The organism is Streptomyces sp. NPDC001204 (genome assembly GCF_053598035.1).
Window position 1 is genome coordinate 172,727 of record NZ_JBSFJL010000008.1, and the last position, 55,404, is coordinate 228,130.

Here is a 55,404-nt window from a genome sequence, read left to right on the forward strand (position 1 = left end):
CCCGTACGCCGGGCGGCCGGCGGGTCCGGTATTCCAGGGGCACGCGGCCCCGTCGGGACTACCGCTGACCGCCCAGGTGGTCGCGCATACTGGACGCGTTATGGAAACCATCATCCTTGCTGTAGTTATCGCCGTGGTCGTGCTCGGCGCGCTCGGCGGGCTCATCATCGGCAGCCGGCGGAGGAAGCCGCTGCCCCCGCCGCCGCCCTCGGCGCCCGACATCACCGCCCCTCCGGCCGAGCCACACGTCGGCGAGGAGGCCGAGACGCCGCGGGAGGAGCCGCGGCGGACGATCGAGGAGGTGGACCTGCCCGACGGCTCGGCTCCCGTCGCCGTCGAGGAGCCGCCCGTCGAGGAGCTTCCGGCACCCCCGATCGAGGTGCCCGAGCCCACCGCCGGCCGTCTGGTGCGGCTGCGCGCCCGCCTCTCCCGCTCGCAGAACGCCCTGGGCAAGGGCCTGCTCATCCTGCTGTCCCGCGAGAACCTCGACGAGGACACGTGGGAGGAGATCGAGGACACCCTGCTGACCGCCGACGTCGGCGTGCAGCCCACCCAGGAGCTGGTCGACCGGCTGCGCGAGCGCGTGCGCGTGCTCGGCACCCGCACCCCCGAGGAGCTGCGCGGGCTGCTGCGCGAGGAGCTGCTCACGCTGATCGGCCCCGACATGGACCGCACGGTGAAGACCGAGCCGGCCAGCAGCAAGCCGGGCATCGTGATGGTCGTCGGCGTCAACGGCACCGGCAAGACCACGACGACGGGCAAGCTCGCCCGGGTCCTGGTCGCCGACGGCCGCAGCGTCGTGCTGGGCGCCGCCGACACCTTCCGCGCGGCCGCCGCCGACCAGCTGCAGACCTGGGGCGAGCGGGTCGGCGCCTACACCGTGCGCGGCCCCGAGGCCGGCGACCCCGCCTCCGTCGCCTTCGACGCGGTGAAGGACGGCAAGGAGATGGGCGCCGACGTGGTGCTCATCGACACCGCCGGCCGCCTGCACACCAAGACCGGTCTCATGGACGAGCTCGGCAAGGTCAAGCGCGTCGTGGAGAAGCACGCGCCGCTGGACGAGGTGCTGCTCGTGCTCGACGCGACCACGGGCCAGAACGGCCTGGTCCAGGCCCGCGTCTTCGCCGAGGTCGTCGACATCACGGGCATCGTGCTCACCAAGCTGGACGGTACGGCCAAGGGCGGCATCGTGGTCGCCGTCCAGCGCGAGCTGGGTGTGCCGGTCAAGCTGGTCGGCCTCGGCGAGGGCCCGGACGACCTGGCCCCCTTCGAACCGGAGGCCTTCGTCGACGCCCTCATCGGAGACTGACTCCCACCCTTTTCAGTGCCCGCCCCGGTCCCACCGGGGCGGGCACTTCCGTCTAAGGCCCCGGCACGCCGAGCGCCCACGCACCCAGTACGCGGAGCGTCTACGGCCCCGGCACGCAGAGCCGGGCCGGACAGGCCGAGCCGAGGGCCGCAGGACGAGTTCCTGCCCCGGCCGCCGGGGAGCCACGACACCCCGGCGCTTCGTCGCTCCGGCGGTCGGTCGGGCCGCGCTCATTCGCGGCCACTCCCAGAGACGACCCCGGCCGGACGCCGGACGCCGCTACCTTCGGCCGCGGCCCACCCCGCGCCCGTATGTGGTGTGGGGACACCGGCGGGAGCGGACACGTGCCGCGGCACAGGCGCCGCCCACGCACACGCACGCGCCACCCCCCCGGACCCGGACGCGCACCCGCACCCGCACCCGCACAGGACACTGGTCCCTCGGTGGGGGCGTCCATACGACCAGACTCGTCGGGCACACGAGCCGAGGCCCCGCCCGCCGTATGGGCCGCAGGCCCATCCCATCCCACCCCGGCCGCCTGGCCGCTCGGGCCATCGGCTCGCCATGTCCGGACGGATCCCGTCGTCGGCCTGTCGGGGTGCCCCGTGAGGGGGCCGCCCGTGAGGAATTCTTCGACCGTCGTCGAGTGCGAGTCCGTCTTGTGGGACCTACGGGCGCCGTGCCCTCGCGAGTCCCGCTCGCCGTCGGGTGTCCCCGGTGGCGCCGTTCGGGTGTCCCGTCCTCCGGCTACGCCCGTGACCGGTGAGCCGCATACGCCAGCGTGCCCAGGAGGAGGCGGGCTTGAGGCGGCTTGGCGGTGTCCAGGGCGGGCGGGCGGAGCCAGCGGACCGGGCCGCGGCCGCCGCGGTCGGACGGCGGGGCCGTGAGGAACGTGCCGGGGCCGAGGCCGCGCAGGTCGAGGGAGGCGGGATCGTCCCAGCCCAGGCGGTAGAGCAGGGCGGGCAGCTCGGCGGCGGCGCCGGGGGCGACGAAGAACTGGGCCCGGCCGTCCGGGGTGGCGGTCACCGGGCCGAGGGGGAGGCCCATGCGCTCCAGCCGGACCAGGGCGCGGCGCCCGGCCGGCTCGGCGACCTCGATGACGTCGAAGACGCGGCCGACGGCCAGCATCACCGCGGCCCCCGGCAGCTCCCGCCACGCCCTGGTCACCTCGTCGAGCGTGGCCCCGGCCGGGATACCGGGCGCGAACTCCAGCGGGTGGGCGCCCGGAGCCGGGCAGTTCGTACGGCCGCAGGAGCAGGCGCCGCCGACGGCTCGCGCGCCCCGCACCACGTCCCAGCCCCACAGCCCGGTGTACTCGGCCACCGCCGTGCACTCCGACGAGCGGTACGACCGGCCGCGCCGCCGCGTGCCGGAGCGGATCTCGCGAATGCCGCCGATCGTGAAGCCCATGCCCCCTCCAACGGGTCCACCGCCCCGATGGTTACGAGGCGGATGCCGATCGTCACTCTCCGTTTCCGCTCCTCCCTGGCCCGGTCGGGGCCATGCGGCGTGCGGAAGCGCCGGGGGTGGTGCGTCCGGCGGCGCGCGCCTTCGCGTGCACCGCTCCACTCGCCCGCGGCTGTCCTATGTCAAGTGAATCGCGTAGGTGCCACCGAGGGTTCATTCGAAGGGGTGGCGAATGGTGGCGTTTCAGGGATCCCCGTGGCTGAGCGGGTGATCGTAGGATTACTGTGAGTGTGCGAGGCCTGGGGGCACATGCACTCGTGGGTATGCCGGAGGCAAGTCGGCAGTCGGTTCGAAGGGTGAGAACCGGCGGACGAACGGCCTTGTTGACCGGCATTCTGATAGGGCTTGGCGCACCAAGCGACAAGTGGTCTCAGGGATGGGGGCGTTCCAGTGAGCGGCAACGGCGGAAGCGAGACGAGCGCTGCGAGCGCGGACAGGCGTCCGAACGAGCTGCTCGCCTCGTGGTTCGTGCGCAGCGGCTGGTCCAAGGGCGAGCTCGCCCGCCAGGTCAACCGCCGAGCCCGTCAGCTGGGCGCCAACCACATCTCCACCGACACCTCGCGCGTCAGGCGGTGGCTGGACGGCGAGAACCCGCGCGAGCCGATCCCCAGGATCCTCTCGGAGCTGTTCTCCGAGCGCTTCGGCTGCGTCGTCGCCGTGGAGGACCTCGGCCTGCGCACCGCCCGCCCGACCCCCTCCGCCACCGGTGTCGACCTGCCCTGGACGGGCCCGCAGACAGTGGCCCTGCTCAGCGAGTTCTCGCGCAGCGACCTGATGCTGGCGCGGCGCGGCTTCCTCGGAACGTCGCTGGCGCTGTCCGCGGGCCCGTCCCTCATCGAGCCGCTCCAGCGCTGGCTCGTGCCCGCGCCCCCGGCCCCCCTGGAGGAGCCCGAGCCGCAGGCCGCCTCCCGCCGCCCCGGCCGGCTCTCCCGGCCCGAGCTGGAGCTGCTGGAGACCACCACCGTGATGTTCCGGCAGTGGGACGCCCAGTGCGGCGGCGGCCTGCGCCGCAAGGCGGTCGTCGGCCAGTTGCACGAGGTGACGGACCTCCTCCAGGAGCCCCAGCCCGAGCCCACCGGCCGCCGGCTGTTCAAGGTCGCCGCGGAACTCGCCGAACTGGCCGGCTGGATGAGCTATGACGTGGGACTCCAGCCCACCGCGCAGAAGTACTTCGTCCTCGCCCTGCACGCCGCCAAGGAAGCCGGCGACAAACCGCTCGGTTCCTACGTCCTGTCCAGCATGAGCCGCCAGATGATCCACCTCGGCCGCCCCGAGGACGCCCTGGAGCTCATCCACCTCGCGCAGTACGGCAGCCGCGACTGCGCGAGCCCGCGCACCCAGTCCATGCTGTACGCGCTGGAGGCCCGCGCCTACGCCAACACGGGCCAGCCCGGCAAGTGCAAGCGCGCCGTGCGCATGGCCGAGGACGCCTTCGCCGACGCCGAGGACTGGGACGAGCCCGACCCCGACTGGATCCGCTTCTTCTCCGAGGCCGAGCTGTACGGCGAGAACTCCCACTCCTTCCGTGACCTCGCCTACGTCGCCGGCCGCAGTCCCACCTACGCCTCACTGGCGGAGCCGCTGATGCGGAAGGCCGTGGAGCAGTTCGCCGAGGACCGCGAACACCAGCGGTCGTACGCCCTGAACCTCATCGGCATGGCCACGGTCCACCTGCTCCAGCGCGAGCCCGAGCAGAGCACCGAATACGCGAGGCAGGCCATGAGGGTGGCCAAGAAGGTCCGCTCCGAGCGCGTGAACACCCGTATCCGCAAGACCGTCGACAACGCCGTACGCGGCTACGGGGACCTCGCGGAGGTCATCGACCTGACCGAACAGCTCGCCGCCGAACTGCCCGAGACCGCCGAGGCCGTCTGACAGCGCCTCCCCGACCCCGGCCGCGGCCGGCCCTCCCGAACTGCCCGACTCGGCTCCCCCATGCCTGGTCATCGGAAGGCCGCCCGCGGCCGGCCTGTTTTCCGGTACGCGCTTCACGGCACGTCACCACGCACTTCACCGGCACGTAACACAGCAGACCTCTTCGTCACCCCGGCGAAACAACGCGAGGCATCCACCGAAACCGCGCCGGGCCAGTCTCGGGGCACGGTCGGCCGGCCCAACCCCTGGCCGACCGGACCGCGCAAGGCTTCGCCCGGCCGCCCGCACGGGGCCGCACGACCGACGAGGAGACGCCGATGGCATCAGCCGCCATCATGCTGGCGGCGGACGCACCCAAACTGTCGTCCGCCAACACCGGCTTCATGCTCATCTGTTCCGCCCTGGTGATGCTGATGACCCCCGGTCTGGCCTTCTTCTACGGAGGCATGGTCCGGGTCAAGAGCACGCTGAACATGCTGATGATGAGCTTTATCAGCCTCGGCGTCGTCACCGTCCTGTGGGTGCTCTACGGCTTCTCGATGGCCTTCGGCGCCGACCGGGGCTCCCTCATCGGCTGGACCTCCGACTTCGTCGGCTTCAGCGGTATCGGCAAGACCGAACTGTGGCCCGGATACACCATCCCGGTCTTCGTCTTCGCCGTCTTCCAGCTGATGTTCGCGATCATCACCCCCGCCCTGATCAGCGGCGCCCTGGCCGACCGGGTCAAGTTCAGCGCCTGGACGCTGTTCCTGGTGCTGTGGGCCACGGTCGTGTACTTCCCGGTCGCCCACTGGGTCTGGGGCGCCGACGGCTGGGCCGCCAAACTCGGCGTGATCGACTTCGCGGGCGGTACCGCGGTCCACATCAACGCCGGCGCGGCGGCACTCGGCGTGATCCTCGTCATCGGCAAGCGCATCGGCTTCAAGAAGGACCCGATGCGCCCGCACAGCCTCCCGCTGGTCATGCTCGGCGCGGGACTGCTGTGGTTCGGCTGGTTCGGCTTCAACGCCGGCTCCTGGCTCGGCAACGACGACGGCGTCGGCCCGCTGATGTTCGTCAACACCCAGGTCGCCACCGGCACCGCCATGCTCGCCTGGCTCGCCTACGAGAAGATCCGGCACGGCGCGTTCACCACCCTCGGAGCCGCCTCCGGCGCGGTCGCCGGCCTGGTCGCGATCACCCCGTCCGGCGGCGCCGTCTCCCCGCTCGGCGCGATGGCCGTGGGTGCCGTCGCCGGCGTCCTGTGCGCCATGGCGGTCGGCCTGAAGTACCGGTTCGGCTACGACGACTCCCTCGACGTGGTCGGCGTCCACATGGTCGGCGGCGTCGTCGGCTCCCTGCTGATCGGCTTCTTCGCCAGCGGCGAGGGCCAGTCCGCCGTCAAGGGCCTCTTCTACGGCGGTGGCCTGGAGCAGTTCTGGAAGCAGTGCGCCGGTGTCTTCGCCATCCTCGCCTACTCCCTGATCGCCTCCGCCATCCTCGCCTTCCTCCTGGACCGGACCATCGGGATGCGGGTCACCGAGGACGAGGAGATCTCCGGCATCGACCAGGCCGAGCACGCCGAGACCGCCTACGACCTCACCGGCGCGGGCGGCGGAGTCGTCACCGCCGTCACCGCCCCGGCCCTGGCCGCCGCGCAGATCAAGAAGGCCGCCACGCAGAGCAGGAAGGTGGACGCATGAAGCTCATCACCGCCGTGGTCAAGCCCCACCGGCTCGACGAGATCAAGGAGGCCCTCCAGGCGTTCGGCGTCAACGGCCTCACCGTCACCGAGGCAAGCGGCTACGGACGTCAGCGCGGCCACACCGAGGTCTACCGCGGAGCCGAGTACACCGTCGACCTGGTGCCCAAGATCCGCATCGAGGTGCTCGCCGAGGACGACGAGGCCGAGCAGCTGATCGAGGTCGTCGTCAAGGCCGCCCGCACGGGGAAGATCGGTGACGGCAAGGTCTGGTCCGTGCCGGTCGAGACGGCGGTCCGGGTCCGCACCGGCGAGCGCGGACCGGACGCGCTCTGAAACAGCGCGAGGAACAGGAGCCGCCCGTGACGGGAACGGACGTGCGAAGCGAAGCGGAGAACGCGGAGCCGGGCGGCTACGCGGCGGCCCGGCTGCGCCTCCTCACCGAGGGGGCGCGGTCCGGGCCATCGCGCCGGGCCGCGCTCGCCGGACTGACCGACCGCTGGCTAGCGGAGCTGTTCACCAGGGCGGCCGGGGGACCGCGGGGCGTCGCCCTCGTCGCCGTGGGCGGCTACGGGCGCGGCGAGCTGTCGCCCCGCAGCGACCTGGACCTGCTGCTCCTGCACCACGGCGGCGACACCGAGGAGATCGCCGCCCTCGCCGACCGCCTCTGGTACCCCGTGTGGGACCTCGGCATCGCCCTCGACCACGCGGTCCGCACCCCGGCCGAGGCCCGCGGGGCGGCGCGCGACGACCTCAAGGTCCAGCTCGGCCTGCTGGACACCCGGCACCTCGCCGGCGACCTCGGCCTGACGACCGCACTGCGCACCGCGATCCTCGCCGACTGGCGCAACCAGGCGCCGAGACGCCTGCCCGAACTCCGGGAGCTGTGCGCCGAACGCGCCGAACGGCAGGGCGAGTTGGGGTACCTCCTGGAGCCCGACCTGAAGGAGGCCCGCGGTGGCTTGCGGGACGCCACCGTCCTGCGCGCCGTCGCCGCCTCCTGGCTCGCCGACGCACCGCGCGAGGGCCTCGCCGACGCCCGCCGCCGGCTGCTGGACGTGCGCGACGTCCTGCACCTGACGACGGGCCGCGCCTCCGACCGGCTCGCGCTGCAGGACCAGGACCAGGTCGCCGCGGAACTGGGCCTGCCCGACGCCGACGCGCTCCTGCGCCAGGTGTACGAGGCGGCACGCGTCCTCTCGTACGCCGGTGACGTCACCTGGCGCGAGGTGGGGCGCGTGCTCCGGTCGCGCGCGGTGCGGCCGAGACTGCGTGCCCTGCTCGGCGGCGGCAGGCCGGTCGCGGAGCGGACGCCGCTCGCCGAAGGCGTGGTGGAACAGGACGGCGAGGTCGGGCTCGCCCGCACCGCGCGCCCCGAACGCGACCCGGTGCTTCCGCTGCGCGCGGCGGCCGCCGCCGCCCAGGCGGGCCTGCCGCTCTCCCCGCATGCCGTACGGCACCTCGCGGCCACCGCCCGCCCCCTGCCCACGCCCTGGCCCGCCGAGGCCCGCGAACAGCTCGTCACCCTGCTCGGCTCCGGCCGCCCCACCGTCGAGGTCTGGGAGGCACTGGAGGCGGAAGGGCTGATCACCCGGTTCCTGCCCGACTGGGAGCGGGTGCGCTGCCGCCCGCAGCGCAACCCCGTCCACCGCTGGACGGTCGACCGCCACCTGATCGAGACGGCCGTACGCGCTTCCGCCCTCACCCGCCGGGTCGGCCGACCCGACCTGCTCCTGGTCGCCGCGCTGCTGCACGACATCGGCAAGGGCCGGCCCGGCGACCACTGCGCGGCCGGCGAGAGCATCGCCGCGGACGTGGCCGGGCGCATCGGCTTCGACCCGGCGGACACCCGGGTGCTCGCCACCCTCGTACGTCACCACCTGCTGCTCGTCCAGACCGCCACCCGGCGTGACCTGGACGACCCGGTCACCGTCCACGCCGTCGCCGAGGCGGTCGGCACCCAGAGCACCCTCGAACTGCTGCACGCCCTCACCGAGGCGGACGCCCTGGCCACCGGGCCGGCCGCCTGGTCGTCCTGGCGCAGCTCTCTCGTGACCGACCTGGTCGGACGGGTCGGCGCGGTCCTCGCCGGGGACGTCCCCGAGGAGCCCGAGCCCGCAGCGCCCACCGCCGAGCAGGAACGGCTCGCCATCGAGGCCTTCCGCACCGGCGGACCGGCCCTGGCGCTGCGGGCGCGGACCGAACCGTCCGTCGAGGAGTACCCGGGGGAGCCCGAGCCCCTCGGCGTCGAGCTGCTGATCGCCGTCCCCGACCAGCCCGGCGTCCTGCCCTCGGTCGCCGGAGTGCTGGCGACCCACCGGCTCGCCGTCCGCACGGCCGAGCTACGGCCCCTGGACCTGCCGGACGGCGTCGCCCCCGGCTCCGTACTCCTGCTGGACTGGCGCGTCGCCGCCGAGTACGGCACCCTGCCCCGGGCCGCCCGGCTGCGCGCCGACCTCGTCCGGGCCCTGGACGGCACCCTCGACATCGCGGCCCGCCTCGCCGAACGGGACGCCGCCTACCCGCGCCGCCACGGCGTGGCGGCGCCCCCGCCCAGGGTCACGGTCGCCCCGGCCGCCTCCCGGCACGCCACCGTGATCGAGGTCCGCGCCCAGGACGCGCCGGGGCTGCTGTTCCGGATCGGGCGGGCGCTGGAGGACGCGGGGGTGCAGGTGCGCAGTGCGCACGTGTCGACGCTCGGCGCCAACGCGATGGACGCCTTTTACGTCATGAGTGACAAGAGCACTCCGCTCTCGGCCGAGGAGGCGGCTTCTGTGGCCCGCAAGCTGGAAGACGCGTTGCAGGCGTGACCTTGTGGTCCTCCCATGCGTTGAACGGATGTGCTCCCGCCGCCGCGGAGGTGGCGTTGGAGAGAAGCCGACATGGACGCGATGTAGTCCCCGCCGGTGCGGGGTGTGTGTCCCTGCTCGCTGTATTCAGCGGGCAGGGACGCTTTGCTTGCCGAGCCGGATACCCTGGAAGGCGCTCAGACTGCCGACCCCGACCCCGAGGACCGACGCCGCCGTGTTCGATACTCTCTCCGACCGCCTCAGCGCGACCTTCAAAAACCTCCGCGGAAAAGGCAGGCTGAGCGAAGCGGACATCGACGCCACGGCGCGCGAGATCCGCATCGCCCTGCTCGAAGCCGACGTCGCCCTCCCCGTCGTGCGTTCGTTCATCAAGAACGTCAAGGAGCGTGCCCTCGGCGCCGAGGTCTCGAAGGCGCTGAACCCGGCCCAGCAGGTCCTCAAGATCGTCAACGACGAGCTTGTCACGATCCTCGGCGGCGAGACCCGCCGCCTGCGCTTCGCCAAGCAGCCGCCCACCGTGATCATGCTGGCCGGTCTGCAGGGCGCCGGTAAGACCACGCTCGCGGGCAAGCTCGGCAAGTGGCTCAAGGAGCAGGGTCACTCCCCGCTGCTGGTCGCCTGCGACCTCCAGCGTCCGAACGCCGTCAACCAGCTCAGCGTCGTCGCCGAGCGCGCCGGCGTGGCCGTGTACGCGCCCGAGCCGGGCAACGGGGCGGGCGACCCGGTCAAGGTCGCCAAGGACTCCATCGAGCACGCGCGGACCCAGGTCCACGACATCGTGATCGTGGACACCGCCGGCCGCCTCGGCATCGACCAGGAGATGATGCAGCAGGCGGCGGACATCAGGGATGTCATCAGCCCCGACGAGATCCTGTTCGTCGTCGACGCGATGATCGGCCAGGACGCCGTCAACACCGCGGAGGCCTTCCGCGACGGCGTCGGCTTCGACGGCGTGGTGCTGTCCAAGCTCGACGGTGACGCCCGCGGTGGCGCGGCCCTGTCGATCCGGCAGATCACCGGCAAGCCGATCATGTTCGCGTCCAACGGTGAGAAGCTCGACGACTTCGACGCCTTCCACCCTGACCGGATGGCCTCCCGCATCCTCGACATGGGTGACCTGCTCACCCTGATCGAGCAGGCGGAGAAGACGTTCAGCCAGGAAGAGGCCGAGAAGATGGCCTCCAAGCTGGCGTCCAAGAAGGGCCAGGACTTCACCCTGGACGACTTCCTGGCCCAGATGGAGCAGGTCAGGAAGATGGGCAGCATCAGCAAGCTGCTCGGGATGCTGCCCGGCATGGGCCAGATCAAGGACCAGATCAACAACATCGACGAGCGGGACGTCGACCGCACGGCCGCGATCATCAAGTCGATGACCCCGGGCGAGCGCCAGGACCCGACCGTGATCAACGGCTCGCGTCGCGCCCGTATCGCCAAGGGTTCCGGTGTCGAGGTCAGCGCGGTGAAGAACCTGGTCGAGCGGTTCTTCGAGGCGCGCAAGATGATGTCCCGCATGGCCCAGGGCGGCGGAATGCCCGGCATGCCGGGGATCCCGGGCATGGGCGGCGGTCCCGGCCGGTCCAAGAAGCAGCCGAAGAAGGCCAAGGGCAAGCAGCGCTCCGGCAACCCGATGAAGCGCAAGCAGCAGGAGCAGGAGGATGCGGCCCGCCGCGCCGCCGCTCAGGCGGGCGGCGCCCTGGGGCTGCCGCAGCAGGGCGGCCAGGACTTCGAGCTTCCGGACGAGTTCAAGAAGTTCATGGGCTGAGGCCCGCCGGGGAGTTCATGGGCTGAGGCCCACCCCGAGCGCCGTACGGGACGCGCGTGTCACCCGTACGGCGTCCGGACGACGCTGAGGGCGCCCTTTCACGGAAGGGTGCCCTCAGCGCGTGCCGGTGTACGCCATGTGCCGTAACGTCCAGATATGAGCAATGCGGCGCCGCCGCGCAACGGCTCTGACCAGCCGTGGCGCACCGAGGGCACGCCGGACGAGCCGCCCAGGCAGCCCGGGGGCAGAAGGATGCGCGGCAGGTGGTGGGGCCTGCTCGTCACCGCGGTGATCGTCTTCCTGCTGGCCTACGGCGGGCTGAGCTACTACAACCAGGGCAACGAGCCGACGATCTCGTACACCGAGTTCAGCAGGCAGCTCGACGCGGGCAACGTCGGCACGATCTACTCCAAGGGCGACGCGATCCAGGGCCGGCTCAAGAGCGCCCAGGCCAATCCCGAGGGCGGCGGGAAGTACACCAAGTTCAAGACGCAGCGCCCGGCCTTCGCGGACGACAAGCTCTGGCAGAGCCTGAGCAGCCACCATGTCACGGTGACCGCGCAGCCGGTCGTGCAGGAGCGCGGCCTGCTGTCGAATCTGCTGCTCTCGCTGGCGCCGATCGCGGTGCTGGCGGCGCTGTGGATCTTCTTCGCGCGGCGGATCGGCTCGGGTCTGGGCGGGCCGGGCGGTCTGCTGGGGCGCAAGACGCCGCCCAGGCCGGTCGAACTCCAGCCGGGCACCCAGCGCACCACCTTCGCGGACGTGGCGGGCATCGACGAGGTCAAGGGCGAGCTGGACGACGTCGTCGACTTCCTGGAGCATCCGGACGCCTATCGCCACATGGGCGCGAAGATGCCCCGCGGGGTGCTGCTCACGGGACCCCCGGGCACGGGCAAGACGTTGCTCGCGCGGGCCGTGGCCGGTGAGGCGGATGTGCCGTTCTTCTCGGCGTCGGCGTCCGAGTTCATCGAGATGATCGTGGGGGTGGGTGCCTCCCGGGTGCGCGAGCTGTTCGCTGAGGCCCGCAAGGTGGCGCCGTCGATCGTCTTCATCGACGAGATCGACACCATCGGCCGGGCCCGGGGCGGCGGTGCCTCGGTGGGCGGGCACGACGAGCGCGAGCAGACGCTGAACCAGATCCTGACGGAGATGGACGGCTTCTCCGGCTCGGAGGGCGTCATCGTGCTCGCCGCCACGAACCGCGCCGACGTGCTGGACCCCGCGCTCACCCGTCCGGGCCGTTTCGACCGGGTGGTGAGCGTCTCGCCGCCGGACCGGGGCGGCCGCGAGGCGATCCTGCGGATCCACACCCGCCAGATCCCGCTCTCCCCGGACGTGGACCTCGCCCGGGTGGCCCGTACGACTCCGGGCATGACCGGGGCGGAGCTGGCCAACCTCGCCAACGAGGCCGCACTGCTCGCGGTCAAGCGCCGGCAGGAGCAGGTGACGCGGGCCGACTTCTCGGAGGCGTTGGAGAAGGTCCAGCTCGGCGCCGAACGTGCGCTGGTGATGCCCGAGGAGGAGCGCAGGCGCACCGCGTACCACGAGAGCGGGCACGCCCTGCTGGGCATGCTCCAGCCCGGCGCCGACCCCGTTCGCAAGATCACCATCGTCCCGCGCGGGAGGGCGCTCGGGGTGACGCTGTCGACGCCGGAGTCCGACAAGTACGCGTACACCGAGGAGTACCTGCGGGGCCGCATCATCGGCGCGCTGGGCGGCATGGCGGCGGAACACGTCGTCTACGAGGTCATCACGACCGGTTCCGAGCACGACCTCGAGCAGGTCACCGGCATCGCACGCGGGATGGTGGCCCGCTGGGGCATGAGCGAGCACCTGGGCCGCCTCTCCGCCCTGCCGGACGACGCCCAGCAGGCCTACGGGCTCGCCGCCGCCCCGCAGACCCTGGACGCCATCGACAGCGAGATGCGGCGCATCGTCGACGAGTGCTACGAGGAGGCGTGCCGCAAGCTGCGTGAACACCGGGGGCAGCTGGACGCGCTGGCGCAGGCGCTGCTGGAGAACGAGACGCTGGAGGAGGCCGACGCCTACCGGGTCGCCGGGATCACCCGCCTGCGGAAGGAGGCGGAGGCCGACGGCGTCCAGTGAGCTTCGGGGGTGTGCGGGCGCCGGTGTCCGGGCGTCCGGGTCCGGGGTGTCCGGGTCCGGGGCGTCGTGTCCAGGGCATCCGCGTTCAGGGGGTCCGTGCGATCAGGTACCGGAAGACGTTGGGCATCCACACGGTGCCGTCCGGCCGCTGGTGTGCGTGCAGGGCCTCGGTGAGTTCCTTGTCGACCTGGTTGCGGTCGGTGGCGGCGACGGCCGCGTCGAAGAGCCCCGTGGAGAGCAGACCGCGTACCGCGCTGCCGAGCTCGGCGTACCCGAAGGGGCAGGCGACGCGGCCGGAGCCGTCCGGCCGCAGACCGGCGCGCCGGGCCACCTCCTCCAGGCCGTCGCGCGGGGCGGGGCGCCGGCTGCCGGGGCTCCGCAGCGGGTCGGCGAGCTTGGCCGCCACCCGCAGCACGGACGAGGTCGCGCAGCGCTCCGGCGGTCCCCAGCCGGTCAGGACCACGGGCGCCCCCCTCTCGGCGAGCGGCGTCGCGGCGGCGAGCAGACCGGCCGGCCCCTCCGAGTCGCCCGCGAGGGAGCCGCTCGTGCAGGCGATCGGCTCGAAGGCGGTCACGAGGGTGTACGCGGGGCCGCCGGGGACGGCGGCGTCCCGCGGTGGTCCGTCGACGATCCGGGCGGTCGCACGCGTGCGTGTGTCCCACGGTTCCGGCAGCAGCCGCCTGCGGGCGAGGGCGAGCCGCTCGGGGCAGGAGGAGTCGACGCCGGTGACCGTCGCGCCTCTGGCCGCGGCCAGGAGCAGGGCGAGTCCGGAGCCGCAGCCGAGGGCCAGCAGCCGTGTGCCGGAGCCCACGTCCAGTCGCGCGTAGACGGCCTCGTAGAGCGGGACCAGCATGCGTTCCTGGATCTCGGACCAGTCACGCGCGCGTGCGCGTGTCTCCGCGTCGGGCACTGTTGCCGTGTGCCGTACGTGCTGCCGCACGAGCGCAGGTGTCATGGATGGGCGCCCCAATCCGCCGAGTGCTGTCGCTGTGCCCGGTTCCGTGGCCCCCGTGCCGTGCGCTCCCACTTCCCCCGTATGTCAGGTAACTCCGAGCCCTTCCTCGCGTCCAGGGGTCGCGGGGCCCTGTTTGTGTCCTGTGGCGGTGCGGGCCGGGATTTCACGTCCCGGCAACCTGGATCCGAGATCAACGTGGCCGGAAGTCGGCTTGTCCTGTGGGCCGCTGCCGGACGCCGGAGGCGCACCGGGTAACCTCGCGGGCGTCGCGGGCGCCGACCGGGATGAGGGTCCCCGGCCGGGATGCGGCCGAAACGCCTCTTGCGCGTGGCGCGATCCCGACGCCCCCCGCGTGCGCCAGGGGCGTACGCGCCGGCGCGTACTCCCTTTGCGCACCACCTTGGGTGGAGCTGTGCGGCTTCTCCGCAGATCAGCGCACCCGCCCTCGTCAGGACGCATCAGCGACGACTGACGGGTACGTGCAAATTATTTGGGATGCCCCGGAATAGGAACACAGCGGCCCTCCGGCTCGTTGTCATTACGTGAGCACGACACCACCTGTTCTCGCCGCAGAGCTGGCGCAGGCGTGGGCCGACATTCAGCGGTACCACCCCGAGCTGCCGGATCTTGCCGCGCCTGAGTCCCTGATCGGCGAGTCGTCGTCCGCGTGCGGACACGAACTCTCCTTCGAGCGACTGCTTCACGAGGCAGTCCATGGCGTAGCCGCCGCGCGCGGCGTACGCGACACGTCCCGTGCCGGCCGCTACCACAACCGCAGGTTCCTCGCGATCTCCGAGGAGCTGGGCCTGGACCACCCCGAGGAGCCGCACCCGAGCAGTGGCTTCTCGCTGGTCACGCTCAGCCCCGAGGCGAAGCGGCGCTACCGCCCGACGATCGAGCGCCTCCAGCGTGCGCTGAAGGCCCACTCGGTCGCCACCTCCGCCGACACCGGCCGTTCCTTCCGCGGACCCGCCGCCCGCCACGGCTCGTCCGGCGGTGGGGTCAGGGTCAAGGCGGTGTGCGACTGCGGTCGCAATGTGCGGGTCGTCCCCTCGGTCCTGGCCCAGGCCCCGATCATGTGCGGCGGCTGCGGAAAGCCGTTCAGGATCCCGGAGCCGGTGGGCGCGGCGGCCGGCTGACCGGCTCACCGCGTACCGGCATCTCGTGGGTGCCGGCTGAGCGGCAGGACTGGTGCGCGGGGTGCCGCCGTACGCGGCGGCACCCCCGCCGGCGCGGGCAGGCGCACGCATCGACGGCACCCGGAGCGCCGGGTGCGGCTCCGTGGCGCCCGGGGGCGGCCCCCGCACCCTCCGCGGAGGGACGCCTGCCAGGTGTGGCACAATGGCTAGCTGTACTCGACAGCCGCACAGGACCCCTCTCTCCTCCGGCTGACGCGTCCGTCGGGCACTCGGGTACCGCAACCCCACGCGGCATCTCCGCCGTGCCCAACCACGTCAAATCCAGGAGAACCCACTCCCGTGGCAGTCAAGATCAAGCTGAAGCGTCTGGGCAAGATCCGTTCGCCTCACTACCGCATCGTCGTCGCCGACTCCCGTACCCGCCGTGACGGCCGGGCCATCGAGGAGATCGGTCTGTACCACCCGGTGCAGAACCCCTCGCGCATCGAGGTCAACGCCGAGCGTGTGGCGTACTGGCTCTCCGTCGGCGCCCAGCCGACCGAGCCCGTGCTCGCCATCCTGAAGAAGACCGGCGACTGGCAGAAGTTCAAGGGCGAGCCCGCCCCCGCGCCGCTGCTCCAGCCGGCCGAGAAGGCCGCGCGCCCGTCGTTCGAGGCCATCGGTGGTGACGACGAGAACAAGGGTGAGGCCATCACCCAGAAGAAGAAGGCTGAGAAGAAGGACGAGGCCGCCGCCGAGTCTTCTTCGGCTGAGTCGACCGAGGCCTGAGCAGCATGCTCGAGGAGGCGCTTGAGCACCTCGTGAAGGGCATCGTCGACAACCCTGACGATGTGCAGGTCGCCTCGCGCGACCTGCGCCGCGGGCGCGTGCTCGAGGTCCGGGTGCACCCGGACGACCTCGGCAAGGTGATCGGCCGCAACGGTCGTACCGCACGTGCCCTGCGCACCGTCGTGGGCGCCATCGGCGGCCGAGGTGTCCGTGTCGACCTCGTCGACGTGGACCACGTCCGCTGACGCTTTTCGCAACCGGCTCGGGCCGGGGAGGGCCGCTGGGCCGTCCCCGGCCCGCAGTCGTATGAGCCGCCCGGCGGCTCGCGTTCAGATCCGACAGGAGATCTTCCACGTGCAGCTGGTAGTCGCACGGATCGGCCGCGCCCACGGCATCAAGGGCGAGGTCACCGTGGAGGTACGTACCGACGAGCCCGAACTGCGGCTCGCCCCCGGCGCCGTCCTGGCCACCGACCCGGCGTCCGCCGGCCCGCTGACCATCGAGACGGGCCGCGTCCACAGCGGCCGCCTCCTGCTGCGCTTCGAGGGCGTGCGCGACCGCACTGCCGCCGAGGCCCTGCGCAACATCCTGCTGATCGCCGAGATCGACCCGGAGGAGCTTCCCGAGGGCGAGGACGAGTACTACGACCACCAGCTGATGGACCTCGACGTCGTCACCACGGACGGCAAGGAGGTAGGCCGGATCACCGAGATCTCCCACCTGCCCTCCCAGGACCTCCTGATCGTCGAGCGTCCGGACGGCACCGAGGTGATGATCCCGTTCGTCGGGGAGATCGTCACCGAGATCGACCTGGAGGAGCAGCGGGCGGTCATCGACCCGCCGCCCGGCCTCATCGACGACCAGGACGTCCGCGACGAGGCCGTCGACGGACCCGGCGCCTCCTCCCGCACGTCCGCGGAGGAAGAGTCCTGATGCGGCTCGACGTCGTCACGATCTTCCCCGAGTACCTGGAACCCCTGAACGTCTCCCTGGTCGGCAAGGCACGCGCGCGTGGACAGCTGAACGTGCACGTCCACGATCTGCGCGGCTGGACGTACGACCGCCACCACACGGTCGACGACACGCCCTACGGCGGCGGCCCCGGCATGGTCATGAAGACCGAGCCCTGGGGCGATGCCCTGGACACCGTCCTCGCCGACGGCTACGAGACCGGCTCGCACACGCCCGCGCTCATCGTCCCGACGCCCAGCGGCCGCCCCTTCACCCAGGAACTCGCCGTGGAGCTCTCCGAGTGCCCCTGGCTGATCTTCACGCCGGCCCGCTACGAGGGCATCGACCGCCGGGTGATGGACGAGTACGCCACCCGGATGCCCGTCTACGAGGTCTCCATCGGCGACTACGTCCTCGCCGGCGGCGAGGCGGCCGTGCTGGTCGTCACCGAGGCCGTGGCGCGGCTGCTGCCCGGCGTCCTGGGCAACGCCGAGTCGCACCGCGACGACTCCTTCGCGCCCGGCACGATGGCCAACCTCCTGGAAGGCCCCGTCTACACCAAGCCGCCGGAGTGGCGCGGCCACGGCATCCCCGAGGTGCTGCTCAGCGGCCACCACGGGAAGATCGCCCGCTGGCGCCGCGACGAGGCCCTGCGGCGCACGACGGCCCACCGGCCCGACCTCATCGAGCGCTGCGCTCCGAAGGCCTTCGACAAGAAGGACCGCGAGATGCTGTCCATCCTGGGCTGGTCGCCGGACCCCGAGGGTGAGGCGCACGGCCGATTTTGGCGCAGGACCGACGGCGTGGAAGAATAGAGCGCTGTTGTGCGCCGGTCCGGCGTGCGCCCCTGCCGCAGGGGGACACGACGCCCGTCCCGACCCGTGCAGCACCAACCCCGAACATCTAGTTTCCGTTGATGACCTGTGGCATCAACGAAGAAAGCAGACGAAATGTCTCACCTGCTCGACTCCGTCGACGCCGCGTCGCTGCGCGAGGACGTCCCGGCCTTCCGCCCGGGCGACACCGTCAACGTCCACGTCCGCGTTATTGAGGGCAACCGCTCCCGTGTGCAGCAGTTCAAGGGCGTGGTGATCCGTCGCCAGGGCTCCGGCGTGCGCGAGACCTTCACGGTCCGCAAGGTCTCCTTCTCCGTCGGCGTCGAGCGCACCTTCCCGGTGCACACCCCGATCGTCGAGAAGATCGAGCTCGTCACCAAGGGTGACGTGCGCCGCGCCAAGCTGTACTACCTGCGCGAGCTGCGCGGCAAGGCCGCGAAGATCAAGGAGAAGCGCGAGAACTGAGCGCCTCCCGGAGTTCATGGCGGGGCCGGATAACATTCGGCCCCGATGGACACCGAAGCACAGCAGACGGAGCGCGACCGCTCCTCCCGCCCTTGTGACGGCGAACCCGGTGAGACCCCGGGGGCGCGGGGGCCGGAGGAACGGTCGCGTTTCGCGTTGATGTCGCGGATCACCGAGTGGCTTCCCGGCGGGAGGATCACCCTGACCGCGCTGAGCGGCATGGCCTTCCTGCTGCTCCTCAACACGTTCGTGATGCAGCCGTTCGAGATTCCGAGCGGATCCATGGAGCCGGGATTGAGGATCGGGGACCGCGTCGTCGTAAACAAGTTGGCGTACCGTTTCGGAGCCGTGCCACGGCGCGGCGACGTCGTCGTGTTCGACGGCACCGGGTACTTCGGGGACGGCGACTACATCAAACGCGTTGTGGGTGTAGGCGGAGACCATGTGGTCTGCTGTGACAAGGAGGGCAGGATCCAGGTGAACGGCCGGTCGGTCGACGAGTCGACGTTCCTCCACCCCGGTGACAGCCCGTCCGCCGTGCCCTTCGACGTCGCCGTGCCCGAGGGCACCCTGTTCGTCCTCGGCGACCACCGGGGCGACTCCAGCGACTCCCGCGACCATCTGGGCTCGCCGGGCGGCGGCATGATCCCGGTCGGCGACGTGATCGGCCGGGCCGACTGGATCGTCTGGCCCTTCGGCCACCGGACCCACCTGCACCGGCCGGACGCCTACGCGCGCGTGCCCGCCGCCGGCCATGCGGGCGGCAGCCATGGGTAGCCGCGGCCGACCCCGCGGTGTCTCCGCCAACGCCGCCGACAACCTCCTGCCCACCGGCGCTCGGCGCGCCGCGGCTCCGGCCGGCGGCCGCACCCGCGCGGAGCGGCGCAAGCTGCAACGCAAGGTCAAGCGACGGCGCAGGCGCTCCGCGGTCCGGGAGATACCGCTCCTCGTCGGCGTCGCCGTACTCATAGCCCTGGTGCTGAAGACCTTCCTCGTGCAGGCCTTCGTGATCCCGTCGGGCTCCATGGAGCAGACGATCCAGATCGGCGACCGGGTCCTGGTCGACAAGTTCACCCCGTGGTTCGGCGCCAAGCCGCAGCGCGGCGACGTCGTCGTCTTCCACGACCCGGGCGGCTGGCTGGCCGGCGAGCAGACCCCCCAGAAGGACGACCCCGTCGGGGTCAAGCAGGTCAAGCAGGGTCTCACCTTCATCGGCCTGCTGCCTTCCGACGACGAGAAGGACCTCATCAAGCGGGTCGTCGGCGTCGGTGGTGACCACGTCAAGTGCTGCGACACGCAGGGCAGGGTGACCGTCAACGGCGTTCCCCTGGACGAGGGGGACTACCTGTATCCGGACAACGCCCCCTCCAACACCCAGTTCGACATCACCGTCCCCCGGGGCCGGCTGTGGGTGATGGGCGACCACCGGGCCAACTCCGCCGACTCGCGCGCCCACCAGGAAACCCCGTACGGCGGAACCGTCTCGGAGAACTCCGTGGTGGGGCGGGCCATGGTCATCGGCTGGCCCGTCGGCCACTGGACCATGCTGAAGGAGCCGAAAACCTTTTCTTCGGTGCCCGACGCGGCGGCTGGGTCGACCGCCGCTCCCCGGCTGTCGCATAGGGTTGTACCAGACGATCCGAACGGATCGGTTCGACTCCCGAGCCCTGCGGAACTCCCGCTCGTTATGGGAGTGGTGGGCCTGCGCCGCACACGGGGCAGGCGGCGGCACGGAGTGAGGAGTTGGCGTGGGGGATGTGGCGGTTGGCGCACGGTCCGGACACGACGGCGAGGAGCACCGCGGACACCCCGAGGGAGCGGCGGACCCCGCTGCGCGCAGCGCCGTGACCTCCGGGAGTGAGAGCGATACAGCCGAGGACGGCACGGTGACGGAGCACAACCACAGCGGTGACCAGGGGAGCGGGGGCAGCACCCCCGAGGCGAGGAAGCCCCGCTCCTTCTGGAAAGAGCTGCCCATCCTGATCGTTATCGCGCTGGTGCTGGCGCTGCTGATCAAGACCTTCCTCGTACAGGCGTTCTCGATCCCCTCGGACTCGATGCAGAACACCCTTCAGCGGGGCGACCGCGTCCTGGTCGACAAGCTGACCCCGTGGTTCGGCTCCGAGCCCGAGCGCGGCGAGGTCGTCGTCTTCCACGACCCGGACGACTGGCTGGCGGGCGAGCCGGCGGCCAGCCCGAACGCGCTGCAGACGGTGCTCAGCTGGATCGGCCTGATGCCGTCCGCGGAGGAGAAGGACCTCATCAAGCGCGTCGTCGGCGTGGGCGGCGACACCGTCGAGTGCAAGAACACCGGCCCGCTGATGGTCAACGGCAAGCCGCTGTACGAGCCGTACGTCTACCCCGGCAACACGCCGTGCAGCGTCGACGACCAGGGCGGCCAGTTCACGGTGCACGTGCCCGAGGGCTACATCTGGGTGATGGGCGACCACCGGCAGAACTCCCGGGACTCGCGTTACAACCAGACCGACAAGAACCACGGCATGGTCCCGGTCAAGGACGTCGTCGGCCGTGCCATCGTCAAGGCCTGGCCGATCAACCGCTGGGGCACGCTGCCGGTCCCGGAGACCTTCGACCAGCAGGGCATCAACGATCACTCCTCTGCGGCGGGTGCCCTGACGGTGGCCCCCCAGGGCGTGGCCCTGACCGCGGTCGTGCCGGTGGCGCTGTGGCGGCGCAGGCGGGCCGCGAAGGCCGCGGCCGGTACGGGCACTCCGACGACGGCCACGGGAAGCCGCTGAGCCGCTGGGCCGCCGAGCCGGGGCAGTGCGGCGGTGCGGCGGCTTCCGCCAGTACCGTCCGCCGCCGCTGTGAAGTCCTCGTGGAGGGTGCGGCGGTGGCCCGGAAGGAGGGGCTGCCCCGTTCCGGTACCGCCCGGTAGGGTTCCGGTCCATGGGTGGCGAGAGCACGACGCGTACGGCCCCGCGCAGCGGCGGCACAGGCAGGGACCCGGTGGGCGGCAAGGCCGGGCAGCGGCTGTCCGGGCTCGCGGTGGCCGTGGGGCTGGTGCTGTTCCTCGCGGGATTCGCGTGGGCGGCGGTGATCTACCGCCCGTACACCGTGCCCACCAGTTCGATGGCGCCGACGATCGGCATCGGCGACCGGGTGCTGGCCCAGCGGGTCGAGGGCGGTCAGGTGCACCGCGGTGACGTGGTCGTCTTCCACGACACGAACTGGGTGCAGAACTCCGCCGTGATCAAACGGGTGGTCGCCGTCGGCGGCGACACCGTCTCCTGCTGCGAGCAGGGCAAGCTGACCGTCAACGGTAAGCAGGTCGACGAGCCGTACCTTAAGGGCGCCGTCGCCGAGGCCGGCGGTTTCCCGACCGTGAAGGTGCCCCAGGGCCGGCTGTTCCTGCTCGGCGACGAGCGCCAGGGCTCCCTCGACTCCACCGCCCACCTCACGGACGCGGCCGCGGGGACCGTCTCACGCGATGCCGTGGACGCCCGGGTCGACGCCGTCGTGTGGCCCATGAAGGGCCTGCTGGAGCGCCCCGCCGGCTTCGAGGCGCTCGGCGCCCTCTCCCAGCCGGGCCCGCTGCGCACGATCGCCACGATGATCGTGGCGGGTGCCGTCCTGGTCCTCGCCGGGGGCGCCTACGGCCCGATCGCGACGCGGCTGGGCGGCTCGCGCGCCCGCACCCGGACGGAGCCGGCCGGTGCTCGCTGAGGACGCCGGGGACGCCGAGGGCGCCGAGGGCACGGACGGTCACCGCGGCGGACTGCGCAAGGTCGCCCGGGTGGTCCTGCTCGACCCCGAGGACCGCGTCCTGCTGCTGCACGGCCACGAGCCGGACGACCCGGCCGACGACTGGTGGTTCACCCCGGGCGGCGGCCTGGAGGGCGCCGAGACGCGCGAGGAGGCCGCTCTGCGGGAACTCGCCGAGGAGACGGGCATCACCGAGGTCGAACTCGGCCCGGTGCTGTGGCGCCGCACGTGCTCGTTCCCGTTCGCGGGCCGACGCTGGAACCAGGACGAGTGGTACTACCTGGCCCGTACGGACCGGACCGCGATCGAGGCCACGGCCCTGACCGAGCTGGAGCGGCGCAGCGTCGCCGGAGCGCGCTGGTGGACGTGTCAGGAACTGATCCGGGCACATGAGACGGTGTATCCGACCAGACTCGCCGAGCTGCTGCGCACACTGCTCGACGAAGGTCCCCCGGCCGGGCCCGTGACCCTCGACACCGAAATCGTCTAGGGCCTCATGGGACTGGCGCACAATGGTGGGATCGCACGGCTGAAGGGGAACATGCCATGAGCGCCGAGGACCTCGAGAAGTACGAGACCGAGATGGAGCTCAAGCTCTACCGGGAGTACCGCGATGTCGTCGGTCTGTTCAAATATGTGATCGAGACCGAGCGGCGCTTCTACCTCACCAACGACTACGAGATGCAGGTCCACTCGGTACAGGGTGAGGTGTTCTTCGAGGTGTCGATGGCTGACGCCTGGGTGTGGGACATGTACCGGCCGGCCCGGTTCGTGAAGCAGGTACGCGTCCTCACGTTCAAGGACGTGAACATTGAGGAGCTGAACAAGACCGATCTGGAGCTGCCAGGCGGGTGAGGGGCGTCAGCGGTCCTCTCCCGATGTCGCTCGCGTGAGTGGCAGCGTTGTCCACAACCGGTGAGTAGCCCACCAAGATCCACTCCGTGGGGCCGGATGCGTGACCGTGGGCGCCGGAGGTGGTGCCGACATGAACGCACGAAGCGCGCTCGGCAGGTACGGAGAGGGCCTGGCGGCCCGGCGGCTGACCCAGACAGGCATGACGGTCCTGGAGCGCAACTGGCGCTGCGGCAGGACGGGTGAGATCGACATCGTGGCCCGGGACGGCGATGTCCTGGTCGTCTGCGAGGTGAAGACCCGCCGGGAGGGGCTCTTCGAGCATCCGATGGCCGCGGTCACGCCGGAGAAGGCCGAGCGGCTGCGCGGCCTCGCGGAACGCTGGATCCAGTCCCATGGCGGGGTGCCGCCCGGAGGCGTCCGTATCGACCTGGTCGGCGTCCTGCTGCCCCGGCGCGGCGCCCCCGTGGTCGAGCACGTACGGGGGGCCGCCTGATGGGCTTCGCGCGTACGTGCTCCGTGGCCCTCGTCGGTGTCGAGGGCGTGGTCGTCGAGGTGCAGGCCGACCTCGAACCGGGTGTCGCCGCCTTCACGCTGGTGGGCCTGCCGGACAAGAGCCTCACCGAGAGCCGGGACCGGGTGCGGGCCGCGGTGGTCAACTCCGGTGGCGACTGGCCGCAGAAGAAGCTCACGGTCGGGCTCAGCCCGGCCTCGGTGCCCAAGGCCGGCAGCGGCTTCGACCTGTCAAGCACTTCGCGCGGACGCTTTTAACCGCTACGCTCATTTGCCATGAAGACCGAGGCCGCCAGCGGTGCCCGACGCCGCGTCATCATCTACTGCCGCATCTCAGACGACCGCGAGGGGCGTCGGTACGGCGTGAGACGCCAGGAACGCGACTGCCGGAAGCTGGCCGCAGAGCTGGACGTCGATGTCGTCGAGGTCCTGGTGGAGAACGACATCTCTGCCTACTCCGGCAAGCCGCGACCGAAGTACGACCGCATGCTGAAGATGCTCCGCAACGGTGAGGCGGACGGCGTCCTGGCGCTGACGTCCCGACGCCTGCAGCGCCGCTACCGCGAGGCCTTCGACTTCCTGGACCTGGTGGAGGAGAAGAGCCTTCTCGTGGCCACCGTGAAGGGCGGCGCCTACGACCTGACCACGGCGGACGGCCGGCGCGAGGCTCGCCGGAAGGCCGTGGACGACCAGCACGAAGCCGAGGAGATCGCCGAGCGCGTCAAGGATGCCAAGAAGGACAACCTCCGCGAGGGCACCTACCGTGGCGGCCCGCGTCCGTTCGGGTACGAGAGCGACGGTGTGACCCCCCGGTCACTGAAGTGCCCGCAGTGCCCCGCCACGGAGGGGTTCATCATCGACCGCGAGGATGACGGCACCACCGACGACTTCACGGTCAAGGCCGTCTGCGGCGGGTGCGGCTCCGAGGCCGAGATCGCACCGGGCTCCGAGGCATGGCATCTCGGCACAGCGGTGGACGCCATCATTGCGGGGGACTCCCTGCGGGCGATCTGCCGCGAGTGGGCGGCGAACGGCGTACGCACGGTGCCCCGTCGCAAGCGCCTTGAAGACGGCAGCCGCACGGAACCCGAGGCGCGCGAATGGCAGCCGACAGAACTACGCCGCGCGCTGTTGCGCCCACGGAACGCCGGGCTGATCGACCACCGCGGTGAGATCGTCGGAAAGGCCGCGTGGCCGCCCCTGACGACCGAGGAGAAGTGGCGCGCGGTCAAGACCATCTTGGAGCAGCCGGAGCGCCGTACGACGCCGGGGAACGCCCGGAAGTGGGTCGGGTCCGGCATCTACCGCTGCGGGGCTCTCGTGGTGCGATACAGGGCCGCTGACGGCCGGGAGTTCGTGCACTGCGGCCAGTACACGGACGGCGAGGACGCGTGGCCCCTGTACGTCGCCGCGGAGACCTCCGAGGGGGAGCGCATGACGCCCCCGCAGTTGGAAGAGACCTTCGGCAAGCTGAAGGCAGTCAAGGTGGACCCCGTCCCCGAGGGCCGGCAGGGCTGCCGCGACACGCTGCGGTGCTCCACGGCAGGCGTCGGCACCGGCCGGAAGCACATCGTGGCCTACAGGTGCCGTACCGCCGTCCACGTCACCCGCACTGCCGAGCTGCTCGACGAGTACGTCGAAGCGGTGGCCATCGAGCGCCTGAGCCGTCCGGACGCGGTGAGCCTGTTCGCTCCGAGCCCGGAGAGCGGGGAGCCGACGGAGCACCTGGCGACCCGGGCCAACACGCTCCGGGTCAAGCTCGACCAGTACGCGGCGGACTACGACGATGATCTGATCACCCGGAAGCAGATGCTCGACGGCACGGCCCGCACCCGCGCCAAGCTCGCCGAGATCGAAGCGGAGATGACGCGCCGGGCCACGGTGCCCGTGCTCGCACGTCTGCCCCTGGGGACGCCGGAGATCCGGAAGGCGTGGGAGGGGTACACCCTCGAGCGGAAGCGCGCGATCATCGACGCCCTCATGGTGGTCACCGTGCTGCCCGCGCGCCGCGGCCGGCCGAAGGGCTTCAGGCCGGGGACCGGTCAGGTGTACTTCGACCCGGACGCCGTGCGGATCGAGTGGAAGCAGCCGGGGTGAACCGGGGGAGTGGCGCAGAGCGGTCCGCCGGGGCGACGCCTACGGCTGGCCGCTCTCGCGCATCCTGCGGCGCACGGCCGTGATCGGGTTGTTCGCCTTGCCCTGCGCGGGCTCGACGTAGTGGCGGCGGACCGTGAGGGAACCGGGCTTCCAACGGCCCTGCGCGGTCGGGTCCTCGCCCGCGTCCGCGATCTCCTGAGCCGGGCCGCGTCGCAGTCCGTGCGCGGTCACCTTGGACGGGTCCGGCAGGCCGGCGAGTGCCGCCCGCGCCTTGACGATCTCGCCGACCGCGTCCGGGGACAGAGCGCCCGCTCGAGGACCGCTGGCCTGGATGGTGCCGCCGCGGGAGATCCGCCGGAACAGTGGGCCGGAGGTGTGACCCTGCGCGCGCAGTTCCTCCAGCCAGGCCCGCACCCGTACGACCGGGCACACCACCGGGTCGTCCGGCCAGGCCGGCGCGAACGTCTCTGCGCCCTTCGCGGCCTGGTCGGTCTTGGAGAACGCCACGCGGATCGTGACACCGTCCTCGTCGACGGCGAGGTGTTCGATCAGGAGGTTCGCGAGTTCGGACCGCCGGGCGAGCATCCCCCAGCCGACAGTGAGCAGCGCGGCATCCCGGGCCGCCTTCGGCCGCTCGCCGTCCTTGTCCACCGTGCAGGTGGCCACCAGCTGCACGAGCGTCTCCGTGCGGATGCCGGGCGCCTTCTTCGGACTGCGTCGCTGCGCCCATGCGCGTGCGTGCTTGCGCAGGGCTTCGCGGGCTTCCTTCATGCCCGGGGCCTGGCCGTCAGGGTGCCCGGTCCGGATCGCCGACATGGCGACCTGGATCGTCGACGGGGACTTGTCCAGCCGGATGAGATGACCGACGTATTCGACAAAGGTGGCGGTCGTGCAGGGGAGTGGTACCCGCCCCTGCTGCGCACACCACGCCTCGAATTGCCGGCGGGCCGAGGCGTACGTACGAGAGGTGTTCTCCGGCTGCGCTGCGTCGAGAAGCTCGGCGGTGGCCTCAGAGATCCGGAAGTCGGCTTCCGAGTAGGTGGGGGCGTCGGCGGCCGTGGGGATCGGTGCGTTGGGGCGCAGGAGGGTGTGGCGGTCGATGAGCGGGCGCGCGGTCGGCGCCGGGGCGAGCGCGGGAAGGTGCTCGCCCTCGTCGACGAGTTCGGCGTCGACGATTTCAGTCGGGTCTGTGTCGGCCATGACTCCCCCTCAAAGTAGCCCCGTATAAGGGAAATTATACGGGGCTACGGCAGGTAACGGGGCGGCGTCATCCCTTACCTCTTAGGCGCGCGGTCCGGCTCAGCGCTGGTGTGGTCCTTGTGCTCGGGGTGAGCCGGTCGACCTTACGGGCTCGAGCGCTCATCCGGCTTGCCCCCTTCGAGCCGGAGGTAGGAACTCCCGCTTCCGGGCTTCGCTCACCCATCGGTGCACCGTGCGCACGGGGGCCCCCGACAATTCCGCGATGCCCGGCGCCGGCGACTTCTTAGCGGCGACGAACCATCGGTACGCCTCTGCCACGTCCTGTAGGAACGCGTCAGTGATACGCCCCTCTGGGGGCTGAATCGCTGGCAGGGGCGTAGCAGGGTCTTCCGGGTCGTCAGAGATCACGGTCTTGTCGTAAGGGATCCAGCCGCCAAGGTTGCCGTACTGATTCGCCGTCTCCGTGAAGTACTGCTCCAGCGAGTCCAGCGTCGGCGCTTCGGCGCCTCCGGGCTCCGTTAGCACCTGGTGCACGCCGGGTAGTGAGGCGTGAATGCCGATTTCGGCGAACGGGACTCGACGCCACGATCGGCCGCTGATTGCTTCGTCGGACTTCAGTACCACCGCATGCGGGTCAAGGCGCTGCGCGTCGTTGGGCCCGGCGGGGCGGAACTGCAAGTAGGCGACCATCCCGCCTGTCTCTGCGGCCCTGATCCAGCCGCCTGGCCGGTACGAGAGCTGCCAGTCTCCAAAGCGATACATGCGGGCAGCATCGCACTGCGCCACGGGGTGCGCAAGTGACACCACGTACTTGCGTGCATCGCGCCGGACGGCTACGGTCCCTGCGTAAGTGACCCGCTTACGCAGGAGGGGTTGTGGGCAGCACGCTCATCCCGAAGATCAATCTGTCTATCCCTGAGACCGTCACCGCTTCTGGCATCGGCCGGACGACTCTCTTTGCTCTGATCAAGTCGGGGGAGCTGCAGAGCATCAAGATCGGCTCCCGCCGGTATGTCCCGGTCGCTGCCCTGAATGAGTACCTGGAGCGTCTGCGCGCTCAGCAGAACGGGAGCGCCGCGGCATGAGTGACGTCATGAGCGCTGCTGAACGTGCCGCCGAGTGCGAGGCCCGAGGCGACACCGCCGGGGCTCGCTACTGGCGTTGCGTACAGCGAGCGGTCGATGAAGCCCCACCGCTCAGTCCCGAGCAGATGGCCCAACTGCAGGTCCTCGTCAGGACCGACCACCAGCCCCGAACCACCGCAGCGTGAAAGCGGCCCCCGCCAGGACGCCGGTGTTCCCGCACCGGCCCAGCGAGGGCCAGGCGCCGCCGCTCATGACGAAGCCCCGGCTCTACCGCCAAGCAGCCCGGGGCTCGTGCACATCTGAAGGAGACACCTGTGGACGAGGATACCGCCCAGCGGTCCCCCGACCCCGACGCCATCACCGCACTCTGGGCCAACGCCAAAGCAGCCTGGACGGACCGCGCCTTCCCCAAGTACGGCACCTTCCAGTGGTGCGCCCTCTCGCCCGAGGACCCGCGCCGGCTGGCCGCGGCCCTGGAAGCGGCCGAGATGTGGAGGCAGTTCGGCGACGAGGAAGAACTCGTCGACTGGCTGAAGAACCTGTCCCGTTCGCCCGCCGACGTCCTCCGGGCACGGCCCCTCGCCGAACTCGACGAACTGGCCAAACCCAAGCCGCCCCACCGGCTCCGCGCCACCCCGGGCTGGCCGCCCATCGCCGTACCAGGCAAGCCCGGCAAGTACCTGGCCCACCGTGCACAGAAGGCAGCCTGACCGTTGACCACGAACCTCGACCCGCTGCGGTTCTGCGACCACCCGACCAGCGACGGCCGGTTGTGCGATATGACCGAGCCGACGCATGTCGGGGGGCAACTGGGTCACGCGTTCCAGCCCCCGACGTCAGCGTCTGCCGACGACCAGGAGTCCATGTGGGACTCCGACCCAGACATGCAGCCGCCGCCGGACCCGGGCGACGATGGCCGGCGGACCGGGGCAGAGCGGGACAGCGCGCAACAGGGGCGGAGATCGTGGCGCGGACAAGACCTGTCGCCCTTCGTGAACGGCTCGTACAAGCCCGCCCTGCCAACCGTAGGCGCCCGCGCTGACGGCGTGGGCGTGCTGTACCCGGGACGCATGAGCACGGTTGCTGCCGAGTCCGAGGCGGGCAAGACCTGGCTCGCCTGCATCCTCGCCCTGCAAGAGCTGGTCCGCGGCAACCATGTTGTCTACCTCGACTTCGAGGACGAAGCTGCCGGGGTCGTCGGTCGAATGCTGCCTATGGGGGCAACGGTCGATGACCTGCTGGAACGCTTCCACTACATCCGGCCCGAGGAACCGCTTGGGGTTGCTGACCTGGTCGACCTCGCGGAAGTGCTGGCTCTCGGACCCACGCTCGCCGTGGTCGACGGGGTCACCGAGGGCATGTCGCTGCACGGGCTGAACATCAACGACAACAAGGACGTTGCCGTGTTCGGCCGGAAGGTACTGCGCCCCTTGCAAGACGCTGGCCCTGCCGTCTTCACCTTGGACCACGTCGTGAAGTCGTCGGAGTCTCGCGGCAGGTACGCGATCGGCGGCGTGCACAAGCTGAACGGCCTGAACGGCGTGATGTACCTGATGGAGAGCGTCAAGCCGTTCGGCATCGGGATCAAGGGCCGGTCACGGCTCAGGATCGCGAAAGACCGGCCCGGCCAGCTGCGTAAGGAGTCGCTTCCTCAGCAGGGAGGCCACTTCTGGTTTGCGGACCTGGTCGTCGATGCGACGGAGCCGAACCTGATCGAGGCCGTCCTGTACCCGCCGGTCGAACAGGCCGCGATCGAGCAGCTGGCTGCCGAGCGAGAGGAAGCTTCGAAGGAGGAGGCCGACATCGAAGCCCGGAAGCCGAAGGTCCTCGCCGTGCTGGCGAAAGCCAGGAATCCCTTGACGCAGAACGAAGTCACCGACCTCGTCGGGGGGCGGGCATCTCTCACGAGGAAGGCGCTCACCCAACTGGTGTTCGCCGACCTGGTCGCTCAAACCGCGGGCGCCAACCGGTCGAAGCTCTTCAGCCTGCCGGAGCAGAGCGAGGACAAGTCGTGAGCCCCCAAGTGCGTCCCGGTGCGTCCCGCTGCGGGACCGCAGACGCCGAGGCGGGCGAATACGTGCAGGTCAGAGGGTGGGCAGGTGTGTCCCGGACTCAGAGAAGCGTGCGTCATGCAACTGACGACCAGTCACGGGACACACCCGTACCCATCTTGACCTGCAGAAACTCTGACACATGCAGGTGTGTCCCGGTGCGTCCCATGCTCGTCCCGGACACACCTCGGTCGGTGCGTCCCACCCCCCTTTAGGGGGGGACGCTCCACCAGTCCCAGCCGCCCCAGCCTGAACGGACATCTCATGAACGAGCAGCCCAGTCCTTATCAGGCGCTCGCCGCCGCCCTTGTAGATCAATACGGCTGGGACCGCGCAACCCAGATCGCCACCGCAGTGCGCGGCTACGTCTACGACAGCCCCAACCCAGGCCCGTACCGCGACGAAGCAGAAGCCATCTACAAGCGCCTCGGCTGGGAACAGGCCGCCCTACTCGCCTGCTGGTTCCGCGACGCCCGCCACTGGCCCGCAGACCGCCACTGACCCCGCCGCCACCCGGCGGCCGGCCACCACGAAGAAGGAGAACCACCGTGCTGGACCCGAAGAACCTCCACAGCCTCGACGAGGCAACCGCCCTCGGGCTCACCGCCCTGTGGAACGACGCCGTACCGGCGATCCTGCACATGCTCGACCACCAGGTCCACGACATCCGCGAAGGCATCCGCCAGGCGCTCGAATGCGACCGCGAGGACTGCGAGACGCACGGCGTCCGCCACCGCGACGGCGACGCCGAATGCCCCTGCTGGGGCTGCGAGAACGCCGGTCTCCTCACCATGGCCAAGGACACCAGGCACTGGCTCACACGCGCCCATGACGGCACCGGGGACCAGTGGGAGTACGACCCGGATGCGCTGCTCGGCCAGGTCACTACCTGGCTCTACGTCAACAGGCAGGCACCCAAGTCCGCCCCGACCTACCACCTCGGCGCCGTGTACCGCCTCGCCGCGGAACTGGCCGACCAGGCCGCAGCCCAGCACAGGGCCCATCTCATGTCCCTGCCCAACGACCCGTGGGGACCGCAGTAACCCCGCAGCCCGACAGCCGGGCCCGCACGAACCGGGCCCGGCCTATCCCCGATCGTCTCAGCCCCCGCCCAGGACGTGGAGACGGACATGGCCGACACCACCGGCCAGCAGCTCATCGAGAAGGCCCTCACCTCGGTCGAGGACCGCGTACAGCAGCAGATCCAAGCCGCCCGCACCCGCCGCGACCGCGAGCGTGAGCAGCGCGCCCAACTCGCCGCCGCACGAACCGCCGGCCTCGCCCGACGGCACGCCACACGACTCCGCAACCAGGCCAACCGTGGGGATATCGACACGGTTGCCGGGTCCCCCGAGGACCCCGCAAACGACAGAGGTCCCGCCAGGACCCCTGTACCGGACAGCCCGTCCACCTCAAGTGACCGGTCGCAGCACCGCCGCGCGCGTACGCGCGTGCATGCACATGGAGAAATCAATGAGTGAGCCGCAGACGACCTCGTTCGAGTCGAGCCGGAAGGACACCAGTTTCGAGGGGCGTGCCGAGTTGGATGCGGCGTGGCGGTTCTTCCGCCGGAGCTTGATCGCCCTGTTGAGGGAGGGGCGTCGCCCGGATGCCCCGGATCCGGAGACGTTGGCGAAGCTGACGCCGATCGCCGCGGAGGCTACCCAGGTGCTGCGCCGACTGGCCAACGAGGCGCAGTCCGCGGTGTCCGGCTCTGCTCGTAACCGCGAGTTGATGGAGCGGGAGGAAGCCAAGTTGCGGCGGCTGCTGGGCCGGGCGGCCCGGAAGGGCTCTTCTGGCGCGGCGCGAATGCTGCGCACCCTCGACCGTAAGGGCCCCGACGACGCGGCGTGACCGACCGCACCCGCGTCCACATAGACCGGCGGCCGCACGGCCGCCTCACGAGAAGGAGAACAGCATGACGCAGACACAGGCGCTCGAACTGTCCGAGGCGCAGCAGGCGCTCGATGCCGCCCAGCGCGACAAGGCGCAGCTGGACGAACGGATTGAGGCCCTCGAGGAGCGGGTGCGCGAGGGGAACGAGCAGAGCGCTATCGAGGAGTTGGGCCGTCAGTGGGCCGCGCGCCGGCGGGTCGAGCTGAGGCAGGAAGCTGCGGAACAGATGGTGCGCGAGGCTGAGGCGGCGGAGCTGGCGCAGAAGCGGCGGGAGGCGGAGGCCGCGGCGCAGGCCGACCTCGATGAGCTGGGGGTGCCGGTGCTGGCGGAGGCGTTCGAGGACGCGGTGCGTGCCCTGGATCGGCTGCAGCAGCTCGGGGATGCCCGGCAGGCCGCCATCGAGCGGCACGCCAAGGTGTTCGTCGACCTGGAGATGACGGGCCCGATCGTGCACAGGGAGGGCGACTGGACTGTGTACGAGGTGGCCGGCTCCCGGTTCGACACCTCCCAGGACCGGTGTTCGGGCAGTGCGCTGCTGGAGCTGTTGGATGCGGAGCGGGCGCGTCGGGCGCAGATCCCGGCCCGGGTGGCGCGGGGCTTCGCGCCGCCCGAGGTGCTGCCGCACCCGGTGACCCTGCACATCGACGAGCAGCAGGCGGAGGCCAGCAAGTGAGCGCGCGGCAGGAGGGCAATGTGGACGAGCTGGAGGTGCGCCGCTTGAGTCTGGCGGTCGGGCTGGCGACGGCCCGCCGGGACGAGCAGGCCCTGATGGGGTTGCTGTCGGGCTTGGATCCAGACGTGGCCGGGGCTCTGCTGGTGGGGCTGGCGACGTCGTGGGTGGGGGTGCTTGAGTTGCTGCTGGCGGAGCAGGGCCACGCGGACCCGGGCGCCGCGGTCCTGGAGTTGCTGCGGCAGGAAGCCCTCGAAGCCGCAGCCGAGTAGCCCCCGCCCGGCCTGCGCCCGGCTGCCACTCCACGGCGGCCGGGCGCAGTGTCTTGTTCAACCAGCCTGGCGTCGGTCGGCTTGCCGTCGACGGATGTACGGTGCCGTCAGGCGCAGGATGTTGTTTGCCGCGACCCGTAGGCGCTCGAGTTCCTCGGGGCTCGTCTCCCGTGCCTTCGGGTTGATGTCCGCGAGGGGCTCCGCCTGGTCGATGATGCTGTTGAGCAGGTGCCGCAGGTCGGCTGTCGCCGAGTCTTGCCAGCTCTCATCGTCCCGACGCCAGCGCAGCTTCTCCCGGAGCCGGTCTATCTCGCGCTGCTGGTCGACGATCAGCTGCAAGTTGCCGGCAGCCTCCAGCAGGCTGGTACGCAGGCACCGCTCGGAGCAGTAGACCGTCTCGATGTCGGTGGGCCGGTTGGCGCCTGGAGCCTTGATCTGGCCTTGCTCGTGGACTCGGAGCCAGCCGCGCTTGCACCTCTGGCCGCAGCGTCGGCACTTCCGTTCGGTGATGCTGGGCATGGAGCCCCTTCCGTTGGTCCTGCTACGAAAGGGTATGAGGGGGCACCGACAATCCGCAGATGTGGATAACTGGCCTGCCTTGCAAGGCGGGTGGGGGTACCCCCTAACCGCATGAGGGATGCGATGGTACGCCTCTCTGTGGGCACGAGAGCGGCCCGCCTGCCGGATTTCCGGCGTGGCGGGCCGTTCGCCGTTCCTGCGCCCATACAGCCGCACCGTGGGCCTATGCGGGGAGTTCCCGGCCAGCCCACTGACTTCCCCGAAGGAAGTAAGTCGGAAAGGGTCCTCGCTGGTGAGTACCCTTTCGCCATGCTGCGGTGCGGCCGGCCGGGAGCACAGGTGCCGCCGCCTGTCAGCTCGGTACGAGAGTGATCTGCGCCGGTGTGACGTCCAGCCGCATCCCGTACTTGGCGAGCACCTGCTCGACCTCGGCGGCGCAGGCCTGCATACGCTGCTGCTCGTCCTCGGCGACCAGCCGCCGCGCCTCAGCCAACGGATCCGACTCCGGGTCAGGCTGCTGCGATGGTGACAGTGTTGCCACTGGGCCCCCTCCACTTCAGTGCGCCACCCTCGGCGAAGAGCACGCCGCCGTCGATGGGCGTACCCGTCGGCACGGTGGCCGCGTTGCCGATGGCGATGACTCCGACACCGCCGCCGAGGCTGGTCGTGTTCAGAGACAGGCTGGACACGGTCGCTGACGAGCGGCGGGCGACCAAGCCCGGGCCCAAGGTCACGTTGCCGGTCGACCGGCTGATGACGAACGGCGTGTCCAGCAGGGTGCCCGCGTCGTCGTAGCGGCCGACCTGGAAGTTCGATCCGACGTTGCTACCGGTCTCCGACTCCGAGGTCGAGCGGATCACCCAGCGCCGCCACTGCGGGTCGCCCTCCGGGTCACGGGAGAAGACAAGCCGCTTCTCCTGCCCGTTCGGACTGGTCAGCCGCATCTCCTGATTGTTGGTGCAGCGCACCACGAAGTCGGCGAGGTTCGTGGCGATCAGGGTCTTGTCGAGGCCGGCGATAGCGTTGTCCACGTTCGGGTTGCCGAACCGGACCTCGAACCGGGTCTCGATGCTGCCCGTGCTCGACGGGGTCTCCACCGACCAGTGCTTGTGGTTCGAGGCGTGGTTGTTGGCCTCCCAGTGCGCGCCGGCCCACACGACCGGCTTGAACGTGCCGACCGGCTCACGGTTGGCGTGGTAGCCGCCGGACGGGAAGTACCAGGCCTCCATCTGCTTGGAGTCTTTGCGCATCGCGAAGTGCCGGATCGTCTCGCCGTACGAGCCGACATGGGCGCGCTGGTAGGAGTACAGGTTCAGGCGGCCGGTCGAGTCGAACTGACCGAGCTGCCCGTCGTCCTCGCCGCCCGCGAAGCTGGACAGGATCGACAGGGCCTCGGCTGACCCGGCCTGCCCGAGCGGGTGGCCGGCGGGCGCGCCGTGCCGGTCGACGACCAGGGCGCCCGTCACCGTGCCGCCCGTATCCGATAGGGCCCCGGTGTCCGCGGCTTGCAGTTCGACGGCGCCCTGCTGGCCGTTGACGGACTGCACCAGGTTGGGGGCCGGGTCTCCCGGCTCACCCTGCGGGCCAGGCTCTCCGGGCGGTCCTGCGGCGCCGCGCGGGCCGGGGACGGCCACGTAGTTGGGTGTCTCGGGGCCCAGGGGCTGAATGGCGGAGAGGTCGGCCTCTGGCTGGTCCGCGGAGAGCATGATGGTGAAGGTCCGCCAGGGGCCGCCGTTGATCTGTTCGGCTACGCGCCACAGCCACCCTTGCGGGTTCATGCCGGGCAGGTCGTTGGGCAGCAGCTGGACGCCGACGGCGCCGGTGCTGTCGACGAGGTCTCCGTCGGAGTTGAAGGAGTAGTTGCCGGAGCCGGTGAAGACCTGCGGGTATCCGGGGACGGTGATGCGCTGCACGGTGGGGCTGAACCGCACTGTCCCGGAGACGGGGGCGCCGCCTGCGGGGCTGGTGGCGCGATAGGTGACCCGCGTGGTGGGCAGGCCGGGCGGGAAGCTCATGGGCTCTCCTGACGGGGTTATGCGCTGGCGCGGTCGGGGTGGGAGCGGCCGGCGTCGTCGACAGCGGCGGCGTACAGCTGGCGGCATTCCGGGAGTGTGAGCCGCAGGGTGTCGGCGAGGGCTTCGGCGACCGCCAGCGACGGGCAGCGCTGCGCCGCCTCCAGCTTCGAGACGAGGGGCTGCTGGACCCCGGCGAGCCGGGCCGTCTCGGTCTGGCTGAGTCCGGCGCGCAGGCGGGCGTCCCGCAGCAGCGGCCCGAGCTCCGGTGGAGGCATCCGACGCACCCGCACAAGCATCTTCGAATTCATGGCAGATCACCTCTCTCGCCAACGAATCTTAGGTCAAACAGTCCCTAGGGATTAGAATCGTGTGCTAGGTGCCCGGTTCTCCCCTCGGGCCGGTCTGGAACCGGGCGCCGTACTCGACCTACAGGAGCGCGGCATGGCGGAAGCGACGGTTGTCGGCAGGACCCGGGTGTCGATCACCCCGGACGTGTCGCAGGTCGGCCCGACCCTCAAGGTCGAGTTGCCCAAGGTCGTGCGCCCTGCCGCGGAGAAGGCCGGCGATGTCATCGCCGACACCATCAGCCGCAGGGTCCGCGAGGCCACAAGGAGGATGCGGCCGGTCATCAAGGTCGGTATCGACCTCGACACCGCGCCCGCGAAGACGAAGCTCGACAAGCTGACGAAGCCCCGCACGGTCAAGGTCACCGCCCAGGTCGACGACAAGGCGGCCCGGACCACCCTCGACAAGCTCACCCGCGACCGCACCGTAAAGGTCCGGGTCGACCTCGACACGGCGGGCACCAAGAGCCAGCTGGACAAGCTCGTCAAGACGCGCACCGCCAAGATCGAAGCGAAGGTCGACGACCGGGCCGCGAAGACCGCGCTCACCCGGCTCAGCGCCGACCGCACCGTCAAGGTCGGCGTCACTCTCGACGACCGGGGCGCGCGTACCAGCCTGGACCGGCTCACCCGCGACCGCACGGTGAAGGCCCGGGTCGACGTCGACGACCGGGCCGCCCAAGCGAAGCTGCGCAGCATCCTCGGGCAGCGCACTGTCGACGTCCTCCCGAAGGTCCAGCAGGCCGCGTACAGGCAGGCGGAGCGGCAACTGGACCGGCTGTGCCGGGACCGCGTCGTCAACATCCGCGCCTCGGTCGATACCAGGGTCGGCGCGCAAGAGATCAAGAACCTCACCCAACGCCGCAAAGTCCGCATCGACGTCGACGTCGACACCAGAGTCGGCGCAGACAGCCTCGCCAACCTCACCCGGCGCAGGCAGATGACCATCCAAGCCCGCGTCGACACCGCCGGTGCAGCCAGAACCCTCGCCACCCTCACGCGTGACCGCACCGTCAACGTTCGCCTCCGCTCCCGCGGCGCCAACGCCTTGACGTCCGACCTGGCCGGCATCGGCGACAGCGGTAGCGGCAGCAGCCTCGGCCTCGGCCTGCTCACCAACAAGGTCACGTTGATCACTGGGGCGATCCTGTCCGCGCTGCCTGCCGTCGCCTCCTTCAGCGCCGCGCTTGCCCAGCTCGGGCCGCTCGCCGCGACCGCAGCGCCCGCGCTCGGCGTACTCGTCGGCGGGTTCGCCGCACTGAAGCTGGGCACAGTCGGCGTCGGCGATGCGATCAAGGCCGCGTTCGACGGCAGCGACGACAGCGCCAAGCAGGCCGCCGCCTCCGTCAAGCAAGTCGAGACCGCCCAGCGTCAGCTCGCCAACGCCCACCGCGGCGTCTCGGACGCCGAACGCGCCCTCACCAACGCGCAACGCGACGCCCGCCGCGCGCAGGACGAACTGTCCATCGCACGCAGGCAGGCCGTCCGCGACATCGAAGACATGAACGCCGCCCTCCGCAAGGGCCGCTTGGACGAGAAGCAGGCTGCGCTCGACGTACAGCAAGCCGAACTCGACCTGGAGAAAGTCCGGTCGGATCCGACAGCCACCCAGCTGCAGATCCAGCAGGCCGACCTCGCCCTGCAGAAGGCGCGCGCCAACGTCGAAGAGCAGTCCCGGCAGCAGAAGCGGCTCACCACCGACACGGCGGCGGCGAACAAGGCCGGCGTCGAAGGCTCCGACATCGTGGTCAAGGCGAAGGAGCGGATCCGGCAGGCGAACGAGCAGGTCGCCAACCAGGAACGCGCCCTCGCCGACGCCCACCGTGCCGTCGCTGACGCGGCAAAGAACCTCGCGGAGGCGCAGAAGAACGCGGCCGAGCAGACGTCGAAGCTCGACGAGGCGATGGCCAAGCTCAGCCCGAACGCGCGCGGCTTTGTGCGCACCTTGCAGGAGATGGCCCCGGCGTGGGGTGCGATGCGCCTCGACGTGCAGGACAGCCTGTTCGCCGGGCTGGGGGCGCGTCTCCAGGCGGTGGGCGGGCAGGTGCTGCCGACGGTCCGGTCCGGGCTGATGGGGATCGCCGGCCAGCTCAACCTGACCGGCAAGAACGCCCTCGACGCGGTGGCGAACCTGGAGAAGGCCGGGACGCTCAAGCAGGTCTTCGACGGGATCAAGCAGTCCTTCTCCAACCTCAGCCGCATCCCCGGCCAGATGGTCACCGCGTTCGGACAGCTCAGCGTCGCCGCGCGGCCCGCGTTCGACCGCATGACCGGCGGGCTCGCCGAAACCATGGACAAGCTCATGGGCAAGCTCGAGAAAGGCTTCAAGTCCGGCCGGCTCGAGGAGGCCATCAGCACCGCGTTGGACGTTGCGGTGAAGTTCGGGCGGGTCCTTGCCGACTTGGGCGGCATCATCTCCGGCATCCTCAAGGCCGCGAGCGCTGCGGGTGGGGACTTCTTCGGCGTCATCGGTGCGGCGTTGAAGCAGATCCACAAGGTCATCGACAGCCCGGAAATCCAGAAGGCGCTCACCGAGATCTTTAAGGCGCTCAATGCGGTCGCCGGGCTGCTGGCTGGGGCGTTGGGGCAGACGATCCAGGCGCTGCTGCCGATCCTCGCGCAGCTGTCCCCGTCGGTTATCGAGATCACGAAGCTGCTCGGCCCGGTCATCACTCAGGTCATCAAGGATCTGGGCGCGGCGCTCGCCCCCGTAGCCAAGGCCCTCGGTCCGGTGCTGGTGGCGGCGGCGCAGGCGATCGGTGACCTGGTCCTTGCGATCTCCCCGCTGCTCCCGGTGGTCGGGGATCTGGTCGCGGCGTTGCTGCCGGCGCTGGTGCCGCTGATCCAAACCGTCGGCAAGATCTTCCAGAAGCTCGCGCCGGTCGTGGAGATCATCGCCAATCTGCTGGGCGTCACCCTGCGGCCCGTGATCGAGGCGCTGGCCGGGGTTCTCGTCGAGATCGCGATGGCGTTCGCCGATCAGTTCCTGGCGATCCTCCAGCAGCTCATGCCGGTCATCCCGGAGCTCATCCCCGTCGTGATCCAACTCGCGAAGAGTATTACGGAGATCCTGCTCGCCGTCACACCCCTGCTGCCGCAGTTGATGATGTTCGGGGCGCAGCTCATGACGCAGCTGCTGCCCGCGCTGCTGCCGCTTGTCGGCCCGCTCACCCAGTTGATCCTGCTGCTCACCCAGTTCGCCACCTGGGTGATCATGAAGATCGTCGTTCCGGCGATGCAGAAGCTGATCGACTTCCTCGGTTGGCTCAAGGAGAAGATGAAGCCCGCCGTCGACGCGGTGAAGTGGGTGACGGAGAAGATCGCCGCCGCGTTCCAATGGGTGTACGACGTCCTCCTCGGGCACAGCATCATCCCGGACATTGTCAACGGCACCGTGGGTTGGTTCCTGCGCCTGCTGAAGCGTGGCAAGGAGATCGCCCGCGACATCAAGGATGCGGTGGTCGGGAAGTTCAACGACCTCAAGGACGGCGCCACAAAGGTGTGGGACGACTTCTGGGGCGGCATCAAGGCCATCGCATCCGCTGCGCGCAAGCTCGTCACCGACGGCGTGAGCGACTGGGGCGACAAGCTCAAGGAGATGTTCGGCACCATCCGCGACGGTGTCGGCAAGATTTGGGACGGCATCAAGGGCCTGGTGAAGGCACCGATCAAGTTCTGGATCGACGTCGTCTACAACAACGGCATCGTCCCGGTCTGGAACCACACGGCGGCGAGGATCCCGGGCGTCGATCCGCTGAAGGAAATGCCGATGCCCAAGGGCTTCGCCCGCGGTGGCGTCCTCCCCGGTTGGTCCACGTGGCGCGACGGCGACGACCAGCTCGTCCCCATGCGGCGCGGCGAAGGCGTGTACGTCTCCGAAGCCATGCGCGACCCCTACGAGCGCGCCCGGCTCCACGCCGTCAACCAGGCAGCCATGGCCGGACAATCCCTCAGCAGGTTCCGCGGCTTCTCCGAAGGCGGCATCTTCGGATCGATCGGCGACGGCATCGTCAACACCGTCGCCAGCGTCTTCAAGGGCGCCAACGTCGTCCGCGGCGAACTCGGCGAACTCGCCTCCAAGGCCTTCAAGCCCGTCAAGTCCGGCATCAAGAAAGCCCTCGGCACCAACACGAGCACCTGGCCCGGCATGGTCGCCGGTGCACCCATCCACCTCATCGACAAGGCCATCGACTTCATCCGCGGCAAGGACACCCCGCCCGAGGGCACCGGATCGTGGATCAAGCCGGTCAACGCGGCGTTCGGCACGCGCTTTGGAGTCGCCGGCCGCATGTGGTCGTCGGGCCACCACACCGGCCTGGACTTCCCCGCACCCACCGGTACGAAGATCGTGGCTGTCGACGCCGGCACCGTCGAGTCGGCCACGTCGGGCGGGCCCTACGGCAAGCACATCCTCGTCCAGCACGGCGGCGGGCTCGCCTCCCTGTACGCGCACATGTCCGCGATGGTCGCCAAGGCGGGCGAGACCATCAAGCAGGGCGGCAGGGTCGGCAGCGTGGGCGCGACCGGCAACGTCACCGGCCCGCACCTCCACCTCGAAGCCCGCGTCAACGGCCGCCCGGTGGACCCGATGCCGTACCTGACCGGGCCCACCGGCGACGGCGGCACCGGCGTGCAACGCTGGCGGGGCGTCGTCGAGCAGGCCCTCGGCCAGGTCCACCAGTCGCTCGGCCTCGTCAACACCACGCTACGGAGGATGAACCAGGAGAGCGGCGGCAACCCGCGCGCCGTCAACCTCTGGGACTCCAACGCCAAGGCCGGCCACCCGTCCGTGGGCCTCATGCAGGTCATCCGCGGCACGTTCGAGGCCTACGCCGGGAAGTACAAGAAGACTGGCCCGTTCATGTACGGCGTGTCCGTCGACCCGCTCGCGAACATTTACGCCTCGATGAAGTACGCGCTCGCCCAGTACGGCAGCCTGAGCAGGGCCTACAACCGGCCCGGCGGGTACGCGCGCGGCGGCGTGGTCGGCGTGCACGTCAACCGTGGCCTCCCGCGCGGGTACGCCAAGGGCGGGACCATCACCGTCGGCGGCAAGCGCATCGACACCGGCCCCCTCGCCGCCTCGGTGGGTGGGGACTTCCTCAAGCAGCTCGCCGGGACCGCCTCGGCGATTGACGCGGCGATGACGAGGGTCGCTACGGCGATCCGCAACGCGTTCAAGGGCGTCAAGACGACGATCGACGACAAGCTGCTCGCGAAGATCAGCGCGAGCACCGCTCAGCTCAAGGCCCTCGCGAAGCAGCGCGACGACATCGCCGCGAAGATCGCCGCCGCCAACCAGTTGGCAGCCGACGCTACCGGGCAGGCGGTCCAGTACACGGCCATGACCAGCCTGCCGAACAGCGGGCTGACGTTCGACGCGTCCGGCATCCTCGCAGGATTGAACGTCCGCCTCGGCCAGCTGAAGAAGTTCGGCGCCAACCTCACGACGCTCGCCAAGCGGGGCCTGTCGAAGACGCTGCTGCAGCAGCTCATCTCCGCCGGACCCGAGCAGGGCGCCGCCTACGCCCAGGCCCTCGTCGACGCCACGCCCGAGATGCTCAAGCAGATCAACACCACCCAGGCGTCCATCGACAAGGCAGCCTCGCAGTACGGCAAGGACGCCGCCGACGCCATGTACGACGCCGGCGTCAACTCCGGCAAGGGGTACCTGACGGGTCTCGCCTCGACGCAAAAGGCCATCGAGGCGCAGATGGCGAAGATCGCAAAGAGCATCCAGAAGACCATCAAGGTCGAACTGAAGATCAAGAGCCCGTCGCAGGTGCTCGCCGCGCTCGGCCGCTTCACCGGCCTCGGGTTCGCGCGCGGCGTCGAGCGGACCGTCCCCGACGCGCAGGCCGCCGCCGTCCGCATGGCCGGGGCGGTCCGTCGCACGGCCGCCGCCACCGCGGCCCGGATCCAGCAGCAGCAGACGATCAACAACAGCGACCGCGTCCTCAACTACCACGCGACCACCCGCGAAGTCGCCTCCCGTAAGAGCGTCCTCGACGCGCTCGCCATCGACGACATGCTGCACCGAACGGTGGTGGTGGGGGGCTGAAGCCTGGGCAGGCTGGCCGGGCGCTAGGCATGGGGCGGCCAGCCGCGCCCACAGAGCCCCCGCCGGGAGGCGCGGGCACGCGGAGGCCCCCAGGCGCCTGAGGAACGCCTGGGGGCCTCTGCCGGGCTCCGGCCGGATGTCCCGACCGGGGCCCTGCCCGTGCCCGGCCTGCCATCCGGCCGGGTCCGGGAGTTCACTGGGACCAGCGGTAGCCCGCGGTATCCGTGATGGATCGGCGGCCGTTGTAGTAGTCCACGTGCTCGTCGCCGTGGCCCGGGCGTCGGGTGCAGCGGCCGCCCCCGCTGGGGCGCGGCACCCCGCAGTACCCCGCTGCATGGCTGGCGGCGAGTGCTGCTGCTTCGTCCTGGGTCTTCTGCCTGCTCACCGGCGCCCCTCCTTGATGAGCCGGTTGAGGGCGCGGCCGATCTCGCAGCCGGGCGCGCTGTCCTCGCACTCCGGGCACGGGCCGGGATGCACGTGGTCCAGGAGCGCCCGGTAGGCGCGCGTGCGGATGCAGGGGCGGCAGGCGCGCGGATACCAGCGCATCCTGGAGCTATCGGCGTCGCTGGAGAGCGGGCTCATCTGCTCACCGAGGTCGATCGCGGTCTCGGAGGTGAGCGGGCCACGGCGGCACCACAGGCAGTGCCGGCCGCGTACCTGGCCGTCGCGCAGGGCATCGAGCGTGGGCAGGTTGAGCAGTTCCAGGGCGGCGGCCGGGACCTCCAGTAAGGCCTCTGCCGCGGGCGGGGTGGGGACTGTACGGTTCGTCATGTCGACTCCTCGCAGTCGGCCAACCCCCGGGCCCTGCCAGGCCGCGGGGGTTACTTGTGCCTCCGGACTGTACGCCTACTTGGTACGTCTTGGTACGTCCTCGGACGGCCTAGGCAGATCTATGCCCACACGGGTGGTGCTCTTACGGTCACAGCATGATCGAACTGGACCGGGACGCCATGACGCCGCTGTACGTGCAGCTGGCCAACGTGCTGCGCGACCGGATCCGGAGCGGAGAGATCCCGATGGGCCGGCGGCTGCCGTCGCAGGCTGAACTTGAAGCAGAGACGGGCGGCGTGGTGTCGCGGCGCACGATCAAGAGCGCGCTCGAGGTGCTCGCCGATGAGGGCCTGGTGCAGGGCGTACAGGGCAAGGGCGTGTTCGTCGTTGCCCTCCCCGACACGCCGGAGGGTACGGAGTAGCGCGTACCCCTGAGATGCAGAACGGCCCCCGCCTCGGAGAGCCGAGACGAGGGCCTTGCGTGTGCTCAGCGGCTTCCGGCGGCGTGGTGCAGCCGTCCGGGCCGGGAAGTCGGGCGGGCGTTCGGCGTAGATGGGGTCAGACAGCCTTCGCCGCGGGCCGAACGTCTTCCGCCGGCCGGGGCGCCGGGATCTCGCCCGCGGGGTTGGTCATGATCCGGCGGAGTTCTTCGACGAGTTCGTCGGTCGGCTCCGGGGCCGCCGCGACGAGTTCGTGGATGTGGGTGATGGTCTCGTCGCCGAGGATGGCGCGACGTTCCTCGCGGGTCACGCGGCGACGACCGGAACGCGCCTGATGCTGGCACGGAGGTTGCTGATCATGATCAGATACGTGCCACGGCTAAGGCATCGCCGACCCGCTCGATCGACGGGTTTGACTCATCGTTCACACCGCTCTCGCATGTTCGTCGCCGGTGGTCAGCCTCCCGGCGGTGGTCGGGGCACGGGCCGCCGCGGGTGTACTCGGGGCGGCCTGGGACGCTGCAGATCGTGAGAGATCGACCGCGAGCCATGGAACCTCCGGTGTTGTCACGATCCGGGTACGGGCGAGGTGCTGTGCCTGCGGGGGCTGGGATGCTGCCGGGCATGGGTGAAGAGTCTGTGAGCGAGCCGTCCGCTGTGCCGTCCGATCCTGCTGTGTCTCCGCGTGCATCCCGTCGCCGTGTCTGGTGGGTGGCGGCGGCTGCCGGGGTGGCGGGGCTGGTGGTGGGTGCCGGGGCTGTGGGCCTGGCTTGGGGCCTGTCGGGGGACAGGGCAGGGAAGGCGCCGGCGGCGTCCAAGCCGGTGGAGGCCTTCACTATGAAGGGCACCGTGAAGCTGGTGCTCCCCCTGGCGGAAGCGATGCAGAAGTTGAATCAGGGGGGCCAGTGCATGCCGCGCCGTGGCGGCCTGTACGCGGACATTCAGGAAGGCGCCACCGTGACGGTGTACAGCGCCGACGGGAAGGTGCTCGCAACGGGCGAGCTCCAGGAGGGCGTGCCCGGTAGCACGGACTGCGCGTTCCCCTTCGCCGCCGACGGCGTGCCCGAGGGCGAGAAGTTCTACCAGGTGGAGGTCGAACACTCGGGGAAGAAGCCGGTGCCGGCGGAGGAGGCTCGCGGGGGCGATGTCCTCGTCGAGCTCAAGCTGGGCTGAGTGGCAGCCTCCGAGGATGACGAAGGCCCCGCTGGTGGGCGGGGCCTCGGGATGTCTGTGGTGCGGGGCCGGAGTCGAACCGGCGTCCATGCCGGGCGTGACCCCGTGCCCCGCCGCTGCGTGGTGCGCGGCGGGGGCTGGGGGTGGTGGGCAGCGTCGCTCGACGTCAGCGATCAGAAGTCGGTTCGGGACGCCTTGATGGCTTTGCACTCAAGCTTCTTGGCGTCCTTGATCTCGTCCGCGTTCACCAGCGCACCAGCGTTCTTGTCGGTGAACTTCTGGCCCGGGGCGAGGTTCTCGGCGGTTGACATGAAGTCGTCGACCTTCTTGCCGTCGACCAGGACCTCGCCCTCAACGAAGTACGAGTATCGGCGGTCGCCGTTGTTGGCGTAGTCGACGTGGATGGCCATCTCCTTGATGTCGAAGTCGCCGGTGACCACGTCGCACTTAGTGACCTTGAAGTCCTTCATGACCTCGGACTCCTTGGCGCCGCCGGTCTTGGACTTACCGTCGCCGACGGTGGCGGAGTCATACGACTTGTCCACCTCCGCACTGACCTTGTCGACAGCGGAGAAGAACAGGGCGTTCATGGCGAAGAACATCACGATCGCTACGGCCGACGTGACGAGGCCGGTGATGCCAGCGCCCTTGCCCTTGCTGACCTTGCCCGCCTTGGACAGACCGATGGCGCCGAAGATGATGCCAAGGATCGCGAGCGGCCAGACGACAACGTTGAGGACGGGGACGAAGCTGACTACGACGGCGATGATGCCGAGGACGAGTGCGGTGGTGGCCAGGCCGTTGCTGCCGGGCTGCTGCGGCTCGCCGTAGCCGGACTGCTGGGGCTGCGGGTGCTGCTGCTGGTTCATGGTCCCCCCTGGGGCTTGCTTTGTGACTTGCGGGTGTGTGACTAGTGAAGGAGCTGTGTGGTTGCGCCGATCCGGTGTTATTAACCTGATCGTGATGAACCGCTCCATCGGGGGCTGTCAGTGAGTGAGCTTGCGGTGGGCGTCAGAGAGGCCGTTTCCGGGGGCACTTGAAGGTCCCTGGAAGCGGCCTCACTGCCTCACTAGATCACCGTTTCCCCTGATCACACCAGTGAGGTGATCTAGTGAGGCCGGTAGTGGAAAGTCACTGCCCACTGGCGGGTCACTGAGCCTCGGCGAGCTCCTCCGCGCGCCGCTCCAGAGCGCGCTCGACGCTTTCCCGGCGCACGACGGGGTAGCCGTCGTAGGTGCCGGGCTCCTCGCCGTACTCGGCCAGCAGTGCCTTCAGCCGGCCGCCGGTCCAGTGCTCGTAGACGGCGTGGTTGCGGGCCTTCAGGCGGTGCAGGACCTCGGAGGTGCGCACACGCTTCTCGGTGGTGCTGACGACTGCGGCCAGGTCGGCGAGGTGGTCGACCGGCTGCACTATCTCCAGCTTGTGCACGGTGGCGACGTCCGCGCGGCGGGCCTTGGCCCGGTCGGTGAGCGTCACGGCGTCCTCGCCGCTGATGAAGTGCGTGCGGACGGTGACGGAGGCCTGGCCGGGCTCCATGTCGATGCCCTCGCCTGCGACGACGAGCGTGCCCTTGTCGAGGCCGCGGCGCAGCTTGTGCGGGGCGGCGCCGGCGTCGACGGGGGCTTCGCCGAGGGCCATCTTGGCCTGGGACTCGGTGCCCAGGACGAGGGAGCCGCGGATGTGGTTGCCCTCGCGGGACCGCTTGGGCAGGTTCTCGTCGGTGGGGTCCTGGGTGCCTTCCCAGATGGTGACGTTGACGGCGCGGCCCTGGTCGTGGATGCGCTTGACGGCCTGGAAGTAGCGGCTGGTGGCCTTGCTGCCGCCGTAGGGGCGCCCGTCGGGGCCCTTGGCGCCGCAGCCGTAGGCGACCTGGGCTTCGTCGACGATGAGGACGATGGGCCGGAAGCGCTCGTCGGTGCGAGCCATCTCGCGGGTGACGCCGTCGGTGGCGCCGGACTGTTCCAGCAGGGCAATGCGCTTCTGCATCTCGTCGACGCCCCACTCGACCATGTCCACGGTCTGGGCGACGTGTTCGTCGGTGGGTCCCTGGATGAGGACCTCGGCCAGGCCGTCGAAGGGCCGCCAGTCGCCGACGCCCTTGAGGTCGGCGATGTAGAAGGCGACGGTCTCGTCCAGGGCCAGCCACAGGGCGAGCGCGCGTAGGGCGGCGGTCTTGCCCTGGTTGGACAGGCCGGTGAGCAGGATGTGGCGCTGCTTGACGGAGACGCCGGCGGCGTCTCCGCGCAGGTTCTGTCCCCAGGGTGCGGAGCCGGTGTAGTAGTCCGCGGTCGCGTCCTCGTCGAGCATCAGCGGGGACGGGCCGATGGGCTCGTCGAGGGCGCCGGAGTCGGCGATCCACAGGCGGACGGTGCGCGGGGCGGGCGGGATGGTGATGAACACCTCGTGCTCGTGCCGGTTGAGGTTCTCGGCGAGCTTGCGCCGCTTGGCCTGGATCTCCTCGGTGGAGACGCCCGAGGGCAGGGTGACGTCGACCTCGACGCCGCAACCGGCGATCTTGATGCCGGAAAGCATGGCGGCGCCGACGTCGCCCATGTTCTCGATGGCCTTGCGCAGGGCGGAAATGCCCAGGTCGCGGAAGGCGACGACGACGATGGACGGGGTGATGGTGTCGCCGAAGGTGCGGGCGCTGACGGGCAACGCCCACTGGGGGGCGGCGTGGCGGTGGCGGCCGACGGCCCAGACGGCGGCGAGGCCGATCCAGGGGGCGGCGGCGAGGAACGGGCCCCAGACGATCCCGGCGATGAACGCGACGGCCCGGACCAGGTCGACGACGGTTTCGATCGGGGTGAGGACGTCTCGGACGTCGTGGTTCGCCCAAGCGAGCAGGATGCCGAGCATGAGCAGGACGCCGCCGCCGGCGACGGCGCCGGAGGCAACGGCCTTGGGCGCGTTGAGGGCGAGCTGCAAGAGGTCCATGCGCCGCTTGTGCCGGGCGGCCCGGAACTGGTTGCCGCGGGCCTCCCACTCCTTGACCTCGTCGAGGAGTCCGGCGGCTTCTGCGGCGCGGATCATCCGCTCGTAGCGGGCGGTGGTGCGGCCGTCCCAGGCGCGGCGGGCGACGACGCGGGTGCCGCCGGCGACGTAGGACGCGTGGCGGACGGTGAGGCGTCCTGCGGTGCGGACGCGTTCGTCGGCGAGGGCAGCTTGGGCGATGCGGCGATAGCGGGCGCGGCGGCGTTCGGGACGGGTCGGGGACGCCTTGGACGCGGGGGCGTCCTGGCCGTCCTGGAGCGCGTCCTCTGGCGGTTTGATCAGGGTGACGGTCATGCTGGGGCTTCCTGCCTTCGGGTAGGGACCCGGGGACGGCCCTGCCTGGTCGTGGTGCGCCGTCCCCGGGGGTAGCTACTGCTGCTGCTTGCGGCGCCGGGCCTGGTCCTCGATGCGCTCGATGCGGCGCTTCAGGTCGCTGGTGTCCACGCGGTCGCTTCCGTCGTCGGCGAGGCCACGCTTGGCCATGCGGGCGACCAGCCCGGTGATGCGGGCCTTCTCGCCGAGGGTGAAGTCGCTGGGCTTGAGGTCGTCGGCCATGGTCAGCGGCCCTTTCGCTGGAAGTCGGCCCAGAGGCCGCGGAGGATGAGCAAGCAGGCGGTGGCGCAGACGGCACCGATGGCGATGGCGACGGCGAACAGGGACGCGGCCAGGCCGACCGAGACGACCACGCCGCCGATCACCAGCCACTTCGTGGCGCTGAATTCGGGCCGCGCCGCGGGGGTCGGCGGGGTCTGCTGCTGCGCGAGGAGTTGCTGCGCGGCGAGGATCGCGGCGATCTGCCGCACCATCTCCGAGTTGTCGGCGGCCTCGACCGCGTCCCGGGATGCCTTCTCCAGGTTGCTCATCGGGCATCCCCTGCCAGCGGCATCGGCTGGATGCACCACTGCACCTCCGAGGCGGGGCAGTGGGTGCCGGGCCCGCCCTGGGTGAACCAGCCGTCGGGGTGCGCTCCATCGCGCTCGGCGGCCTTCTCGGCGGCTTCTCGGGTGCCGTGGACGCTGTGGAGCTCGCCGCGCTTGAGCACCACGAACACGCGCTGCGGCACGGCCGTCTTCCGGGTCGTGCGGAGCAGCATGCGCAGGGCGGCCCGGTCTTCGGTGTCGAGGAAGACCTGCGCGCGCAGCGTCTCCAGCTCGCCCTCGGTACGGCCGACGCTGGTAGCGGTGCGGGTGCGCAGGTCCTCGAGGGCGGTCTCCGCCCGGATCGCGGAGTCGGTGGCGGTCTCGGCTTCCTGCCGGTGCTGCTCTGTCTCGGCGCGGGCCGCCTCGGCGGCGGTCTCGGCGTCGGCGATGCCGGCGCGCAGAGCACGCAGGGTCCGGGTGCGAACGATGGCGATCATGCCGAGAACCTCCGAGTGAGAATGGGACGGGCTACGGCACCGAGGACGAACGCCACGAACAGGGGCGTCGACGCCAGCGCGGTGACCACTGCAAGGACCACTGCGGGGATCAGCGGAAGGGCCTGGGGGATGGTCAGCAGCGCCCCGATCAGGGCGCCGAGGATCAGCCACTTCATGACCGCTCACCTCCGACGATGTCGCGGCGCAGGTCGGTCGCTTCTCGACGCGACAGGCTGAGCTCGTCCTGAAGCGTCTTGATGGTCACCGGCCGGTTCGTTGACCTGACCGCCTCCCGGTTGATCCTGCGGGCTTCCCGGCGCAGGTCGGATGGGGTGCGGATGATCTGCTCGGTGACCACCTGCCGCCCGGCCTCAGCGGGCACTGTGTTGGCCACCCCCGGGAGATGCCCGGTGGTCGTCTGGTACGGGCTCTTGTCCGCCCACGGGGTCACCGTGGTGATCTCCGGGGTGACCAGCTTCTGGAGCTGATCGACGGGCACGTACCGCTCGGCGAAGTGGTCGAGTGCGTACTTCCGCACAGGCTCCTCGGTGACCGGCTCGGGCCGGGCCACGATCGGCAGCAGGCGGGCATCGGCGGGTACGACCTCGGGGCGCGGCCGGGCGGTGACCGGTGACACGATCGGCAGCAGCCGCACGCCCGCGGGCACCACCTCTGGACGGGGGGCGGGCGGAAGCTCGGGCCGTTCGTCGGCGACCCGCTCCACCGTGATCTCACTGGCCTTCCACGGGGAGGTCAGTTCGATGGTGGCGAGGGAGGCGGCGTGGCGGCGGGCGGCGAGCAGGTCGAGCAGCTTGTGCCGCTGCTCCTCGCTCGCACCGGCCTGCGCCTTGCCCACGGCCACGGACAGGCGACGGGCGACCCGGGCACGGCCGCGCTCTCCCGGCTTCATGTCGGCGAGCTTGGCGGCCAGGGCGACGGCCTTCACGGTGGCCCGGTCGCGGGTGATCTGCTCGGCGGTCCGGTCGCGGGTGGCCAGCCCGAGGCGGGACAGCAGCCGCTCCCGCAACTCGCGGGCGAGCAGGGCGGGCAGACTGCCCGACAGCCTGTCGGGCTGTCCGTGCCGCAGCTCGATCCCCATGGCCAGGTGCCACAGCAGGGCGGCGAGGATCGGGCCGACGACGGCGCGGACGGTGCCGCCGACGATGCCGGACTCGGAGTAGGCGGGGATCACCTGCACTCCGGTGATCAGCCACACGAGCATGCCGGGGGTGCCGGGCGCGCCCTGCGAGTTGAGGTTCTGCCGGGCCATCAGCGCGGTCGCGAAGAGGGCGAGTTCGGCCGCGGCGAACATGCCGACGCGCTCGGCGGTGCCGGCCATGTCGAGCCGGTGCTCGGCGAACCGCCAACTGGTGTCTGCGCTGTAGGCGGTGCAGGCCATCGCAGCGAGGGAGGCGACCAGCACGGCGGCCGGGGGACGGGCCGCGGCCTTACGGCCCGCACGGGCCGCCCACACGGTGGCGGTCAGCAGCAGCGCGGCAGCGATGCCGGCGGGGATGATGTGGGTCTGTGCCCATGTGGTGAGGGTGCTCACCGCTTCTTGTCCTCTCGGAACTCGGCGTATTCGCCGGGCGGGTAGATGTAGTTGGTCAGGGCGCCCTCGGCGGCCACTGCGGCAGCGCCCAGGGCGGCGACGGTGGCGGCCGTCGCGGTGTGCCCGTGGTTCGATGCCGCCTGCGCGAGGACGGACGCGGTCTGAGTGGCGCGGCGGCCTGAGGCGGGCGTGCCGTCGCTGGTGTTCATGGCGCCGTAGAGGGCGTCGCGGGCGCGGTCACGGATGCTCACGCGGCTACCTCCAGCCGTGATCGGTCCAGCAGCGGCCACAGCATCAGCAGCAGTCCGACCGGCAGCGCGTCGCCCTTGCGGAGGTTGCAGGGTCCGCAGGCGACGACCAGGTTGAAGCGCTGGTTCGTCGGCCAGAGGGTGTACGGCAGGTAGTGGTCGAAGGTGGCTTCGGTGGCGGGGTCGGTGAATGGGGCGCGGCAGTAGAAGCAGCGGCCGTTCTGCTCGGCGGCGATCCGGATGCGCTTGCGGCGGCCCTGGGCGCCGCGCATGTGTCCGTTGCGGTGGTGTCCCATCACTGACCACCCCGTGCGAGGAGTGCGGCCAGCTCGTCGGCCAGGTCGCGCAGCTGCTGCGCGTGGGCGGTGAGGGCGTCCGCGAACTCCCGGACGCCGGCCGGGTCGAGGGTCTGTCCGAGCAGGCTCAGGGAGACGCCCGGCAGGGTGCTGGACTCCTGGGAGTACGGGGCCTGTACGAGGCTGGCGACGCTGACCTCGCGGCCGTCGTGGCTGAGGGTGATGTCCGGGCCGCAGTGGAGGACGTCGGCCTTGAAGTGGGCCTCGTCCTCCCCGTGGCCGACGCACCACTCGGGCTCGTCGACCTCCAGGGCCTTGACGACGAGGACCTCGACGGTGGCGGTGCGGGGCTCGGTGCTCACTGGCCTTCACCCCGGGCGCGGTTCTCGGCGTGGCTGAGCTGGGACGGGGTGGTGCGCGGATCGTCGAGCCAGCAGAACGGGCGGATGGTGTCGGCGGCCTTGAAGACGCGGATGGCCGCGCCCTCCGGGGCGTCGGGCAGCGGGTAGACCCGGCCGCTGGCCAGGGAGGCGAGCAGGCGGGCACCGTGGTGTTCACAGCCGTCTGCGCCCGCGTTCTGCGCGTCCAGCACGGTGACGACGACCGGGCCGCGGCACGGCGTCGGGTCCTCCGGGTGGGCGGCCGGGCAGCGCTGGTCACCGCCGGGGGTACCCGTCAGCGTGTACCCCTTCTCGTCGGTGTCGACGGCGCGGAGCAGGATCCGCAGGGACTCCCGGATCGCGCCGTGCGCCTGGTTCAGGGCGAACAGGTCGCCGTGGTCCACGTCCGCGTACGCGGCGAGCATGTCCCGGGCGACCTTGACGGCGGCGGAGAGCTCGGACGAGTCGGAGCGGATCTCGTTGGCGGCGGCCACGGCGCCCACCGCGGGGGTGGGCGCCTGCTCGGCCTTACGGGCGTTCACGCGCTGGCCTTGACGGTGTGGATGTGCTGGAGGACGTCGGGGACCTGGGTGCGGATGGCGGCCGGGTTGGCGCCTCGGTTCAGCGCGTCCGTCAGCAGCTCGAAGACGTGGCCGTAGTCGTGGCCGGCCTCGGCGCGGGCGTGCTCCACCACGACGTACGCCGATACCCGGTCGGTGACGTCGGGGAGCAGCGTCTCGGCGAGGCCGGGGGCGGTGCCCATGGTGGTGAAGACCTGGGGCATGACCTGGGGCAGGGCGTCGGCGATGTTGTTGAGGGTGGCGGCCGGGTTGGGGTTCTTGGTGGCTTCGGCGTGGATCTGGGCGGCGACGTAGACGGCGGCGGCCTGGTGGGTGGCGCGGTCGGTGGCGGCCTGCTCGGTCGGCGGCTGGGCGGTGCGCACGGTGTAGGGGAGGTGGCCGGCCGTGCCGAGGGCGACGGCGGGAACGCGGGCGCGGGTGCGGTTCGTCATGGCGTGCGCTCCGATCAGGCGGCGAGGGCCGCGGAGACGGCCGGGGCGGCGGACTGGTCGGCGACGCGCTCGACCTTCAGCGAGGGAGCGCACGGCTTCATCGGCACGGGGCCCAGGCCGTGGGCCTTGAACAGGCGGGTGATCTCGGCGAGGTCGGGGGTCGTCCGGGACGACGGGGTGCGGAAGATCCGGAAGGTGCCGTAGATGCCGGCGGGGAGGCGGTCGAGGATCTTCTTCGCGGCGCGCTTGCCGCGGTCGGCGCGGCGGGCCTGGTCGGCGGCGCGCTCGTACTCGGCGGCGGCGGCCTCGATCGTCTCGGTGGCGGGGATCTCGTCGGGCTCGTACAGGCCGGCCGGGTCCGGGGCCTCGACGACCGCGGGCTCCTCGGCGGGCGCGGTGGGGGCGATGGAGCGGACGGCGTCGGCGGCCGTCTCGATGAGGGTCCCGATCAGGCCGCGAACGGTACGGGCGGTCCGGAAAGACGTGAGAAGCTGAACCACAGCGGGTCTCCTGTTGCGTCAGGTTGATCCGTCAGGCCCTCGGTCGGTGCTCCAACACCGCCGGGGGCCGCTTACATAAGAAGCGTCTCAGTTCAGGAATCGACCTGGCCGTGGCCTGCGCGGTGCTCGGCGCCGCCGAACGGATCGATCCCCGCGTGCTCGCCGACATCGTGATGATCGGGGAGCTCGGCCTGGACGGGCGGGTGCGTCCGGTCAGGGGCATCCTGCCGGCGGTGCTGGCCGCCGCAGACGCCGGGTACGAGCAGGTGGTCGTGCCCGAGTGCGCCGCCGCCGAGGCCTCGCTGGTGCCCGGCGTCTCCGTCCTCGGTGTCCGCAGTCTGCGCCAGCTCATCGCGGTGCTGACCGACGAGCCGGTGCCCGAGGAGGAACCGGACGAGCAGGGACGACCGGACCCGCTGCTGGCCGGCCTGCGCCTGCCCGGCACGGGCGCGGCCGCCGGAATGCACAGCGTGGGCGCCGCCCAGCAGGACCAGGGGCACGACCTCGCCGACGTCGTCGGCCAGGTGTCGGCCCGCACGGCGGTGGAGGTCGCCGCGGCCGGGGCGCACCACCTGTTCCTCGAAGGGCCGCCGGGCGCGGGCAAGACCATGCTCGCCGAGCGGCTGCCCGCCCTGCTGCCCCGTCTCGCCCGGGAGGAGTCCCTGGAGGTCACGGCGATCCACTCGGTGGCCGGACTCCTGCCGCCGGGCAGACCGCTGATCGACCTCGCCCCCTACTGCGCCCCGCACCACTCGGCCACCATGCAGGCCCTCGTCGGCGGCGGCCCGGGCGTCGCCAGGCCGGGGGCGGTGTCGCTCGCCCATCGGGGCGTGCTCTTCCTGGACGAGACCCCGGAGTTCAGCAGCCACGCGCTCGACGCCCTGCGCCAGCCGCTGGAGGCGGGCCACGTGGTGATCGCCCGTAGCGCCGGGGTGGTGCGGTTCCCGGCGAAGTTCCTGATGGTGCTCGCGGCCAACCCGTGCCCCTGCGGCCGGTTCTCGCTGCGGGACACCCTGTGCGAGTGCCCGCCCTCGATGGTCCGCCGCTACCAGGCCAGGCTGTCCGGGCCGCTGCTCGACCGGGTCGACCTGCGGGTGGAGGTGGACCCGGTCACCCGCTCCGAACTCACCCGGCGCGACGCCCGGGGCGAGGCCACGGCGGCGGTGGCCGACCGGGTGCGGGCCGCCAGGGAACGCGCGTCCGCCCGGCTCGCGGGCACACCCTGGCGGACCAACAGCGAGGTGCCCGGCCGCGAGCTGCGCAGCCGCTGGCACACGGTGGCCGGCGCGATGGACGAGGCCGAGCGCGGCCTGGAGCGGGGCGTCCTCACCGCGCGCGGACTGGACCGGGTGCTGCGGGTCGCCTGGACGGTCGCGGACCTCGCCGGCCACGACCGGCCCGACGAGTCGGACGTCGCCCTGGCGCTGCAACTGCGCACCGGAGTGCCACGAGGCGTGCCCATGGCCATCGGGGCGCCGGCGTGAACGCCACCCGGGCCCCCGACCGCGAGCTGCTCGCCCGGGTCCTCCTCAGCCGCGTCATCGAGCCCGGGGACGAGGCCGGCGGGCGATGGCTGCGGGAGCTCGGGGCGGTGGAGGTGGCGCGGCGGCTGCTGGACGGCTCTCCTCGGCTCGCCGGGGTTTCCGGCAAGCGGTGGGCGGGCCTGTGCGCCCGGGCGGCGCGGGCCGAGCCCGAACGGGACCTCGCCGCGGCCGGGGAGGCCGGTGTGCGGTTCGTACGCCCCGGGGACACCGAGTGGCCCGCGCAGCTCGACGACCTCGGCGACGCGCGGCCCACCGGACTGTGGGTGCGCGGCCGGCCCAGCCTGCGGATATGGGTGCTGCGCTCGGTGGCGGTCGTCGGCGCCCGGGCCTGCACCCAGTACGGCGCCCACATGGCCGCGGCCCTCGCCTCCGGCCTCGCCGAGCGCGGCTGGGTGGTGGTCTCCGGCGGCGCCTACGGAGTCGACGGCGCCGCCCACCGCGGCGCCCTCGCCGCGGGCGGAGCCACCGTCGCCGTCCTGGCCTGCGGCGTCGACCGGCCCTATCCACGCGGGCACACCGAGTTGATCACCAGGATCGCCCAGCAGGGCCTGGTGGTCGGCGAACTGCCGCCCGGTGACCACCCCACGCCGAGCCGGTTCATCGTCCGCAACCGAGTGATCGCGGCGCTCACCCGGGGCACCGTGGTGGTCGAGGCCGCCCACCGCAGCGGATCGCTGGTCACCGCGCGGGCGGCGCAGCGGCTGGGACGGCACACCATGGGGGTGCCCGGCCCGGCCACCAGCGCGCTCTCCGCCGGTGTCCACGAGCTCCTGCGCGGCGGGGCGGTGCTGGTCGGCGACGCCGCGGAAGTCGTCGAACTGGTCGGCGACATGGGTGAACTCGCCCCGGACCGGCGCGGTCCCGTACTCCCGCGCGACCTGCTGGAACCGGACGCCCGGCAGGTTCTGGCCGCGTTGCCGGCACGCGGCGCGGCGACGCCGGACGAGATCGCCCGCGACGCCCGGACGACCGAGGACGACGCGATCGCGAAACTGTACGAACTCCAGTCACTGGGGTACGTCGAACGACATGGCGAGGGATGGAAGTTGACACGCCAGGCGCTGATCTCGGCCCGGGAGGGCCGCGAGCGGTGCTGACCGAGAGTGCTCGGCCGTCCGGGGGAGGCCCGACGCCGGTGGGGATTCCCGCAGTTGAACGCTGTCGCGGTCACCGAGGGTGACGTGCGTGACCCGGCGGGGCGCATCGCGGAACGAATCTGCGCACGCTTCACGCCCCGCCGTTCGCGCACTGCGACACATCAGTCACGCTACGCTCACGTGGTTCCGACCACAGAAGCGACTTCAGACCGACAACTCACTCAGGTGCCTGCATTCCAGGGCAGAACGACACAAGGCGACGAATGTCCCAGCACACCTCCGGGCCCGACCGGGCGGCGATCCCCCAAGCCGCCCGTGACGGTGGCAGCGTGCGGCCGCCCGCTCCTTCGACGCTCGAGGAGCTGTGGCGGTCGTACAAGGCGACGGGGGACGAGCGGCTGCGGGAGCAGCTGATCCTGCACTACTCGCCGCTGGTGAAGTACGTGGCGGGACGAGTGAGCGTCGGCCTGCCGCCCAACGTGGAGCAGGCCGATTTCGTCTCCTCCGGGGTCTTCGGGCTCATCGACGCGATCGAGAAGTTCGACATCGAGCGGGAGATCAAGTTCGAGACCTACGCGATCACCCGGATCCGGGGCGCGATGATCGACGAGCTGC

General features: G+C 71.0%; 59 protein-coding genes and 2 pseudogenes (1 of these 61 running past the window's edge). 36 read left to right on the forward strand and 25 right to left on the reverse strand.

The window, feature by feature from the left end; all coding sequences use genetic code 11:
- Window positions 1-100 precede the first annotated feature (100 nt).
- Window positions 101-1,309, forward strand: coding sequence for a signal recognition particle-docking protein FtsY (gene ftsY / locus ACWC91_RS14140; RefSeq protein WP_225079382.1), 1,209 nt, complete (start codon window positions 101-103; stop codon window positions 1,307-1,309).
- A 747-nt stretch (window positions 1,310-2,056) separates the two neighbouring features.
- Here ftsY and ACWC91_RS14145 read toward each other — a convergent pair.
- Window positions 2,057-2,719, reverse strand: coding sequence for a bifunctional DNA primase/polymerase (locus ACWC91_RS14145; protein ID WP_225079381.1), 663 nt, complete (start codon window positions 2,717-2,719; stop codon window positions 2,057-2,059).
- 447 nt (window positions 2,720-3,166) lie between these two features.
- Between ACWC91_RS14145 and nsdA the strand changes: the two genes are divergently transcribed.
- From nsdA to ftsH, 6 genes are all read left to right on the forward strand, one after another.
- A complete protein-coding gene (gene nsdA / locus ACWC91_RS14150) occupies window positions 3,167-4,651 on the forward strand; it encodes a transcriptional repressor NsdA (RefSeq protein WP_225079380.1) in 1,485 nt (494 codons plus the stop codon).
- Window positions 4,652-4,968: 317 nt separating this feature from the next.
- Window positions 4,969-6,333 carry an ammonium transporter gene (locus ACWC91_RS14155; protein WP_225079379.1) on the forward strand — a complete coding sequence of 455 codons (1,365 nt, stop codon included), beginning with the start codon at window positions 4,969-4,971 and terminating at the stop codon, window positions 6,331-6,333.
- A complete protein-coding gene (locus tag ACWC91_RS14160) occupies window positions 6,330-6,668 on the forward strand; it encodes a P-II family nitrogen regulator (protein ID WP_225079378.1) in 339 nt (112 codons plus the stop codon). The genes ACWC91_RS14155 and ACWC91_RS14160 overlap by 4 nt, the downstream gene beginning before the upstream one ends.
- Window positions 6,669-6,694: 26 nt before the next feature.
- Complete coding sequence (locus ACWC91_RS14165; protein WP_225079377.1) at window positions 6,695-9,142, forward strand: [protein-PII] uridylyltransferase; 2,448 nt, start codon at window positions 6,695-6,697, stop codon at window positions 9,140-9,142.
- 214 nt (window positions 9,143-9,356) lie between these two features.
- Window positions 9,357-10,904: a signal recognition particle protein gene (gene ffh, locus ACWC91_RS14170; protein WP_225079376.1), complete on the forward strand. Its 1,548-nt coding sequence runs from the start codon at window positions 9,357-9,359 to the stop codon at window positions 10,902-10,904.
- 156 nt (window positions 10,905-11,060) lie between these two features.
- A complete protein-coding gene (ftsH, locus tag ACWC91_RS14175) occupies window positions 11,061-13,010 on the forward strand; it encodes an ATP-dependent zinc metalloprotease FtsH (protein WP_450641800.1) in 1,950 nt (649 codons plus the stop codon).
- Window positions 13,011-13,095: 85 nt separating this feature from the next.
- Here ftsH and ACWC91_RS14180 read toward each other — a convergent pair whose 3' ends face one another.
- Window positions 13,096-13,965 (reverse strand): type 1 periplasmic-binding domain-containing protein, encoded by an 870-nt coding sequence (locus tag ACWC91_RS14180; protein ID WP_225079374.1) that lies wholly within the window; start codon window positions 13,963-13,965, stop codon window positions 13,096-13,098.
- A gap of 542 nt (window positions 13,966-14,507) precedes the next feature.
- On the opposite strand from ACWC91_RS14180, the gene ACWC91_RS14185 reads away from it, so the two are divergent.
- The 15 genes and pseudogenes from ACWC91_RS14185 (at window position 14,508) to ACWC91_RS14255 (ending at window position 25,312) form a co-directional block, all read left to right on the forward strand.
- On the forward strand, window positions 14,508-15,104 hold the full coding sequence (locus tag ACWC91_RS14185; RefSeq protein ID WP_141357941.1) for a hypothetical protein: 597 nt from the start codon (window positions 14,508-14,510) through the stop codon (window positions 15,102-15,104).
- A gap of 339 nt (window positions 15,105-15,443) precedes the next feature.
- A complete protein-coding gene (gene rpsP / locus ACWC91_RS14190) occupies window positions 15,444-15,872 on the forward strand; it encodes a 30S ribosomal protein S16 (RefSeq protein ID WP_225079373.1) in 429 nt (142 codons plus the stop codon).
- Window positions 15,873-15,877: 5 nt separating this feature from the next.
- Entirely contained in the window at window positions 15,878-16,117 is a 240-nt protein-coding gene (locus ACWC91_RS14195; RefSeq protein ID WP_005479813.1) for an RNA-binding protein, read from the forward strand.
- Between the two features lie 109 nt (window positions 16,118-16,226).
- Window positions 16,227-16,805, forward strand: a complete 579-nt coding sequence (rimM, locus tag ACWC91_RS14200) for a ribosome maturation factor RimM (RefSeq protein ID WP_281154308.1) — start codon at window positions 16,227-16,229, stop codon at window positions 16,803-16,805.
- Complete coding sequence (gene trmD / locus ACWC91_RS14205) at window positions 16,805-17,638, forward strand: tRNA (guanosine(37)-N1)-methyltransferase TrmD (RefSeq protein ID WP_450641797.1); 834 nt, start codon at window positions 16,805-16,807, stop codon at window positions 17,636-17,638. Before rimM ends, trmD begins: the two co-directional genes overlap by 1 nt.
- 135 nt (window positions 17,639-17,773) lie before the next feature.
- Window positions 17,774-18,124 carry a 50S ribosomal protein L19 gene (gene rplS / locus ACWC91_RS14210; protein ID WP_225079370.1) on the forward strand — a complete coding sequence of 117 codons (351 nt, stop codon included), beginning with the start codon at window positions 17,774-17,776 and terminating at the stop codon, window positions 18,122-18,124.
- 45 nt (window positions 18,125-18,169) lie between these two features.
- Window positions 18,170-18,901 (forward strand): signal peptidase I, encoded by a 732-nt coding sequence (lepB, locus tag ACWC91_RS14215; RefSeq protein ID WP_281154306.1) that lies wholly within the window; start codon window positions 18,170-18,172, stop codon window positions 18,899-18,901.
- Entirely contained in the window at window positions 18,894-19,985 is a 1,092-nt protein-coding gene (lepB, locus tag ACWC91_RS14220; RefSeq protein ID WP_450641794.1) for a signal peptidase I, read from the forward strand. The genes lepB (ACWC91_RS14215) and lepB (ACWC91_RS14220) overlap by 8 nt, the downstream gene beginning before the upstream one ends.
- Complete coding sequence (lepB, locus tag ACWC91_RS14225) at window positions 19,873-20,883, forward strand: signal peptidase I (protein WP_225079367.1); 1,011 nt, start codon at window positions 19,873-19,875, stop codon at window positions 20,881-20,883. Before lepB (ACWC91_RS14220) ends, lepB (ACWC91_RS14225) begins: the two co-directional genes overlap by 113 nt.
- Before the next feature lie 151 nt (window positions 20,884-21,034).
- Window positions 21,035-21,811 carry a signal peptidase I gene (lepB, locus tag ACWC91_RS14230; protein ID WP_225079366.1) on the forward strand — a complete coding sequence of 259 codons (777 nt, stop codon included), beginning with the start codon at window positions 21,035-21,037 and terminating at the stop codon, window positions 21,809-21,811.
- Window positions 21,801-22,340: an NUDIX hydrolase gene (locus ACWC91_RS14235; RefSeq protein WP_374114060.1), complete on the forward strand. Its 540-nt coding sequence runs from the start codon at window positions 21,801-21,803 to the stop codon at window positions 22,338-22,340. Before lepB (ACWC91_RS14230) ends, ACWC91_RS14235 begins: the two co-directional genes overlap by 11 nt.
- 56 nt (window positions 22,341-22,396) lie before the next feature.
- Window positions 22,397-22,705, forward strand: a complete 309-nt coding sequence (locus ACWC91_RS14240; RefSeq protein WP_008745401.1) for a DUF2469 domain-containing protein — start codon at window positions 22,397-22,399, stop codon at window positions 22,703-22,705.
- Window positions 22,706-22,835: 130 nt separating this feature from the next.
- The gene (locus tag ACWC91_RS14245; RefSeq protein ID WP_225079365.1) at window positions 22,836-23,198 is read left to right on the forward strand and encodes a YraN family protein; all 363 of its coding nucleotides are present in this window, start codon (window positions 22,836-22,838) and stop codon (window positions 23,196-23,198) included.
- Window positions 23,198-23,449, forward strand: a pseudogene (locus ACWC91_RS14250) (magnesium chelatase domain-containing protein); the annotation flags it as partial. The gene ACWC91_RS14245 and the pseudogene ACWC91_RS14250, both read left to right, overlap by 1 nt.
- Window positions 23,450-23,491: 42 nt before the next feature.
- On the forward strand, window positions 23,492-25,312 hold the full coding sequence (locus tag ACWC91_RS14255) for a recombinase family protein (protein WP_450641793.1): 1,821 nt from the start codon (window positions 23,492-23,494) through the stop codon (window positions 25,310-25,312).
- Between the two features lie 39 nt (window positions 25,313-25,351).
- Here the strand turns inward: ACWC91_RS14255 and ACWC91_RS14260 are convergent, their stop codons facing one another.
- Both ACWC91_RS14260 and ACWC91_RS14265 read right to left on the reverse strand, forming a co-directional pair.
- A complete protein-coding gene (locus ACWC91_RS14260) occupies window positions 25,352-26,512 on the reverse strand; it encodes a tyrosine-type recombinase/integrase (RefSeq protein WP_450641791.1) in 1,161 nt (386 codons plus the stop codon).
- Between the two features lie 159 nt (window positions 26,513-26,671).
- Complete coding sequence (locus ACWC91_RS14265; protein WP_450641790.1) at window positions 26,672-27,202, reverse strand: hypothetical protein; 531 nt, start codon at window positions 27,200-27,202, stop codon at window positions 26,672-26,674.
- Between the two features lie 185 nt (window positions 27,203-27,387).
- On the opposite strand from ACWC91_RS14265, the gene ACWC91_RS14270 reads away from it, so the two are divergent.
- The 5 genes from ACWC91_RS14270 (at window position 27,388) to ACWC91_RS14290 (ending at window position 30,691) form a co-directional block, all read left to right on the forward strand.
- On the forward strand, window positions 27,388-27,597 hold the full coding sequence (locus ACWC91_RS14270; RefSeq protein ID WP_450641789.1) for a helix-turn-helix domain-containing protein: 210 nt from the start codon (window positions 27,388-27,390) through the stop codon (window positions 27,595-27,597).
- 314 nt (window positions 27,598-27,911) lie between these two features.
- On the forward strand, window positions 27,912-28,307 hold the full coding sequence (locus ACWC91_RS14275) for a hypothetical protein (protein ID WP_450641788.1): 396 nt from the start codon (window positions 27,912-27,914) through the stop codon (window positions 28,305-28,307).
- A 3-nt stretch (window positions 28,308-28,310) separates the two neighbouring features.
- A complete protein-coding gene (locus tag ACWC91_RS14280; RefSeq protein WP_450641786.1) occupies window positions 28,311-29,612 on the forward strand; it encodes an AAA family ATPase in 1,302 nt (433 codons plus the stop codon).
- Between the two features lie 300 nt (window positions 29,613-29,912).
- Entirely contained in the window at window positions 29,913-30,149 is a 237-nt protein-coding gene (locus tag ACWC91_RS14285; protein WP_450641785.1) for a hypothetical protein, read from the forward strand.
- A 47-nt stretch (window positions 30,150-30,196) separates the two neighbouring features.
- Entirely contained in the window at window positions 30,197-30,691 is a 495-nt protein-coding gene (locus ACWC91_RS14290) for a hypothetical protein (RefSeq protein ID WP_450641784.1), read from the forward strand.
- Window positions 30,692-30,748: 57 nt separating this feature from the next.
- Here ACWC91_RS14290 and ACWC91_RS14295 read toward each other — a convergent pair whose 3' ends face one another.
- Window positions 30,749-30,940 (reverse strand): hypothetical protein, encoded by a 192-nt coding sequence (locus ACWC91_RS14295; RefSeq protein ID WP_450641783.1) that lies wholly within the window; start codon window positions 30,938-30,940, stop codon window positions 30,749-30,751.
- A gap of 181 nt (window positions 30,941-31,121) precedes the next feature.
- Here ACWC91_RS14295 and ACWC91_RS14300 point away from each other — a divergent pair, with 181 nt between their 5' ends.
- The 3 genes from ACWC91_RS14300 (at window position 31,122) to ACWC91_RS14310 (ending at window position 32,486) form a co-directional block, all read left to right on the forward strand.
- Entirely contained in the window at window positions 31,122-31,502 is a 381-nt protein-coding gene (locus ACWC91_RS14300) for a hypothetical protein (protein ID WP_450641781.1), read from the forward strand.
- 64 nt (window positions 31,503-31,566) lie between these two features.
- The gene (locus tag ACWC91_RS14305; RefSeq protein ID WP_450641780.1) at window positions 31,567-32,217 is read left to right on the forward strand and encodes a hypothetical protein; all 651 of its coding nucleotides are present in this window, start codon (window positions 31,567-31,569) and stop codon (window positions 32,215-32,217) included.
- A gap of 20 nt (window positions 32,218-32,237) precedes the next feature.
- A complete protein-coding gene (locus ACWC91_RS14310) occupies window positions 32,238-32,486 on the forward strand; it encodes a hypothetical protein (protein ID WP_450641779.1) in 249 nt (82 codons plus the stop codon).
- A gap of 57 nt (window positions 32,487-32,543) precedes the next feature.
- Here ACWC91_RS14310 and ACWC91_RS14315 read toward each other — a convergent pair whose 3' ends face one another.
- The 4 genes from ACWC91_RS14315 to ACWC91_RS14330 form a co-directional block, all read right to left on the reverse strand.
- The gene (locus ACWC91_RS14315; protein WP_450641778.1) at window positions 32,544-33,005 is read right to left on the reverse strand and encodes a hypothetical protein; all 462 of its coding nucleotides are present in this window, start codon (window positions 33,003-33,005) and stop codon (window positions 32,544-32,546) included.
- Window positions 33,006-33,357: 352 nt separating this feature from the next.
- Window positions 33,358-33,498 carry a hypothetical protein gene (locus ACWC91_RS14320; protein WP_450641777.1) on the reverse strand — a complete coding sequence of 47 codons (141 nt, stop codon included), beginning with the start codon at window positions 33,496-33,498 and terminating at the stop codon, window positions 33,358-33,360.
- Window positions 33,499-33,514: 16 nt separating this feature from the next.
- Entirely contained in the window at window positions 33,515-35,020 is a 1,506-nt protein-coding gene (locus tag ACWC91_RS14325; RefSeq protein WP_450641776.1) for a hypothetical protein, read from the reverse strand.
- A gap of 17 nt (window positions 35,021-35,037) precedes the next feature.
- Window positions 35,038-35,295, reverse strand: coding sequence for a helix-turn-helix domain-containing protein (locus tag ACWC91_RS14330; protein WP_450641775.1), 258 nt, complete (start codon window positions 35,293-35,295; stop codon window positions 35,038-35,040).
- A 166-nt stretch (window positions 35,296-35,461) separates the two neighbouring features.
- On the opposite strand from ACWC91_RS14330, the gene ACWC91_RS14335 reads away from it, so the two are divergent.
- The gene (locus ACWC91_RS14335) at window positions 35,462-41,425 is read left to right on the forward strand and encodes a peptidoglycan DD-metalloendopeptidase family protein (protein ID WP_450641773.1); all 5,964 of its coding nucleotides are present in this window, start codon (window positions 35,462-35,464) and stop codon (window positions 41,423-41,425) included.
- Between the two features lie 193 nt (window positions 41,426-41,618).
- Here the strand turns inward: ACWC91_RS14335 and ACWC91_RS14340 are convergent, their stop codons facing one another.
- Together ACWC91_RS14340 and ACWC91_RS14345 are read right to left on the reverse strand one after the other, a co-directional pair.
- Window positions 41,619-41,810 (reverse strand): hypothetical protein, encoded by a 192-nt coding sequence (locus ACWC91_RS14340; RefSeq protein WP_450642464.1) that lies wholly within the window; start codon window positions 41,808-41,810, stop codon window positions 41,619-41,621.
- Window positions 41,807-42,196, reverse strand: a complete 390-nt coding sequence (locus tag ACWC91_RS14345) for a hypothetical protein (RefSeq protein WP_450642463.1) — start codon at window positions 42,194-42,196, stop codon at window positions 41,807-41,809. Before ACWC91_RS14345 ends, ACWC91_RS14340 begins: the two co-directional genes overlap by 4 nt.
- Before the next feature lie 155 nt (window positions 42,197-42,351).
- Between ACWC91_RS14345 and ACWC91_RS14350 the strand changes: the two genes are divergently transcribed.
- A complete protein-coding gene (locus tag ACWC91_RS14350; protein ID WP_450642462.1) occupies window positions 42,352-42,618 on the forward strand; it encodes a GntR family transcriptional regulator in 267 nt (88 codons plus the stop codon).
- 136 nt (window positions 42,619-42,754) lie between these two features.
- Here the strand turns inward: ACWC91_RS14350 and ACWC91_RS14355 are convergent, their stop codons facing one another.
- The gene (locus ACWC91_RS14355; RefSeq protein WP_450642461.1) at window positions 42,755-42,946 is read right to left on the reverse strand and encodes a hypothetical protein; all 192 of its coding nucleotides are present in this window, start codon (window positions 42,944-42,946) and stop codon (window positions 42,755-42,757) included.
- Window positions 42,947-43,485: 539 nt separating this feature from the next.
- On the opposite strand from ACWC91_RS14355, the gene ACWC91_RS14360 reads away from it, so the two are divergent.
- Window positions 43,486-43,809 (forward strand): hypothetical protein, encoded by a 324-nt coding sequence (locus ACWC91_RS14360; RefSeq protein ID WP_450642460.1) that lies wholly within the window; start codon window positions 43,486-43,488, stop codon window positions 43,807-43,809.
- 173 nt (window positions 43,810-43,982) lie between these two features.
- Here ACWC91_RS14360 and ACWC91_RS14365 read toward each other — a convergent pair whose 3' ends face one another.
- The 13 genes from ACWC91_RS14365 to ACWC91_RS14425 all read right to left on the reverse strand — a co-directional run bounded on the left by ACWC91_RS14365 (window position 43,983) and on the right by ACWC91_RS14425 (window position 52,148).
- On the reverse strand, window positions 43,983-44,678 hold the full coding sequence (locus ACWC91_RS14365) for a DUF4190 domain-containing protein (RefSeq protein ID WP_450642458.1): 696 nt from the start codon (window positions 44,676-44,678) through the stop codon (window positions 43,983-43,985).
- Between the two features lie 280 nt (window positions 44,679-44,958).
- The gene (locus ACWC91_RS14370) at window positions 44,959-47,097 is read right to left on the reverse strand and encodes an FtsK/SpoIIIE domain-containing protein (RefSeq protein ID WP_450642457.1); all 2,139 of its coding nucleotides are present in this window, start codon (window positions 47,095-47,097) and stop codon (window positions 44,959-44,961) included.
- A 75-nt stretch (window positions 47,098-47,172) separates the two neighbouring features.
- Complete coding sequence (locus ACWC91_RS14375) at window positions 47,173-47,358, reverse strand: DUF6257 family protein (protein ID WP_450642456.1); 186 nt, start codon at window positions 47,356-47,358, stop codon at window positions 47,173-47,175.
- A gap of 2 nt (window positions 47,359-47,360) precedes the next feature.
- Window positions 47,361-47,666: a hypothetical protein gene (locus tag ACWC91_RS14380; RefSeq protein WP_450642455.1), complete on the reverse strand. Its 306-nt coding sequence runs from the start codon at window positions 47,664-47,666 to the stop codon at window positions 47,361-47,363.
- On the reverse strand, window positions 47,663-48,160 hold the full coding sequence (locus ACWC91_RS14385) for a hypothetical protein (RefSeq protein WP_450642454.1): 498 nt from the start codon (window positions 48,158-48,160) through the stop codon (window positions 47,663-47,665). The genes ACWC91_RS14380 and ACWC91_RS14385 overlap by 4 nt, the downstream gene beginning before the upstream one ends.
- Window positions 48,157-48,336 carry a hypothetical protein gene (locus ACWC91_RS14390; protein ID WP_450642453.1) on the reverse strand — a complete coding sequence of 60 codons (180 nt, stop codon included), beginning with the start codon at window positions 48,334-48,336 and terminating at the stop codon, window positions 48,157-48,159. Before ACWC91_RS14390 ends, ACWC91_RS14385 begins: the two co-directional genes overlap by 4 nt.
- Window positions 48,333-49,712, reverse strand: coding sequence for a hypothetical protein (locus ACWC91_RS14395; protein ID WP_450642451.1), 1,380 nt, complete (start codon window positions 49,710-49,712; stop codon window positions 48,333-48,335). The genes ACWC91_RS14390 and ACWC91_RS14395 overlap by 4 nt, the downstream gene beginning before the upstream one ends.
- Window positions 49,709-49,963, reverse strand: a complete 255-nt coding sequence (locus tag ACWC91_RS14400; protein ID WP_450642450.1) for a hypothetical protein — start codon at window positions 49,961-49,963, stop codon at window positions 49,709-49,711. Before ACWC91_RS14400 ends, ACWC91_RS14395 begins: the two co-directional genes overlap by 4 nt.
- Window positions 49,960-50,256, reverse strand: a complete 297-nt coding sequence (locus ACWC91_RS14405) for an HNH endonuclease (RefSeq protein WP_450642448.1) — start codon at window positions 50,254-50,256, stop codon at window positions 49,960-49,962. The genes ACWC91_RS14400 and ACWC91_RS14405 overlap by 4 nt, the downstream gene beginning before the upstream one ends.
- A complete protein-coding gene (locus tag ACWC91_RS14410) occupies window positions 50,256-50,618 on the reverse strand; it encodes a DUF6907 domain-containing protein (RefSeq protein ID WP_450642446.1) in 363 nt (120 codons plus the stop codon). Before ACWC91_RS14410 ends, ACWC91_RS14405 begins: the two co-directional genes overlap by 1 nt.
- Window positions 50,615-51,178 carry a hypothetical protein gene (locus tag ACWC91_RS14415; RefSeq protein ID WP_450642445.1) on the reverse strand — a complete coding sequence of 188 codons (564 nt, stop codon included), beginning with the start codon at window positions 51,176-51,178 and terminating at the stop codon, window positions 50,615-50,617. Before ACWC91_RS14415 ends, ACWC91_RS14410 begins: the two co-directional genes overlap by 4 nt.
- Complete coding sequence (locus ACWC91_RS14420; RefSeq protein WP_450642444.1) at window positions 51,175-51,648, reverse strand: hypothetical protein; 474 nt, start codon at window positions 51,646-51,648, stop codon at window positions 51,175-51,177. The genes ACWC91_RS14415 and ACWC91_RS14420 overlap by 4 nt, the downstream gene beginning before the upstream one ends.
- A gap of 14 nt (window positions 51,649-51,662) precedes the next feature.
- Window positions 51,663-52,148, reverse strand: a complete 486-nt coding sequence (locus tag ACWC91_RS14425; protein WP_450642442.1) for a hypothetical protein — start codon at window positions 52,146-52,148, stop codon at window positions 51,663-51,665.
- An 83-nt stretch (window positions 52,149-52,231) separates the two neighbouring features.
- On the opposite strand from ACWC91_RS14425, the pseudogene ACWC91_RS14430 reads away from it, so the two are divergent.
- The 3 genes and pseudogenes from ACWC91_RS14430 to whiG all read left to right on the forward strand — a co-directional run.
- Window positions 52,232-53,632 (forward strand): annotated as a pseudogene (locus ACWC91_RS14430) (YifB family Mg chelatase-like AAA ATPase); the annotation flags it as partial.
- The gene (gene dprA / locus ACWC91_RS14435; RefSeq protein ID WP_225079363.1) at window positions 53,629-54,789 is read left to right on the forward strand and encodes a DNA-processing protein DprA; all 1,161 of its coding nucleotides are present in this window, start codon (window positions 53,629-53,631) and stop codon (window positions 54,787-54,789) included. The pseudogene ACWC91_RS14430 and the gene dprA, both read left to right, overlap by 4 nt.
- A 263-nt stretch (window positions 54,790-55,052) precedes the next feature.
- Window positions 55,053-55,404 carry the beginning of an RNA polymerase sigma factor WhiG gene (gene whiG / locus ACWC91_RS14440; RefSeq protein ID WP_225079362.1) on the forward strand. Its footprint extends 491 nt past the window's final position, so only the first 352 of its 843 coding nucleotides appear in the window; it begins with the start codon at window positions 55,053-55,055; the stop codon falls past the right edge of the window.

Excerpts from the sequence above, each read along its gene's own strand:
- ftsY (WP_225079382.1), top strand. The coding sequence starts at position 101 with ATGGAAACCATCATCCTTGCTGTAGTTATCGCCGTGGTCGTGCTCGGC.
- ACWC91_RS14145 (WP_225079381.1), bottom strand. The coding sequence starts at position 2,719 with ATGGGCTTCACGATCGGCGGCATTCGCGAGATCCGCTCCGGCACGCGG.
- ACWC91_RS14155 (WP_225079379.1), top strand. The coding sequence starts at position 4,969 with ATGGCATCAGCCGCCATCATGCTGGCGGCGGACGCACCCAAACTGTCG.
- ACWC91_RS14160 (WP_225079378.1), top strand. The coding sequence starts at position 6,330 with ATGAAGCTCATCACCGCCGTGGTCAAGCCCCACCGGCTCGACGAGATC.
- ftsH (WP_450641800.1), top strand. The coding sequence starts at position 11,061 with ATGAGCAATGCGGCGCCGCCGCGCAACGGCTCTGACCAGCCGTGGCGC.
- ACWC91_RS14180 (WP_225079374.1), bottom strand. The coding sequence starts at position 13,965 with ATGACACCTGCGCTCGTGCGGCAGCACGTACGGCACACGGCAACAGTG.
- ACWC91_RS14195 (WP_005479813.1), top strand. The coding sequence starts at position 15,878 with ATGCTCGAGGAGGCGCTTGAGCACCTCGTGAAGGGCATCGTCGACAAC.
- trmD (WP_450641797.1), top strand. The coding sequence starts at position 16,805 with ATGCGGCTCGACGTCGTCACGATCTTCCCCGAGTACCTGGAACCCCTG.
- rplS (WP_225079370.1), top strand. The coding sequence starts at position 17,774 with ATGTCTCACCTGCTCGACTCCGTCGACGCCGCGTCGCTGCGCGAGGAC.
- lepB (WP_281154306.1), top strand. The coding sequence starts at position 18,170 with ATGGACACCGAAGCACAGCAGACGGAGCGCGACCGCTCCTCCCGCCCT.
- lepB (WP_450641794.1), top strand. The coding sequence starts at position 18,894 with ATGGGTAGCCGCGGCCGACCCCGCGGTGTCTCCGCCAACGCCGCCGAC.
- lepB (WP_225079366.1), top strand. The coding sequence starts at position 21,035 with ATGGGTGGCGAGAGCACGACGCGTACGGCCCCGCGCAGCGGCGGCACA.
- ACWC91_RS14240 (WP_008745401.1), top strand. The coding sequence starts at position 22,397 with ATGAGCGCCGAGGACCTCGAGAAGTACGAGACCGAGATGGAGCTCAAG.
- ACWC91_RS14245 (WP_225079365.1), top strand. The coding sequence starts at position 22,836 with ATGAACGCACGAAGCGCGCTCGGCAGGTACGGAGAGGGCCTGGCGGCC.
- ACWC91_RS14255 (WP_450641793.1), top strand. The coding sequence starts at position 23,492 with ATGAAGACCGAGGCCGCCAGCGGTGCCCGACGCCGCGTCATCATCTAC.
- ACWC91_RS14260 (WP_450641791.1), bottom strand. The coding sequence starts at position 26,512 with ATGGCCGACACAGACCCGACTGAAATCGTCGACGCCGAACTCGTCGAC.
- ACWC91_RS14265 (WP_450641790.1), bottom strand. The coding sequence starts at position 27,202 with ATGGTCGCCTACTTGCAGTTCCGCCCCGCCGGGCCCAACGACGCGCAG.
- ACWC91_RS14285 (WP_450641785.1), top strand. The coding sequence starts at position 29,913 with ATGAACGAGCAGCCCAGTCCTTATCAGGCGCTCGCCGCCGCCCTTGTA.
- ACWC91_RS14300 (WP_450641781.1), top strand. The coding sequence starts at position 31,122 with ATGAGTGAGCCGCAGACGACCTCGTTCGAGTCGAGCCGGAAGGACACC.
- ACWC91_RS14305 (WP_450641780.1), top strand. The coding sequence starts at position 31,567 with ATGACGCAGACACAGGCGCTCGAACTGTCCGAGGCGCAGCAGGCGCTC.
- ACWC91_RS14315 (WP_450641778.1), bottom strand. The coding sequence starts at position 33,005 with ATGCCCAGCATCACCGAACGGAAGTGCCGACGCTGCGGCCAGAGGTGC.
- ACWC91_RS14325 (WP_450641776.1), bottom strand. The coding sequence starts at position 35,020 with ATGAGCTTCCCGCCCGGCCTGCCCACCACGCGGGTCACCTATCGCGCC.
- ACWC91_RS14330 (WP_450641775.1), bottom strand. The coding sequence starts at position 35,295 with ATGCCTCCACCGGAGCTCGGGCCGCTGCTGCGGGACGCCCGCCTGCGC.
- ACWC91_RS14335 (WP_450641773.1), top strand. The coding sequence starts at position 35,462 with ATGGCGGAAGCGACGGTTGTCGGCAGGACCCGGGTGTCGATCACCCCG.
- ACWC91_RS14345 (WP_450642463.1), bottom strand. The coding sequence starts at position 42,196 with ATGACGAACCGTACAGTCCCCACCCCGCCCGCGGCAGAGGCCTTACTG.
- ACWC91_RS14350 (WP_450642462.1), top strand. The coding sequence starts at position 42,352 with ATGATCGAACTGGACCGGGACGCCATGACGCCGCTGTACGTGCAGCTG.
- ACWC91_RS14365 (WP_450642458.1), bottom strand. The coding sequence starts at position 44,678 with ATGAACCAGCAGCAGCACCCGCAGCCCCAGCAGTCCGGCTACGGCGAG.
- ACWC91_RS14370 (WP_450642457.1), bottom strand. The coding sequence starts at position 47,097 with ATGACCGTCACCCTGATCAAACCGCCAGAGGACGCGCTCCAGGACGGC.
- ACWC91_RS14375 (WP_450642456.1), bottom strand. The coding sequence starts at position 47,358 with ATGGCCGACGACCTCAAGCCCAGCGACTTCACCCTCGGCGAGAAGGCC.
- ACWC91_RS14380 (WP_450642455.1), bottom strand. The coding sequence starts at position 47,666 with ATGAGCAACCTGGAGAAGGCATCCCGGGACGCGGTCGAGGCCGCCGAC.
- ACWC91_RS14385 (WP_450642454.1), bottom strand. The coding sequence starts at position 48,160 with ATGATCGCCATCGTTCGCACCCGGACCCTGCGTGCTCTGCGCGCCGGC.
- ACWC91_RS14390 (WP_450642453.1), bottom strand. The coding sequence starts at position 48,336 with ATGAAGTGGCTGATCCTCGGCGCCCTGATCGGGGCGCTGCTGACCATC.
- ACWC91_RS14405 (WP_450642448.1), bottom strand. The coding sequence starts at position 50,256 with ATGGGACACCACCGCAACGGACACATGCGCGGCGCCCAGGGCCGCCGC.
- ACWC91_RS14420 (WP_450642444.1), bottom strand. The coding sequence starts at position 51,648 with ATGACGAACCGCACCCGCGCCCGCGTTCCCGCCGTCGCCCTCGGCACG.